Source organism: Kitasatospora sp. NPDC058243, assembly GCF_042882025.1.
Classification (GTDB): Bacteria; Actinomycetota; Actinomycetes; order Streptomycetales; family Streptomycetaceae; genus Kitasatospora.
Map to the genome: position 1 here is coordinate 1 of NZ_JBHVWW010000068.1, position 54,591 is coordinate 54,591.

Below are 54,591 nucleotides of genomic sequence, written 5' to 3' on the forward strand. Positions count from 1 at the left end.
GCCCGCCGGCGGGAAGCTGCGCGGGATCGGCCAGGCACCCGGCGCGGGCCCGGCGGGCGCCGCGGGGGCTGCCGGTGCGATCGGTGCGGCCGGTGCGGCCGGTGCAGGGGCCACCACAGGGGCCGCCGCGACCGGCGCGGCCTGCACCGGGGCGGTCTCCACTACGGGCACCGGCGCCGTCGCCGTCGCCGGAACGGGCGCGGCCATGGTCGCCGCCACCGGCACCCCCACCGCCATCGGCGCGGCGAACCCGCCCGCCGCCGCCCGGCGCTCCAGCTTGTCCAGCCGCGCCTGCAACGACAGCTCGTCGCTGTAGGCACCCGGCAGCATCACCCGGGCGCAGATCAGCTCCAGCTGCAGCCTCGGCGCCGCGTTGCCGCGCATCTCGGTCAGCCCGGTGTTGACGATGTCCGCCGCCCGGCTCAGCTCCGCCGAACCGAACGCGTCCGCCTGCGCCTGCATGATCGCGACCCGGTCCGCCGGGGCGTCGATCAGCCCCTTCTCCCCCGCCTCCGGCACGGTGGCCAGGATCACCAGGTCGCGCAGCCGCTCCAGCAGGTCGGCGACGAAGCGGCGCGGATCGTGCCCGCCCTCGACCACCCGGTCGATCACCTGGAACACCGTCGCCCCGTCGTGCGCGCCGAAGGCGTCCACCACCTCGTCGAGCAGCGCCGAGTCGGTGTACCCGAGCAACGAGGTCGCCATCTGGTACGTCACGCCGCCCTCGGCGGCGCCGGCCAGCAGCTGGTCCATGACCGACATCGAGTCACGCACCGACCCGGCCCCGGCCCGGACCACCAGCGGGAACACCGAGTCCTCGACCTGGATGCCCTCCCGGCCGCAGACCTCCACCAGGTAGTCGCGCAGCGTGCCCGGCGGGACCAGCCGGAACGGGTAGTGGTGCGTCCGGGACCGGATCGTCCCGATCACCTTCTCCGGCTCCGTGGTCGCGAAGATGAACTTGAGGTGCTCCGGAGGCTCCTCGACCACCTTGAGCAGCGCGTTGAACCCGGCCGAGGTCACCATGTGCGCCTCGTCCAGGATGAAGATCTTGTAGCGGCTGTGGACCGGCGCGAAGAACGCCCGCTCCCGCAGCTCGCGCGCGTCGTCCACACCACCGTGCGAGGCCGCGTCGATCTCGATCACGTCGATCGAGCCGGGCCCGCCGGTCGCGAGGTCGCGACAGGACTGGCACTCTCCGCAGGGCGTCGGCGTCGGCCCCTGCTCACAGTTCAGACAGCGGGCCAGGATGCGCGCACTCGTCGTCTTCCCGCAGCCGCGCGGCCCGCTGAACAGGTACGCGTGGTTGACCCTGTTGTTACGCAGGGCCTGCTGGAGCGGAGCGGTCACGTGCTCCTGCCCGATGACCTCCGCGAAGGTCTCGGGGCGGTAGCGGCGGTACAGGGCTAGGGACACACCCCCGACGATATCGGGACGCACCGACAAACGCGTCGCCCCTCGCCTCGCCACCGTCCCCCGGCGACCGCCCGGGAACGCAAAGACCCCCCGTGCACCCGCCAGAGCCCTCTTACCCTTGCTGCCTTCCGGCCCTGGGGGGTTTCAGAGAGATAACGCCACACGAGGGGCTGACCCCCACACTACCGGATCCGAGCCCCCACGATCCACAGGCGACCCCACCCTCCCGCCTACGGGATTGCTGGTCGCGACCACCCCCGAACATGTACTAAGCTCTCCCACGGAGGATTCGCCTAGAGGCCTAGGGCGCACGCTTGGAAAGCGTGTTGGGGGCAACCCCTCACGAGTTCGAATCTCGTATCCTCCGCCGGCAGAAGGCCCGGACCGTTCCGACGGTCCGGGCCTTCGTCGTTTCGCGGCGCGGGGACACCGCTGGGTGAACTCCGCGCGCTGGGCGGTTCGGCTGCGGCATAACTTTGAGTTATGAGACTTCACTCTTCGCGCACGAGGTTCTGGGGGCGGGTCGGCGTGGTCGCCGCCGCCGCGGTGGTGTTCGGCGCCACGGCGGTGGGTGGCGCCGTCGGCCGGGCGCCGTTCCTCGGGCCGCTGAACACCGTGTCACCGGTCGCCTCGACCGTGCCCGCGAACGGGGACCAGAACCCGTACGGCACGTTCGTGGTCCAGCACAGCGTGGGCAAGCTGCGCCGCGGCAACGTCCTCATCAGCAACTTCAACAACGGGCAGAACCTGCAGGGCACCGGGACCACCCTGGTCCAGGTCAGCCCGGACGGCGCCGTCGGCGAGTTCGCCCGGATCGACCCGGCGAAGCTGCCCGGGCCCTGCCCCGGCGGGGTCGGGCTCTCGACCGCGCTGACCGTTCTGCCGGGCGGCTGGGTCGTGGTCGGCAGCACCCCCACCACCGACGGCACCTCCGCCACCGTCCAGGCCGGCTGCCTGCTGGTCCTGGACAGCAACGGGACGGTCCGCGAGACGATCGTCGGCGACGGCATCAACGGCCCGTGGGACATGACGGCCGTCAGCTTCGACGACCGCGACGAACTGTTCGTGACCAATGTGCTGAACGGCACGGTCGCGGGCGGCGGGGCCGAGGTCGACCAGGGCACCGTCCTGCGGATCACCCTGTGCCGGCAGGGCGACGCGCCGCCGCAGCGGGTCGCGACCACCCGGATCGGCTCGGGCTTCGGCCAGCGGACCGACCAGGCCGCCCTGGTGATCGGCCCGACCGGCGTCGGGCTGGGCCACGACGACACGCTCTACGTGGCGGACACCCTCGCCAACCGGATCACCGCGATCCCCGACGCCGTCCACCGCACCACCGACGCGGGCACCGGCACCACCGTCAGCACCGGCGGCCACCTCAACGGGCCGCTCGGCCTGGCCGTCGCCCCGGGCGGCGACGTCCTCACGGTGAACTCCGGCGACGGCAACCTCGTCGAGACCACCCCCGCCGGCGACCAGGTCGCCGTCCGCACGCTCGACAGCAGTGGCACCCCGCCCGGCGCCGGCGCCCTGTTCGGGCTCGCGGTCGACCTCGACCACGACGCCGTGTACTTCGTCGACGACGCCGCCAACTTCCTGAACGTCCTCCACTGACCGCAACGGGCGGCGACAGCCGGAAGACCCGGACCGCCTCACGCGGTCCGGGCCTTCGTCGGCTCCACGGCCCCGACTGGTCGGCCGGTACCGGAAGTGACTTCCGCCCTCCCGAGCTGCGCCGCGAGGTGGACTAATCGAGCCTTAGTCTCGGAATTAGTCCGGGTTAATACATAGACACCCGGACACATGGCGTGCAAGTATCTGTCCTGCCGCCAGACGGGCGACACGTCGGAGGGGAAGAAACATGACGCAGGACAGCCAGCAGTTCATCTCGGTGCCGGTGCCGGCTCAGTACGTCACGCAGGTGTACGCGTTCCTCGCGGAGCTCTCGGGGGCCGCTGCGGGGGCCGCGGTGGCGGCGGCGGCCGAGAAAGGGCCGCAGGAGGACGGCGAGTGGCCGTTCGTCGAGTGGACCGTGCAGGATCTGCGCCGGCTGACGGCCGATCCGCTGGACTCGGTACAGGCGGTGACCGGGGTGCTCGACATCCTGGCGAAGCAGCCCGGCGAGCGGGTGAGTTACACGTCCCTGGTCGAGCTGCTCGACGTGGACCGGAAGCGGCTGCGCGGCGTGCTGTCCGCGTTCACCCGGGTCGTGCACAAGCACTACGGCCGGCGGAACTGGCCGATGAGCTGGGTGGAGGCGCTCAGTGACGGGGCCGAGTTCAAGTCGGAGTTCTTCTACACGGTGAGCGAGACCACCGCCAACCGGTGGCGGGCGGTCCGCGCCCAGGGCTGACGGCACCCAGGACTGACGGCGCGCAGCCGGTTCGAGGCGGACGCCGCGGTCAGGCCGCGGTGTCCAGCCGCCGGCGCTGGTCCTCGTCGAGCACCAGGTCCAGGGCGGCCAGACTCTCGTCCAGCTGGGCGACGGAGCTGGCGCCCACGACCGGGATCGTCGGCACCGGGTGGCCCAGCAGCCAGGCGAGCACCACCTGGTTGACGGTGGCCCCGGTCTCCTTCGCCACCTCGGCCAGGGCGGCCAACTGGGCCTGCACCACCGGCCACTGGTACTTCTCGGACAGCGGCCGGTCGGGCCGGCAGTACGCGCCGCCGAGCAGCGGGGAGTACGCCAGCAGCAGCAGCTCCGGCCGCTGCGCGACGTACGACAGCAGCTCCTCGTCGGCGTGCTTCTGGATGCCGAAGTCCGCGTCCGGCCGTGGCCGGAGGTAGCTGTGGCGCTGCTGGACGCACCGGTAGCCGGGCCAACCCCGCTGCTCGGCAAGCTCGTTGGCGGCAGCCAGGTCCGCGGCGCTGTGGTTGCTGCAGCCGAGCCGGCCGACCTTTCCGTCGGCCACCAGCTCGGCGAAGGCCCCGAGGGTCTCCTCGACCGGGGTGGACGGGTCCGTCACGTGGGCGTAGTAGACGTCCACGCGGTCGGTGCCGAGCCGGCGCAGGCTGCCCTCGGCCGCGTTGTGCAGCGCAGCGGCGGACAGCCCCTCCATGTGTTCGGGGAAGGGGAGTTCGGACACCGGGCGGGCTCCCGCCTTGGTGGCGAGGACCAGTTCGGCACGGTTGCGCCGGCGGGCGATCCAGCGGCCGAGCAGTTCCTCGCTCTCGTACCCCGTCCCGCCGGGGGCCCAGAAGGCGTAGTTGTTCGAGGTGTCGACGAAGGTCCCGCCGGCCTCGGTGAACCGGTCCAGGATCGCCGTCGCGGTCTGCTCGTCCACGGTGGTGCCGAAGGTCATGGCGCCGAGGCACAGCGCGCTGGCCTTCGGTCCGTCAACTCCGAGGCTGCGGTACAGCATCAGTCATCCCTCCCAGGGGTCGGTAATGGTGGTGCGGGCCACGATCGGGGCGTGGCGCGCCGCGATCCGGTCACCAGAATCATCACCCCGGCCGCGCCCGACTCGGCCAATGCGCAGACCAGCCGGGAAACCGTCCGATTCGTTCAAGACGGGGCGTCCGGGCGCCGCCTACCGTGACGGGCATGAACAGCACACCAGCACCGCAGTTCGCCGTCGTGGGCCTCGCCGTCTCGGACCTGGCCGCCTCGATCGCCTTCTACCGGCGGCTCGGACTCGCGTTCCCCGACGGGGCCGAGCAGGAGCCGCACGTCGAGGCCGTGCTGCCGGGCGGGCTGCGCCTGGCCCTCGACCCCGAGTCCACCATCCGCTCGTTCCACCCGGACTGGCGTCCGCCGGCGGGCGGCGGCCGGACGGCACTGGCGTTCCGGTGCGCCGACCCCGCCCAGGTGGACGCGGTCTACGAGGACCTGGTCGGCGCCGGGTACCACGGCGAGTTGAAGCCGTGGGACGCCTTCTGGGGCCAGCGGTACGCCGTGGTGCACGACCCGGACGGCAATGGCGTCGACCTGTTCGCGCCGCTGCCGGGCGCCACGGACTGAGTCAACGGGGCAGCAGGGCGGTCGCCGGCATTCCCGCCAACTCCCGTACGTCGCGCGCCAGATGGGCCTGGTCGGCGTAGCCCGTCCGGGCCGCCGTCTCGGCGAGGGGCACGCCGGAGCGGGCCAGCGCGAGGGCGCGCTGCAAGCGGAGGATCCGGGCCAGGGTCTTGGGACCGTAGCCGAAGGCGGTCAGTGAGCGGCGGTGCAGTTGCCGCGCGCCGAGGCCGACCGCCTCGGCGGTCGCCGCGACCGAACGGCCGGCCGCCAGGGCATCGGCGACCGCCCGGACGAGCGGGTCCACCGGCCGCGCGTCGGCCGCCAGGCGCAGCGCCAACTCCTCCAGGGCCACGGCCGGGTCGGGCGCCGCGTCGATGCGCCCGGTGCGGCGGCGTACCTCGGCTCCGGGGCGGAGGTCGGCCAGGTCGACCCGCCGGTCGCGCAGTTCGTGTGCGGGCACGCCCAGCAGGGCGGGGGCGGCGCCGGGCGGGAGGCGGACGCCCGCCCACGGGCCGCGCAGCCCCGGTCCGAGCTGGAAGGCGCGGGTGTCCGGCCCGGCGACGAGGAGCCGGCCCTCGGTCCAGAGCAGGTCCATGCAGCCGTCGGGCAGGACGAGCCCGGCCGCGCCGCCGCCCGTGCTCCCGACGGCCCGGCGCCTCCACACGACCGCTCCCGGCAGCCTCGACGCCCGCTCCGCGTACTCGGGGGACATGAGGCCCAGGCTACGCGCCGCCACCAGGCGCCGCCGGGGGTCGGCGACACGCCGGCGGCACGCCCACGGCCCCGGCCGCGCGAGGCGGACGGGGCCGAGACGGACAGGAAAGGGCCGAACAGGACAGGGCCGGGCAGGACAGGGCAGGCTCAGCCCACCCGCTGGACGGCCTCCGCCACCTCCGCCGCGTCCTCGACCGGGCCCGCCGCCGGAGCGGTCTTCCGGCCGTCCCGCATCAGCACCAGGGTCAGCCCAGCGGCCGCCAGGACGGAGATCCCGCCCGCCGTGAAGGTGACGGAGGCCGCGGTGTTGAACGCGTCGCGCGCGGCGGCGGCCAGTCCGCCGTCCCCGGTGCTCGCGGCGAGGGCGAGCGCGTCCGTGATCGCGTGCTTCCCGGCGGCGGGCGTGTCGGTGGGCATCGAGCCGGTGAAGGTGCTGGACAGGACGGCGCCGAGGATGGCCACGCCCAGCGCGGAACCGGACTGCTGGATGGTGTCGTTGAGCGCGGAGCCGACACCGGCGTGCTCACCGGGGATCGCGCCCATCAGCGCGTTGGACGCGGCCGGCATCGCGAGGCCGGAGCCGGCGCCCAGCACCAGCATGGCCAGGGCGACCTTGGCGAAGCCGTCGCCGACCGAGAGCGTGGCCAGCAGCCCGAACCCGGCCGCGATGATCAGCATGCCGGCCGAGGTCGTCACCCGCGGGGCGACCTTCTTGCTGAGCACGGCGCCGAGGGCGTTGAACACCAGCGAGGCGACGGCCAGCGGGAGGAACGCCAGGCCGGTGTCGGTGGCCGAGAACTTCAGCACGAACTGCAGGTACTGGGTGAGGACCAGCATCAGGCCGCCGGTGGCGAAGGTCAGCAGGACGAGCGAGAAGCTGGCCCCGGTGAACACCCGGTTGCGGAACAGCTTGAGCGGGACCATCGGCGAGTCGGTCCGGACCTGGCGGACGGCGAACCCGGTCAGCGCGAGCACCCCGACGACGAGCGTGCCGAGCGTGCCGGGGCTGGTGATGCCGTCCCGGGGCAGCACGGTGATCGACCAGACCAGCGCGGTCATCCCGGTCATCGAGAGCACCATGCCGGGCAGGTCGGGCCGGCGCCACGGCCCCCTGGACTCCGGCATCAGCACGACCGCCGCGATGACGGCGACCACTGCGACCGGCACGTTGAGCAGGAAGACCGCGCCCCACCAGAAGTGCGCGATCAGCGCACCGCCGAGCACCGGCCCGCCGATCATGCCGATCATGGCCACCGCGCTCCACGCGGCGATCGCCTTGGGCCGTTCCTCGTCGTCGAAGACGGTGATCAGGATGGAGAGCGTGCTCGGCATGACCAGGGCTCCGCCCACGCCCATCAGCACGCGTCCGGCGATGAGCTGGCCGGGGCTGTCGGCGACGGCCGCGACCAGGGAGGCGGCGCCGAACACCACCAGCCCGATGATCATCATCTTCCGCCGGCCGAACCGGTCGGAGAGGCTGCCCGAGGTGAGCAGCAGCCCGGCGAAGACCAGGATGTACGAGTCGATGATCCACTGGATGTCCTCGGCCCCGGCCCCGAGGTCCGCCGCGATCTGCGGGATGGACACCGTGAGCACCATGTTGTCGACCACCAGCACCAGGCTGCTGAGACAGAGCACGACCAGGATGAGCCAGCGGCGCGGATGTCGGTCCACCGCGGTCCCCCTTCGAAGTGAGCGCGCCGGCCGTAGCCGGACGGAAGTCGTCGCGGGTGCACCGCGGTCCGTCCCCACGGCCGCGGTGCACCTCGATCCGCACACCGTGCGGACGCCACACACTGTACGGAGACCGCACAGCGTTCGCAAAGCCGTACGGTGTGCGGCGCGGCTTATGCTGAACGGAGCAGCCGAGCCGAGCACAGGCGGGCGAAGACCGAGAGGAGGGCCGGATGCCGGCCAGGTCGAAGGACGCGCCCGGGACACCGTGGAGCCGCCCCGAGCGCCCCCGGCGCGAGCAGCCGGCGCTCAGCCGGGCCCAGATCGTCGCGGAGGCACTCGCCATCCTGGACAGCGACGGCATCGAAGCCCTGAGCATGCGCAAGCTCGGCGCCCGCCTCAACGCCGGCGCCACCTCGATGTACACCCACGTCGCCAACAAGGACGAACTGCTCGCCCTGGCCGTCGACGAGGTGTTCGGCAAGATCTGGATCCCGGCGGTCACCGACACGAACCCGGCGGACTGGCGCGCCACCGTCGCCGAGTGCGCGGGCAGCGTGCGCCAGGTCATCCTGCGCCACCCGTGGATGGTGTCGGTGATCGGCGACCTGGGGCTCGTCTACTTCGGGCCGAACTGGATGCGCCTCTCCGAGGCCCTGCTCACCTTCCTGGAGGCAGCCGGCTTCACCCCGATGGAGGCCAGCGACGCGATGAGGGCCCTGCTCGGCTATGTCATCGGGACGGCCAGCGTAGAGGCCTCCTGGCTGAGCGCACTGGCCCGGCACGGCCGGGAGGAGCAGGGCTGGATGGACGAACTCCTGCCCGCCATCATCGAGGCCACCCGGGACTTCCCGCGCCTGCACCGCCTCTACACCACCGACGCCAACGGGGTGACCGACGGCTCCCGCGACAGCGGCTTCACCAACGGCATCCGGCTGATCCTGGACGGCATCGAGGCCACTCGGCAGGCCCGGCCTGCCAGTTGACGGGACGTCAGTTCCGGCTCAGCGCCCGGGCCCCGACGTAGCCCGGCCCCGAACCGACCTCGCCGCCCGCACCACCGACCGGGCCGCCGGGGCGGGCAGTCGGTGGTGCGGGCGGCCGGTGGTGCGCAGCACCCTCCGGTCAGCCCAGGGCCGCCACCCCGGCGGCCGGAGCCGCGCCGGCCAGCGGCGGGCGCAGCGAGGCCGTGCCCAGGCCGGTCGGGCCGAGCGGCACCGCGGCGGGCACGGGCAGTTCCTCGACCGCCGCCCCCGCCCTGAGCTGCCGCTCCGCGCCGAAGTGCCGCAGCAGGTCCTCCTCGCGGTACCGGCGGCAGTCCCGGTGCCAGACCAGGATGCCCGCGAGCCAGTGCTCCAGCTCCTTCACGTACCCGTCCAGCAGCTCCCGCGCTTCCGGCTCCAGCGCGAAGTCGTCGTACAGGACGGGGAGTTCCTTCGCCGCGACGTGCTGGAACTGGTCCAGCCGGGAGTGCATCAGGTCGTCGACGATCCGGACCGCCGACGGGTAGTCGCAGTTGAAGAAGTTCTGCACCACCAGGACGGCGTTGTGCACCTCGCCCTCGTACTCGACCTCCTTCTGGTACGAGAACAGGTCGTTCATCATGCACGCGTAGTCCGCGGCCGAGTTCTCCAGCGAACGCATCGAGCCGTGCTCGTGCACCCCGGGCGGCACGGCCTTCCCGTGGGCGAGCCGGCACAGGCTCATGGTGAGGTCGGAGCCGAAGGTGGCGCGGCGCATCTCCAGGTAGTCCACCGGGTCCGGAATCCGGTTCTGCACCTGGTTGTTGAGCTCCCAGATCCAGCTCGCGGTCATGTCCTCGACGGTCTGGCGGAACGTCCGCCGGGCGTCCGCCGTCATCGGGCCGGCGGTGCGCTCCCAGATGTCGGCGAGGCCGCGTTCCAGGGCGTTGGCGGGCTCGGGCGCGGGGCTGCCGTCCACCGGCATGAACAGCGGGAGCCGCTCGTTGGCGAGCTTGGCGCCGGCCAGGTCGCGGGTGCGTCCGAAGACCGCCGGGTAGTAGTCGTCGGCCCAGGTCCCCCAGGCCAACCAGGCGGAGGAGACGTCGAGTTGGTCGGCGGTGGCGTTCGGGTGGATGCCGGCCGCGCAGAGCGGGAGGTCGTAGTCCCGCATGGACGCGGCGTCCCAGATGCCGGATCCGGGGATGCCGGGCTGCTCCGCCAGCAGGCCCATCCGCTCGGCCCACTCGATCACCCGCTCCCGCGCGCCGCCCAGGTGCGGGTTCAGGGTGGCCTCGAACGGCAGCTTGAACTCGGGCAGTCGGGACGGTCCGACGGGCTGGTACGGCACGTGGGCGTGCGACCGGGCCCGCCGGACGGCCGGTCCGACGCCGCCCGGGCCGGCCTGGCCGGCCGCAGGTCCACCGCCGCCCATCGCCGTGCTGCGCAGGATGTCCAGCGCCGAGGTGCCCACCCCGCCGATCGCGAACGGGTCCCACCAGTTGCCGGTGCCGGGCAGCGCGCCGCCCGTTCCCGCCGCGACGCGGCCGCCCGAACCGGCCGCCGCACCACCGCCGTTCATGTACCGGCTGGAGCGCATGTGCCACTCGTGGCCGCCGGACTGCCAGTCCTGGAGGCCCTTGACGTACGCCAGCACCCGGGCGCGGCCCTCGGGGGCGAGCCCGGTCTCGGCGAACAGCACGGGCAGTTCGGTGAACACGGTGTTCTCGAACTGCTGGAGCCGCGAGGTGAGCAGGTCGTTGACCGCCTCGGCGGCCTCCTGGGTGGAGCACTCCAGGAACTTCTCCAGCACCAGGATGCCGTTGCTCAGCTCGCCCTCGTCCTCCACCTCCCGCTGGTAGGAGAAGATGTCGTTGCGCAGGTGCACGCCGTCCGAGAAGGCGTCCATCAGCACCCGCAGCGCGCGCGAGCCGGAGACCTCCTTCGGGACCTCGGCGCCGGCCGCGTACTCGACCAGCTGGGCGGACCAGGGCGCACCGCCCACCTTGCGGCGCATCTCGATGTACTCGACCGGGTTGGAGATCCGGCCGGCGTTGATGTTGGCGAGCTCCCAGAGCGACTCGTTGAGCAGGTTGCGGGTGCTCTCGGCGAAGCGGATCCGCCAGTCCTCGCCCATCACCGGCACGGTGCGCCGCCACAGGTCGGCCAGGCCCGCCTCGACCGGGTTCTCCGGCTCCGGCATCGGGGTGGCCGGGTCGGCCGGCATGAACAGCGGCAGCCGGTCGAGGTGCGCCTTGCCGGCCTCGCGGTCGTTGCTGCGCTTGAACATGTCGAGGAAGTGGTCGTCGAAGAAGAAGACCCACACGTACCAGTCGGTGACCAGCGAGAGCGCCTCGGCGGAGGCGTCGGGGTGGGTGTAGGCGCAGAGCAGGCCGTAGTCGTGGGCGTCCAGGTCGGCCTGGTCCCAGATGCCGGAGCCCTCCAGCATTCCCATCTCCCGTGCCCAGACGGAGGAATGGGCCCGCGCCTCGTCCAGATGGGGGTTGAGGCGTGCCGGGTGCGGCAGGTAGAAGGACGGCAGTTCGAACGGCTGGGTCACGGCGGGCGAGCCTTTCTGGACGCGTCGATTGCACCAAGAATGGCCCGCCGGCAGGTCGCCGCACCGGCGCAACGGAAACAGTCATACAAGATGACCTACTCGCTCGAACCCCCCACTCGAACTTCCGCCCGAATGCGCGGTCCCGACTGGATCGCACGCACGGGTCGTACGCTCGCCGACCTCCGGTCCCGCTGCGCCGCCCCTCATCCTCAACCCTCGTGCCAGTCCTCGGATCCATGCCCGGTCCCGTGCGAAGTACCGCTCGCAGCGAATCCGTTCAACCCGCTGTCGACCTTGCCCCAGGAACCAAACGGGCCGTCACTACGGTCCTCTGCCGGACGTTGCTGACCTGGAACCGCCCCTGCGCCTCCATCACCGTCCCCACGCAGACTCTCCCGGATCAGCGACGCCTGATTCGGACGGCCCATCGCATCGGTGAACTCCGCCACTCGGTGCGCGTAGAGCCTCCGCTCGGGGGAGTCCTTCATCAGATCGACGTCATCCAGCAGCTGGTTCAGCGGCCCGACCACCCGCGGCCCCGTTCCGGACCCGTTCGGCCCCTCCGGCCCAGGAGTCCTCGGAGACCACGGCGCAGCCCCGTCTTCCCCCTCATCGCCCCCGCGAGGCCACCTGGGCGTCACATCGTCCTGGAAGGGACCCGCCTCATCGATCGGCCGCGGAACCAGGTGCTCGTACAACTCATCCACAGCCTCGTTGTTGGCCGCCGCCGACAGTTGCGCGAGCGGACCGATCATGTCGACGGCCTGTACGACCTCGTCGTCATGACGCGCCAGCCACCACACCACCGCGCTGCCAGGCGATTTCAGGACGTCCTCGCCGAGGTAAGCCCGCTTGCTCTGCTCGTACCGCCGCTCGTGCTCCCAGACCTCCTCCGTCTTCCGCACCTCGGACAGCTTCCCCAGCCGGCTGCGGTCATCCTCCGGAAGGCTGAGCGAAACCCGTCCACCCATGACCTCCACCAGGGCCGAGGGGTCCTGGCCCTGAATCCCGAGCACACCGTTCAGCTGGTGCCGGACCAGGTCGAGCCGCCCCGGATCCTCCTTCTCAGTCACCTCCCGCGCGCGGGAGAGCACGGTCTCGATCGCCAGACTGGCGGGACTGGCGTGCACCAGGCCGGTCATGTTCGGGATCGGGCGCCACCAGACCGTCACCGAGAAGATGAAGTCGTAGTCTGGGACCCGGCTGGGCAGCGCCACCCGGTCCACCCGGGCCTCCTCATACGGGGGCTCGTCCGACTCCGAATCGGCATCCGTCCCCACCTCAGCCTCCGACTCCGGGGCTCGTGCCATGGCCAGCAGGGCCGCCAACACCGCAGCCACCACCGCTGGCACCGCCCAGAGCCAGACCGGCCACCGTGCCGACAGGCCGAGAACCACGGTGACTGTCCCGGCCGCGAGGGCCAACCCGACGAGCGCCGCCTTCCCAGCGCCCTTCACCTGCCTCTCCCCTCGGTCGATTCGGCCGAGGACAGGTCCAACGGCTCGATGCCCTGCGCGCGGTCGATCTTCCGGTGGAAGCGCGCCGCCACGTCGGCTCGGCTTACAGATGCCAGTGCCTCATCCGACGTGGCTGCCCAGTCGTACGCCAGAAGGTAGTAGCGGCTGAGCACGGCGATCCGCCGGTCAGCGGTGTGAAGACGGTCAGCGGCATCAATCAGGATCTCCATCAGCTGCTCACCCCCATCCTCCGCCGGCCGAGCGGCCGAGAGCCATGCCTCGACCCCCGACACCCACAACTCCGTTGGTGCCACCGCAAGGACCCCCGCCCAACCCCGCGCGAGCACTTCCTTCGACGCCTCGACGGGCAGTGGATCCACCAACGCCAGAAAGATCTCGACGTCCGGCCGCCAGGGCTCCGACCGCTCCAGGCCCTCGCACACCCGGCCCAGCAACCGCGGATACAACCGTCTGTCCGTGCGGGCCAGTTCGAGCAAGGCCTCCCGGGCATAGTGCGAGCCGTTCACCTCCTCCCTCCGCGCGAGGTGGTGCAGCCGGACGAGTGCCTGACCGGGGTGGTGAGGAGCCATGACGTCAACGCAGATCTGTACCAGCCCCCGCACCAGGCCGGGATGGATTCCCGGGTCGATCGACCAGTCGTAGATCCTCATCCGGAAGTCCGAGCCCCAACGCTCGTCCATGAGCCCCTGCCTCAGCACCACCAGCGCCTCCGGAAGCAACCCGGTCCCCTCCATCCACGCTTCCACGAGGTCCGTCAGCGAACGGAAGTCACCAACGTTCAACACCTGTTCGGCGAAGCGGCCGACCAGACGCTGCCGCTCGGCCGGATCCAGCCACTCCGTCGCCCTGACCGCATCATCGACCCAGGTCCGGAACGTCTGGCGCAGGTCCGGGTAGTACAGCCAGAAATGTGCGCGAACGGCTGACCCGTACGCCAGTGCCTTGAAGCGAATCCGCCCCTCGATCACCTCCACTCCCAGCTCACTCAGGCGTTGGTTCAGATCGGTGCGGTCGAGCCGGGGACGCTCGTCCTCCGGGTAGTCGACCCTCGACAACAGCCGTTCGGATAAGCGGAACACCGAATCGACCGGCGCCCCGTCCAGCATCGCTGCGGTGAACAGCAGCGCCCGCTGGCGCCCGTCGTTCAGGCTGGCGATCTGCACGGCCGCCTCCCTGCCGCGCTCCCGGAGGGCCACAAGAGCCAGGCCGGCCCACGTATCGAATTCACCGCCTTGCGAGCGGGCCTGGATCACCAGTTCGGACAGCTGCTGCAACTCCCGCATGGGAGAGCTCCCCAGAAGCTCTCCCAGAACCGACCTGTCCAGCATCGAGCGCGACACCTCGATGTCCGCCCGACGCAGGTGCCGTTGCAGTACCGCACCGCCGTTCGGACGACCGATCGACACCACCAGCTGGCGGAACTCCGACCGCAGGAGATGGTCGTGTTCCGGAGGCAGGACCACGGCTAGCCAGCCGCAGCAGCGCTCCACCCTGCCCCAGTACGTCTTCAACAGTGCCTGCGCGTCGACGAACTTCTCCTCGGACACGTCCGACAGGTCGAAGAGAACGCGCTCGCCCTTTGCCAGGTCGGTCGGCTCATCCTGCAGACCGTCCAGGGAGATCTCACGGAACGGGTCCTCAGCCTTACCCGCCTGGTGCAGCAGCACGGCAGCAGCGGTCCGGCGTCCAGCTCCGGAGGGCCCGGACACGAGGACGGACGAGCCGGGCGTCTTCAGCTTCTCGATCGCGCTTCCGTAGCCGGACGGAGCGATGAATCGCCGGCTCAACCAGCGCCTGTGTTCGAGCGCCACCCGCAGCGGATCGCCGCCGCTGCGGATCAGTCGCTCCCCAGCGTCGTAGCGGTAGTAGAAGTTGTATTGGGCCCCGTTGCCCGTGTGCGTCTGTCCCTGGACGTTGTGGATCCGTGTCCCGTCCTCGTGGTAGGTCACCGCCGCCGCTCCTCGCGGTCACGGCGGTCGCCGAACTCCTGGTTGACGTTTCCGCGTTCGAGGTAGTTGCCGCCGTCACCGTGGAACTCGACACTGCCGTGTCGGATGGTGTTGTGCTGATCTCCGCCCCCGGTGTGCACCTGGCCGCTCGCGTTGTTGATGAACGTCCCCACGTCGCCGCCCACAGTCCCGACGCCTCCGCTCTGCTCGTGCCGGTAGTCCTGAGCCTGTACCACGCTGCCGTCAGTCCGGCCCACCTGGTTGCGGGTGCTTTCGGCACTGCCGGCGTTCGCGATCCGCCGCTCGGCCGCCGCGAGTTCGGGGATCGCCTCGGCAAGGTCGTCGCCGATCCGGTTGAGGCCGGTCTCCGCGTCACGGGTGTCAAGACGGCGATACTGGCATTCGGCCAGCTCGGCGATCTCCGGGGGGAGATCGTGCCGGTCAAGCCGTGTGGTGCGGCCGACGAGCACCGGCACGACGAGAGCTCCGCTCTCGAAGGCCTCGGCGATCTCCTTCCGGGTCCAGTCCTCAGGATCGTCCAGCGCGCGCCGCCCGTCCGCCGTGCGGGCCTCTCCCCAAAGCGGGCCGATGACCGCGATGAGCACGCTGCTGCGGCGGACGGCGGTGAGTAGTTCCTGGGGGAAGCGTCGACCGATCTTGATGGACTTGCTGGCGCGGAAAACCCGATCGCTGCCGAAGCGCCGGGAGAGCTCTCGCTCGATCAGGGTGGCGGCGGCTTCCTGGTCACTGGTGCGGTAGTTGACGAAGATGTCGGGCATGACGGGTCACCTCTCTGGTGGATGTCGGATGGGGACCGGCCGTGGACGGGCCGAGGCTTCACGTGGTCTACGGGTGTAGCGCGTGGGCTAGCAGGGGCTGGAGGTCCCGTACCGCCCGGCCGGTCCGGAACCGGTTCAGCTCACGGGCGAGCCGCTGCACGTCGGCCCGGATCGTGGCCGACCGCAACGCCGGGACCAGCGGCAGGAGGACTGAGGCGACCTCGCTGGCACGCTCCGGCTCCCCGGCGGCGGCGTGCGCAAGGGCGCGTCGAAGGCCGTAGCGGGCTCGGCTGCGGACAGCCTGTGCCGGAATCCTCGGGTACTCGCGGTCGAGCACCTCGGCCGCTGGTCCAGGGCGACCGAGGTCGTACAGACACCAGCCGGTGACCATGGAGGCCGGGTCGGCCAGGTTCGTGGTACCGAGGACGGGTGTGCCGCCACCGTCCTCGACCTCGGCCTTGGCCAGCAGGTCGCGGGCGCGATCGAGACTCCGCAGGCAGGCGGTGTGGTCCCCGGCGAGAGCGTGCCCCTGGGCTTCGCGCTGAGCAGCGAGGCCGCGGATTCTCGGTGGCAGGCCGCTGGTCTGCGCGGGCCCGACAAGCTGTACGGTCTGGGTCGCATCACCTGCGTAGAAGGCGACGAGGGCGCGCCGGACCAGGGCATACGAGGCGAGGTCGCGGTCGCCACCGGCCTCGGCAAGGTCGACGGCCCGGGCGGTCCATCGAAGCGCAGATGGATTGTCGCCTGCTTCCTGGGCCATCCAGCCGGCGTACTCCGCGAACCGAGCGGCCAGCACGAGTAACCGGCCGTGGTTCGCGCCACCGGCCTGCATGGCGAGTTCGCGCAGGGCGTGTGTCTGGGCTGTGAGCAGGGGAAGCAACGTGCCGGGGTGGCTGGACTGGCCGAGGCGCCGCATCTGGTCGAACTGGGCGCGGAAGATCTCCACTGGGGCCGAGTCCGTCACCGCTTCCGCTGTGGCGACGAACGGTAGGGAAGCTGGGGGCCCGCACCCGAGCAGAGAAGTGGCCCCGGCGGCGAGCAATTGCCGCCGTCTGAGCTCTCCGGACCAGCGAACGCCGCCGCGTTCGATCCGGAACAGCGGCTCCTCGTCTTCGGTGACCACCTCCTTGTCGAGCCGTGTCGGCTCAGCCGGGAGAAGTTTCTCCAGCTCGCCACCAGCGGCGAGCTGGGCGTCGCAGCGGCGGGCAAGCTCGGGCGGTGGCGCCTTGTGGCCGCGTTCGATCTTGCTGAGGTGACCTTTGCTGTAGCTGAGCAGTTCGGCAAGCCGGGTGAGCGTCAGCCCGGCTGCGAGTCGGCGCCTGCGCAGCTCCGGGCCGAACCCATTCGAGCTATTAGACATGGCCATGCCAATCCTTCTTCTGGAATCCGACCGTCCACGGTTTCGCATCTTGGGCCGGAAGCGGCCTCCCCTCGCTTCCGCCTGAATCTTGGCATGCGATCGAGCCGGTGAAACGGGGAATGTCAGGGTTTCCCGTTTCCTCTTTCCTGCTCGAATGACCATGCGAACAAAAAGAGTTAGCGACATATCCATGCACGAGAGCCCGCAGCGCGAACAGGCAGTTCGCCGACCCGGCTTCGAGGGCCAACCGGACGGACGACAGCACCGAGGTGCCCGTGGCCGACGCGGGCAAAAAGTACTCCGCCGGCTCTCCCGACCGCCGGATCGGGCGTCTCGGGCGGTCGCTCCGCCAACGAACAAGCCAGCTACGCCAAGGCCCTGGAACACCAAGACTTCCCCTGCTACGGGCGTGTTGACCGCCTCCGCCCCCGCCCCGTCCACCAGACTGGGCGCCGACCCGACGTCAACTCCGAGGAGGGCAAGCCCATGAACGTCACCGTCCGGCTCGCACAGCAGCCCGAGGCCGACGAACTGCTCGGACGGAGTGCGCTGGCCGCGCTCGTCGGCATGTTGCTTGACCAACAGGTGCCGATGGAATGGGCGTTCACCGGTCCGCTGACCATCGCCCAGCGGCTCGGACGCAACGACCTGGACGCCCGGGAGATCGCCGTGTACAACCCGGAGGAGTTCGTCGCCCTCCTGTCCGCGAAGCCCGCCGTGCACCGCTACCCGGCCGCGATGGCCAAACGGGTCCAGCAGCTCTGCCAGTTCCTGGTGGCGCAGTACGACGCCGACGCCGCCGCGCTCTGGAAGGACACCCGCACCGGCAAGGAACTGCTCAGCCGCCTCAACGCCCTGCCCGGTTTCGGCAAACAGAAGTCGCAGATCTTCCTGGCCCTACTCGGCAAGCAGTACGGCGTGCGGCCGGAGGGCTGGCGCGAGGCGGCCGGCGTGTACGGCGAGGAGGGCGCGCACCGCTCGGTCGCCGACATCACCGGGCCCGAATCCCTCGACCTGGTACGGGAGTTCAAGCAGGAGATGAAGCGCGCCGCGAAGGAGGCCAAGTCCGCGGCGAAGACCACGACCCGGACGACGGCGGTGAGCACGGCCGGGGCGCGCTGAAAACCGATCGCCCGGCCGGCCCCGCCGGGAACCGTTGCCGAGCCGCCGAGGAGTCCACCGCCGTACGGTCCACGGCCTCCCAGGATGCGCTGAGGGCCCCGGTCGCGCCGCGCGACCGGGGCCCTCAGCAGTGCCTGTCAGGCCAGGACGGACTCCCGCTCGTCCGTCGGATCCGCCGCACCCGCCGTCGCCGGCGCGTCCACCGCACCCGCCGCATCCGCGCCGGCCGGCGCGACCGCCTTGCGCCGCGGCAGCGCGAACATCAGCAGGAACACCACCAGCAGCGCCCCCGCGACCCACCACATCGCGTGGACGAACGCCCCGCCGAACGCGGTGCCCATCGCCTCCGGCGCGACCACGTCGTCCATCGCCCCGAAGAAGGCCACCGACACCAGCGCGAGCCCCAGCGCGTTCCCCATCTGCTGGACGGTGTTGATCAGCCCCGACGCCGAACCGGCGTGTGCGCGCGGCACCTCCGCCAGGATCGCGTCGGTGATCGGCGCGACGATCAGGCCCATCCCCAGGCCCATCACCACCAGCGGCAGCGCCATCTGCCAGGGCGCGATCGCCGTCCCGTACCGGTCCGCCTCCCAGATGTACGTCAGCACGCCCGCCGCCATCACCAGCGCGCCGGTCTGGAGCACCCGGCGTCCGAACCGGGGCACCAGCTTCTGCACGGACAGCCCGGCCGCGGCCGAGACGGCGAGCGAGAACGGGATGCCGGTGGAGCCGGCCTTGAGCGGGCTCCAGCCGAGGCCCAGCTGCATGTACAGCGTCCAGACCAGGAAGAAGATCCCGCAGACCACGCCGAAGGCCAGCTGCACGCCGATGCCGGCCGCGAAGCTCTTCACCCGGAACAGCGACAGCTCGACCAGCGGCGAGCCGTCCCGCCGCGTCTTGGCCTTCTCGTACGCCACGAACAGCGCGAACACCACCAGGCTGCCGGCCATCGACAGGTAGCCCCAGAGCGGCCAGCCGGCCTCCCGCCCGTGCGTCAGCGGGTAGATCAGCATCAGCAGGCCGACGCTCGCCAGCGCCACCCCGACCAGGTCCAGCTTGAGCGCCCGCTCGGCCTTCGACTCGTCGATGAAGCGGCGCCCGAGCAGCAGCCCGGCGATGCCGACCGGCAGGTTGATCAGGAAGATCGGGCGCCAGGCCAGGCCGAACAGGTCCCACTCGGTGAGCAGCGCGCCGATCAGCGGCCCGGAGACGGCGCCCAGCCCGACCACCGCGCCGAACATGCCGAACACCTTGCCGCGCTCCTCCGCCGGGAAGGTCGCGTGGATGATCGACAGCACCTGCGGCACCATCATGGCCGCCGTGCCGCCCTGGAGCACCCGCATCCCGACCAGCATCTCGGGGCCGGAGGCCAGGCCGCACAGCGCGGACGCCACGGTGAACCCGCCGATGCCGATCAGGAACAGCCGCTTGCGGCCGTAGATGTCGCCCAGCCGACCACCGGTGATCAGCCCGATCGCGAAGGCCAGCGCGTAGCCGCCGGTGACCCACTGGATGGCGCTGAAGGAGGCGCCGGTGTCCTCCTGGATGCTGGGGATGGCGATGTTGACGATGGTGACGTCCACCAGGTCCATGAAGGAGGCGACCATCACGATCGCCAGCGCGATCCACCTCCGTCGGTCCGCGTCCGCGGTCTTCATTCGGTACTCCTCATCCGTCCTGCTCGTCCTGCTCGTCCTGCTCGTCCTGCTCGCGCTGCTCGCACTGCTCGTCGGCACGTCCACGAGGGTACGGGGCATATAGGTCAGATCCTGTCCCAGTTGTCCGGCATCCTGGACGGCATGACGGACACCCCCGCACGGCTGCTGAACCTGCTGTCCCTGCTGCAGACCCCGCGCGAGTGGCCCGGCAGCGAACTCGCCGAACGGCTCGGCGTCAGCCCCCGGACGATCCGGCGCGACATCGACCGGCTGCGCGACCTCGGCTACCCGGTGCAGGCCACCATGGGTGCGGTCGGCGGCTACCGGCTGGTCGCGGGGACGGCGATGCCGCCGCTGCTGCTGGACGACGAGGAGGCCGTCGCCATCGCGGTCGGACTGCGGGCGGCCGCCGGGCACGCGGTGGTCGGCATAGAGGAGGCCTCGGTCCGCGCCCTCGCCAAGCTCCTCCAGGTGCTGCCGGGCCGCCTGCGGCACCGGGTGGGCGCGCTCAACACCGCCACCATGCCACTGCTCACCGGCGACGGCCCGACCGTCGACCCGGACGACCTCACCGTGCTCGCCGGCGCCGTCACCAACCGGGAACGGCTGCGCTTCGCCTACCGGGCCGGCGACGGCGCCGAGACCAGGCGCAACGTCGAACCCGAGCGGCTGGTCTCGGCCGGCCGCCGCTGGTACCTGGTCGGCTACGACCTGGACCGGGACGACTGGCGGCTCTTCCGCGTCGACCGGCTCAGCGAACCCCGCGCCACCGGCGCCCACTTCACCCCGCGCCCGCTCCCGGCCGAGGACGCCGCCGCGTACGTGGCGGGCAAGCTGCGCCGCCAGTCACCGGCCCGCGCCGTGGTCGCCACCGTGCACGCCCCGGCCGCGAACGTCCGACGGCACTTCGCCCGGGGGGACTCCGAGATCGAGCCGATCGACGAGCACCGCTGCCGGTTGCGCTCCCGCACGGACTCCCTGGAGTGGACGGCGGTGCGGCTGCTGACGCTGGACTGCGAGTTCGAGGTGCACGAGCCGCCGGAGCTGATCACCCACCTGCGCACCCTGGCCGCCCGCGCCGACCGGGCCACCCGCGCGGGCGGCTAGGGCCCGCCCGGCAGGATCCGCCGGGCAGGCCCTAAGCCTCGATCCGGTACCAGCAGTCCCCCGCGCGGAACCACAGCGCGCCGTCCCGGCCGTGCGCCCGCACCCGGTCGAGCGCGCCGGGCACGCTCAGCTGCCGGCGCCGGGTCTGCTTCCACTCCTTGCCGATCAGCTGGTACCAGGTCAACTCTCCACCGCTGGAAAGGAAGACGCCCTGCCCGCCGCGGATCGCGAAGCCGACCGGCAGCCGGACCGGGCACGGCACGGTGGTCGACGGCCGGTCGACCGCGTCGATCCGGGTGAGGTGGCTGACCGACGAGCTCGGGTACCAGGCCAGCCAGGCGCTCCGGCCGTCGGTCGCGCCGGCCAGGCCCTCCAGCGGGTAGGACGGCAGCTTGTCCGGGCTCCACACCACCCGGCCCCGGGTGTCGGCGGCCCGCAACCCGGCGGCCGCCATCGGGTGGTCGCCGTAGATGCCCTCGTCCCCGTAGGCCATCCAGATCCGGCCGTCCAGGTCGGTCACCAGCACCTGGACGTCGTCACCGAGCGCGAGCTCCCGTTCGAGCGCCCCGTCCGCGCCGTACACGGCCGCGTTGGGCAGCCATTCCTCCCCGTCCTGCTCGGCCCGGTACCCGGCCAGCAGCACCCGGCCGCCCGGCAGCAGCCCGAGGTGGTCGGGCGAGCAGGAGACGCCGGACAGCGGCACCCGCCACTCCCCCTGCGGCGCGGCCACGACCACCTCGCCGTCGAACGGCAGCCGGACCGGCGGCCAGGATCCGGCCGGCGCCAGGTGCTGCTCCGGCACCACCAGGAGGGCCAGTTCCCCGGCCGGCCCGACCGTCCAGGCCACGGCCCTGCGACCGGCCGACCGGTCCTCCTCGGGCAGCCGCCAGACCTCGACCGGATCGTGGCCCACCGCGCTCAGACCCCGTACTCGGCGGTGAGCAGCGCCCGCCCCAGCGTGTGGAAGGTCAGGTGGAAGCCGATCTGGGCCGCCGGGGTGTCGGCGGAGACGTCCAGCTTCTCGACGTCCAGGGCGTGCACCGCGAAGACGTACCGGTGCGGGGCGCCGGGCGGCGGGGCGGCGCCGTCGTACTGGTGGCCGGGGAAGTCGTTGCGGCCGTGGAAGGAGGCCGCGCCGGGCAGGTCGTCGTCCGAGGAGCCGGCGCCGCGCGGCAGTTCGACCGTGTCGGCGGGCAGGTTGAGGGCGAGCCAGTGCCACCAGCCGGAGCCGGTGGGCGCGTCCGGGTCGTAGCAGGTGACGGCGACGCTGCGGGTGCCCTCGGGCAGCCCCGACCAGGCCAGTTGCGGCGACCGGTTGCCGCCGGCGTGGCTGAACTCCCCGTCCAGTGTGCCGCCGTCGGCGATGTCCTGGCTGGTCAGCGGGAAGGACGGCACCTGCGGCAGGAAGTCGTACGGCAGCGGCGGGCGAACGCTCATGGGGTGGTCACCTCTCAACGGGCCGTGGACGGCCTCGGGCTGAAGGACGCTGAAGAACACGGTCCGACGGGCACGGCCTGTCGGACACGGTCTGTCGGACACGGCTCACTGTAGTGGGGTGCCCGTCCGGTCCGGCCGCCCCGATCCGGTCGCCCCTCGTTCGGGCCCGGTCCGCTCAAATCGCCAGGTATAGACCAATCCGGCCCCTGCGGCTAGCGTGGACAGCGCACCCGCCCCCAGCTCCGGAGCCGCACCGTGGAGTCGTCCGTCCTCGCCTTCGCCACCGACCTGCTCGACGAGGGCGCCGACACCTTCTTCGGCAACCTCGCCGACCGCGCCGGGGTCGGCGGCGTCACCCTCGCCTCGGTCTACCACGAGGCCCGGGACGTCTTCCCGCACAACCCCCGCCGGGTGATCCGCTACCTGGAGCCGGGCGCGGCGTACTTCCGCCCCGATCCGGCCCGCTGGCGGGGCCGCCGGCTCGCGCCCGCCCCGTCCACCGCGATCGGCGACCGCGACCCCTTCGCCGAGGCCGCCGCCGAGACCCGCCGCCGGGGGCTGAAGCTGCACGCCTGGACGGTGTTCTGCCACAACGACCGGCTCGGCTTCGCCCACCCGGACTGCGCCCCGGCCAACGCCTTCGGCGACCGCCACCTCACCGAGCTCTGCCCGGCCCACCCGGAGGTCCGGGAGTACGCGCGGACCCTGGTCGCCGAGCTGGCCCGGTACGGCGTGGACGCGATCCGGGCCGAGTCCCTGCACTTCCACGGGCTGCGCCACGGCTACCACCACGAGCGCTACTTCGAGGAACTGGGCGCGGGCGCCGAGGCGCTGCTCGGCATCTGCTTCTGCCCGCACTGCCGCGCCGCCGCCACCCGCGCGGGCGTCCCGGCGGAGGAGGTCGCGGAGGCCGTCCGCACCGAGCTGCGCCGCCGGCTGGCCGACGAGGCGGCCGCCGCCGAGCCCGCCGACCTGAGCGCGCTCGCGGACGGCGCCCTGGCCGCCTACCTGGACGCCGCCACCACCACCGTCACCACGCTGGCCGCCGAACTGACCGAGGAGGCCCGGCGCCACGGCATGCGGCTGAGCTTCATGGACGGCGCCGGCCCGGGCAAGGGCTGGCTGTCCGGCATCGACCTGCCCGCGCTCGCCAAGGCGGCCGACCAGATCGAGACGCTCGGCTACGCGAAGACCCCGGAGGCCGTCCGGGAGAAGATCGCCGCGTTCGCCCTGCACGGCGTCCGCCCGCAGGACATGGCGGTGATCCTGCGGCCGATGGCCTCGGACTGCGACGGCCCGGCGAACCTCGCCGCCAAGATCGCGACCCTGCGCGAACTGGGCGTCCCCGAGGTCGAGTTCTACAACTACGGCCTGATGCGGCTGTCCTCGCTCGACCGGATCGGCGCCGCCCTGGCCGGGTAAGGCTCCAGTCCTGCGGGGCCCGGCCGCTACCGCCGCCGCTTGGACGTCCCGAACAGGCTGCGCGAGATCTCCTGCCCGAGCTGCTTCCCGGCCGAACGTGCCAGGGACTTCACCGTCGGGTTGCTGAGCAGCGAACCGAGCAGCCCGCCCGCCCCCTTCGGCTCCTCCCGCCGCGGGGCGGGCTCCCGCTCCTTCGGCACCCTGGCCGGTGCGGCGGCCTCCGGCCTGGGCGCCCGCGCTGCCCGCGCGGCCAGCTTCTCGTACGCCGACTCCCGGTCGATCGCGTCCCGGTAGCGCGCCGTCAGCGGCGAGGCGTCGACGACGGCCCGCAGCGCGCCCGCCTCGATCGGCCCCATCAGGGACTGCGGCGCCCGCAGCCGGGTGGCCGCGACCGGCGTCGGCGCGCCCTTCTCGGAGAGCACCGTCACCACGGCCTCGCCGGTGCCGAGCGAGGTGAGCACCGCGCCGAGGTCGTAGGAGGAGCGCGGGAAGGTCGAGACGGTGGCCTTGAGCGCCTTGGCGTCGTCCGGGGTGAAGGCGCGCAGCGCGTGCTGCACCCGGTTGCCCAGCTGCGCGAGCACGTCGGAGGGGACGTCACGCGGGGATTGGGTGACGAAGAAGATGCCCACGGCCTTCGAGCGGATCAGCCGGACGGTCTGGGTGATGGCCTCCAGGAAGGCCTTGGAGGCGCCCTTGAACAGCAGGTGCGCCTCGTCGAAGAAGAACACCAGCTTGGGCTTGTCCAGGTCGCCGACCTCGGGCAGTTCCTGGTAGAGGTCGGCGAGCAGCCACATCAGGAAGGTGGAGAACAGCCGCGGCCGGTCCTGGACGGCGGGCAGTTCCAGCACCGAGACGACGCCCCGGCCGTCCGGGGCGGTCCGCAGCAGTTCGGCGGTGTCGAACTCGGGCTCGCCGAAGAACGCCCCGGCGCCCTCGTTCTCCAGCAGGGTGAGCGCGCGCAGGATCACCCCGGCGGTGGCCGACGAGAGGCCGCCGATGGTCCTCAGCTCCTCCTTGCCCTCGGGCGAGGCGAGGAAGGCGATGACGGCGGTGAGGTCCTTGAGGTCGTACAGCTCCAGGCCCTTGGTGTCGGCGTAGTGGAACACCAGGCTGAGCGAGGACTCCTGGGTCTCGTTCAGGTCGAGCACCTTGGCGAGCAGCAGCGGCCCGAAGCTGGTGACGGTGGCGCGGATCGGGATCCCGGCGCCCTGGCCGCCGAGCGAGTAGAACTCGACCGGGCAGCCCTGTGGGGTCCACTGCTGTCCGACCTCGGCCGCGCGGGCGGCGGTGCGCTCGCTCGGCGCGCCGGGCGCGGCGACGCCGGAGACGTCCCCCTTGACGTCGGCGAGGAACACCGGCACGCCCTGGGCGGAGAGCTGTTCGGCGATCAGCTGGAGGGTCTTGGTCTTGCCGGTGCCGGTGGCGCCGGCGACCAGCCCGTGCCGGTTGAGCACCCCGAGCGGGATGCGCACCTGGGCGTCCGGGTAGGCGGTGCCGTCCAGCAGCACCGCGCCGAGGTCGAGGGCGGGCCCGGTGAAGGCGTACCCGTCGGCGATCTCCCGGACGGCCGGCGGGGTGAGGGCGGAGGACATCGGGGCACTCTCCTGGGCGGTGCGGGGAGGCGGGGCGGGCCCGGAACCCGGTCCCGGGCGGGCCGTGTCCCGATCGGAACCCGGCGATGTTCGCGACATTTCCCATCAAACAGCCGCAATCGCCCTCCCGCAGCTCACACCCGAGCGCGTGGCGGCGTCGCGGCGGCTGCGCCATCCGCCGCCCAAACGGTAGGCTTTCCGTGTGATCTTCAAGCGCATCGGCAATGGGCGGCCGTACCCGGATCACGGCCGGACGAGCACCCGACAGTGGGCTGACGTCGCCCCACGCCCGGTGCGGCTCGACCAGCTGGTGACCACCAAGGGGCAACTCGACCTCGAAACCCTGCTCGCCGAGGACTCGACCTTCTACGGGGACCTCTTCGCGCACGTGGTGAAGTGGCGCGGCGACCTGTACCTGGAGGACGGACTGCACCGGGCGGTGCGGGCCGCACTGCAGCAGCGCCAGGTGCTGCACGCCCGGGTCCTCGAAATGGAATGACGGACCCTCTGCACGGGCTCCTGGACCGCCCCCTCGCCACCCGGCGGAGGGCGGTCCGCGCGTACCCGGGTACCCCCTTTCGGGTACCGGCGTACTCCAGATGATGATCATTTAGTACCTTCGCAGCCGGACGGCACTACGCTGCTGACTACGGCCGCGACCAGGGGATCCGCCCGCACCACGGGATCCACTCGCACCAGCCGATCCGTCATCCCGACCCCGCCCTGGCACGAGGGGGAGACAAACCGTGAGCATGTTGACTCCCCAAGGCCTCAAGGGGAAGCAGTACCGCGTCACCGGCAACGCCTATCCACGACTCGGCCGGCCCCCGAGGAAGAGCCGCAAGGTGATCTCCGGGCTCGCGAGCCTGCTCGCCCTGGCCCTGATCGGCCTCGGTGGCGTCCAGCTCTACGACATCTTCAGCGGGAAGAACAAGAACTCCTCCGCCCAGGCCTGCGTGACCCCGTCGGGCAAGCCGCTGGCCGCCCCCTCCCCGGGCGCCACGCCCGGTGCGCCCACCGCCTCCGGCGCGCCCGCCGCCCCGGGCGACCCGCACGCGATCCCGCAGCCGGCCGGCGTCACGGTGAACGTCTACAACGCCACCGCCAAGGGCGGCCTGGCCGGCCGGACCGCCGAGGAGCTCAAGAAGCGCGGCTTCACCATCGGCAAGGTCGGCAACGCCCCGGCCGAACTGGACAAGAAGGTGCCCGGCACCGCCCAGGTGATCGCCGGCCCGGCCGGCGCCGGCGCCGCCACCCTGCTCGGCTCGCAGATCGCCGGGGCCACCACCACCGCCGACGCCCGCACCGACGGCACCGTGGACTTCGTGGTCGGCGACAGCTACAACGCCCTGCTGGACGAGACCCAGGCGGCCGCCGCCCTCGCCCTCGCGACCAAGCCGTCCCCCACCCCGACCGCCACCGGCAGCTGCTGAGGCCGGTCGTCCCGCGCAACAGGAGAGCCCCCCGGCAACGCGCCGGGGGGCTCTCGTCCGTTCGGGGGATCCGCTCAGCCGGCGGTGCCGTACAGGCGGTCGCCCGCATCGCCGAGGCCGGGCACGATGTAGCCGTTCTCGTTGAGCCGCTCGTCCAGGGCGGCGGTGACCACGGTGACCGGCAGGCCGGCCAGCTCGCGCTTCATCACCTCGACGCCCTCGGGCGCGGCCAGCAGCACCACGGCGGTGACGTCGGTGGCGCCGCGCTCGATCAGCATCTTGATCGCCACGACGAGGGTGCCGCCGGTGGCCAGCATCGGGTCGAGCACGTAGACCTGGCGGCCGGAGAGGTCGTCCGGCATCCGGGTGGCGTAGGTGGAGGCCTCCAGGGTCTCCTCGTTGCGCACCATGCCGAGGAAGCCGACCTCGGCGGTCGGCAGCAGTCGGGTCATCCCGTCCAGCATGCCGAGACCGGCGCGCAGGATCGGCACGACCAGCGGGCGGGGGTAGCTGAGGCGGGTGCCGAGCGTGACCGCCACGGGGGTGGTGATCTCCACCTCGTCGGTGCGGACGTCCCGGGTGGCCTCGTAGGCGAGGAGGGTCACCAGCTCGTCGGTCAGGCGACGGAAAGTCGGCGAGTCGGTGCGCTCGTCGCGCAGGGTGGAGAGCTTGTGGGCCACCAGGGGGTGGTCGACGACGTGGAGACGCATGTATCGAGGTTAGCCCGGGTCTGCACGCCTGTACGACTCGCCGCGTGCCGACCGCCCCGTCGCCGGGGTGCACCCGGCCGTATCGCGCCGTGACGCCCCGCGAATGTCCGGACGGAAGCGCCTCCTGTGGTATCAACCGGGCTGATCTGGGAATGTCACGTCTTATGACGAGCAACCCGAACGCCGGGGACGGCTCGGCGGACGAGCCCGCAGGCCGGTCGGGCAATCGCCCCGGCCCGCCACAGGACCCCCCGGAGACCGAGGCGGACCGCCGCAGGCGGCGGGCCGTCTTCCTGCGCGAGCTCACCGAGGCCCGCGAACTCCGGGAGCGGGTCCAGCCCCGGCGGACCAAGGAACGGCGGATGCGCGAAGCCATGCGGATGCGAACCTTCCGGATCTGACGAGGATCCGAAGCGGTTCCGGCGCGGCTCCCCCCGCAGCTCCCCCTGCGGCTCCGCCGACCGGCCGGTCCGGATCCGGCGGGCCCCGGGCGGTGGTGCCGGCGCCACACCGGCCGCCGGCCGGCCCTTCCGACACGACCTGCAAAGACGCGCTGCCGAACACCCCCCGCAAGGGCGGGCTTTCTGTCACGATTCCGATGGGACGGTCCGAACGAGCGGACCGCCTCTGGCGCGGGGGCGGCCAGATTTTCGCGTTGCCCGAGCGCGCCGACAGCCGAGACCGAGATCTTGGGAGTGTCCCTGGTGGCGTACTTCGCTGCAGTGCTTGCTCGCACCGAGGACGGGTGGGATGTGAGCGAGACGGAGCTCGACGACGTCGAAACCCTCGCCGACCTGACCGAACTGGCCCGCGACTCCACGCAGGACGACGACAGCGTCCTGATCTTCATCGAACAGGAGGACGCCTGGTTCGCCATCGTCCGGGTGGACGGCGAGGAGGACCCGCGGATCTTCGTGTCCGACGGCGCCGCCGCCGCCCGCAGCTCCTACGGCTCCGTCCTCACCGACGAGCTGGTCGACCAGGCCGGTGAGAGCGAGTTCGGCGACCTGGACCACCTGGTCGTCGAGCTGGAGGAGGACGAGGAGGCGCAGGAGCAGGACGAGGACGCCCGCAGCGGCGTCCCGGTCGGCCCGCTCGGCGACGCCCACCTGCTCACCGAGTTCGGCCTGGCCGCCGAGGAGCTGCTCGCCCTCAGCGGCGAGGGCGCCGTCCCGGGCGACGCCCTGGAGGAGATCGCCGAGGCCCTCGGCTGCGGCGAGGTCCTGGAGGCGGTCCGGTAGCGGGCGGTGACCAGGCCGGTGACCAGGCCAGTGCCCACCGCCGGATACCCGACACTGGATGCCATGCAGTCCGCATCCGCCCCGCAGGCCGTCCCCCGCATCGCCCCGCTGCCCGCCCCCGTCCGCCCCGACCCGGTCCGCGACCGCTGGGCGGCGCCGATGCGCCTCGCCATCGCCGAGGCCGCCCTGGCGCCGGCCACCGGCGACGTCCCGGTCGGGGCGCTCGTCCTGGGCCCGGACGGCGAGGTGATCGGGCGCGGCCACAACGAGCGCGAGGCGGTCGGCGACCCGACCGCGCACGCCGAGGTGGTCGCGATCCGGCAGGCGGCCGAACGGATCGGGGAGTGGCGGCTCAGCGGCTGCACCCTGGTCGTCACCCTGGAGCCCTGCACGATGTGCGCCGGCGCCATCGTGCTGTCCCGGATCGACCGGGTGGTCTACGGCGCCCTCGACGAGAAGGCCGGCGCGGCCGGCTCGCTCTTCGACGTGATGCGCGACCGCCGTCTCAACCACCGCCCCGAGGTGGTCTGGGGCGTCCTCGCCGACGAGTGCGGCGAGCAGCTGCGCGAGTTCTTCGAGTCCCACCGCTGACGTCCGGCGTCGACTTCCGCCGCCGGGTCCCCCGCCGGCCGCCCGTCCCTATGGATTTCGTGACCGCGCACCCGTCCGGTAGAGTTCCCCTCGGTAGCGTGTCCGAGCGGCCAAAGGAGCACGCCTCGAAAGCGTGTGTGGGGGCAACTTCACCGTGGGTTCGAATCCCACCGCTACCGCTGGAAAGCCCGAAGGCCCGTCCGATCCGGACGGGCCTTCGGCGTTTCCGCGCACCCTCGAACGCGAAAAGGGCTCCGTACTCCGGGCTGATGACCACCAACGCCCGGAGAGTACGGAGCCTGGAAAGGGGGAGCGGCTCGGGGGGACGACCGCTCCCCCGGCGGAGTCCCACAACCGGCGCCGCGTCGGGGGGAAGCCGCGGCGCCCGGTCCCACAGCGGGGAGCTCCGGATCCACGCACCGGGGATTCCTGCCAGATCCTCGGCACGTCTCCCATCCTGCCGCCCGGGCCGCTTCCGGGCATCCGGAGAAAGGCCCCACTCACGGGGACCTTCGTCCCGCCGGGCGAACGCGTCGCACACTTGATAGCCCGTCCGATGGATAAGCTGCTTCCGCAGGGCCGCTCGGGGACCCGGATGGCGGCGGCCCACAGCAGGAGAGGACGACACCCGATGGCGCAGGCGAAGAAGATCGGCATGGCCCTCCTGCTCATCTTCGTCCTCTACTCGATCATCAGCTCGCCGGCCCGCTCCGCCCAGCTCGTCCAACTGGGCTTCGAGGGCATCTCGAACGCGGCCAAGGCGGTCGGCACCTTCATGACCGGACTGATCAAGTGAGCGCTCCGCTCGCGTAGGGCCCGTCGTCCCGCCCCGGCGCACCGGCTACGGTGTGCGGGACCCTCTGTCCCCGTCCGCGAGGAGCGGCAATCGTGATCCGGCATCTGGTCCTGTTCAAGCTCAACGAAGGCGTCCGCAAGGACGACGAGCGCGCGCTCGCCGGCGCCAAGGCGTTCGCCGAGCTGGGTTCGCTGATCCCCGAGCTGCGCGAGTGGGAGTGCGGCTGGAACACCACCGAGCGGGACATCGCCCACGACTACGCGATCAACAGCCTGGTCGAGGACCGCGACGCCCTGCACGCGTACCTGACCCACCCGGCCCATCAGGCCGCGGCCGGTCAGTGGCGCGAATTCGCCACCTGGGTGATCGCCGACATCGAGGTCTGACACCCGAGGCACCCGGGTCCGTCCCTCGGACGGCCCGCCGCGCCCCGTCCGGCCACCGGACGGGGCGCCTTGCTCCGCCCCGGAACGATCCGTGCGGCGCCTGGGCGGGAAGCCCGGTGAAGCCCCGATGCCGCACCAACACACCTCCGCCGGGTGCTTGCCCGACCTGCGCCCGCCTTGTGATGCTATGACCGGTTTTGCCGGACATGGCGAGGTGGTGAAGCAGCCGCGACACCCGATCCGCAGGGCCCTTCGTTATCGACTGAGGGAGGGGTGACGTGTCCGACGAGGTACTGGCGTCGATCATCAGCCCGGCCGGCGAGCTCCGCCCGGACGGTCTGCGCGGCCCCGGCGGCCGCCCCGCGGTGGACGTCCGGACGCTGACCCGGGTGCTGTTCGAACGGCTCGCGGAGCTGCCCCCGGGCACCCCCGAGCGGGAGCGGGTCCGGGCCGCCCTGATCGAGGTGAACATCCCCCTGGTCCGCTACGCGGCCACCCGCTTCCGCAGCCGCAGCGAGCCGATGGAGGACGTCGTCCAGGTCGGCACCATCGGCCTGATCAACGCGATCGACCGGTTCGACCCCACCCGCGGCGTCCAGTTCCCCACCTACGCACTGCCCACCATCCTCGGCGAGATCAAGCGCTACTTCCGGGACAACGTCCGCACCATGCACGTCCCGCGCCGGCTCCAGGAGCTGTGGGTCCAGGTCAGCGGCGCGATGGAGGAGCTGACGGTGCTGCACGGCCGGGCCCCCAAGGTGCCGGAGATCGCCGCCAGCCTGCGGATCCCCGAGGAGGACGTCCGGGCCTGCCTGGACGCCGGGCGGGCCTACAACGCGGCCTCGCTGGAGGCGGCGCAGGAGCACGAGGGCGGGCTCGCCCTGCTGGACCGGCTCGGCTACGAGGACTCCGCGCTGGCCGAGGTCGAGCACCGGGACATGGTCCGCCACCTGCTGGTCCAGCTGCCCGAGCGGGAGCGGCGGATCGTGATGCTGCGGTTCTTCGCCAACCTGACCCAGTCACAGATCAGCACCGAGCTGGGGATGTCCCAGATGCACGTCTCGCGGCTGCTCTCCCGCATCCTGACGAGGCTTCGGACCGGCAACTCCTGGGAAGACTGAGATTGCAGCGCGTTACCCTCGCGTGACATCTTGCGACGTTCGGGTTTGCCGTGCACCGTGTTCCGGTATGGAGGGGGAGGGCCCCCGCCGGGAACCTCCGTGCGACGGCCCCCGTTCAACTGTCAGTCACAAGGGGGTGGGCGCATGTCCGGAGAGCTGGGCACTGCGGAGATCCACGCTGGTCAGGCCAACGGTACGGCTGTCGCCGAGGACCGGATCCCGCTCCAGCGGGTCCCGGCCGCCGCGCCGCCCGGGCCCGAGGCGCCGCCCGGCTCCGGGCTGGACACCCGGACGCTGTCGCGCTCGCTGTTCCTGCGGCTGGCCGCCCTGGAACCGGGCAGCGCGGAGCACACGTACGTCCGCGACACCCTGATCGAGCTCAACCTGCCGCTGGTCCGGTACGCCTCGGCGCGCTTCCGCAGCCGCAACGAGCCGATGGAGGACATCGTCCAGGTCGGCACCATCGGCCTGATCAAGGCGATCGACCGGTTCGACCCCGAGCGCGGGGTGGAGTTCCCCACCTTCGCGATGCCCACCGTGGTGGGCGAGATCAAACGCTTCTTCCGGGACACCAGCTGGTCGGTCCGGGTGCCCCGACGGCTCCAGGAGCTGCGGCTGGCGCTCACCAAGGCCGGTGACGACCTGTCCCAGCGGCTGGACCGCTCCCCCACCGTCGCCGAACTGGCCACCTGCCTGGGGGTCAGCGAGGAGGACGTGGTCGAGGGCCTCGCGGTGGGCAACGCGTACACCGCCAGCTCGCTCGACTCCAGCCCCAGCGAGGAGGACGGCGACGGACCGCTGGCCGAGCGGCTCGGCTACGAGGACCTCGCGCTGGAAGGCGTCGAGTACCGGGAGTCGCTGAAGCCGTTGCTGGCCAAGCTGCCGCCGCGCGAGCGCCGGATCATCATGCTGCGGTTCTTCGGCAACCTCACCCAGTCGCAGATCGGCGACGAGATCGGCATCTCCCAGATGCACGTCTCCCGGCTGCTCACCAGGACGCTGACCCAGCTCCGTGAGGGCCTGATCAGCGAGGGCTGATCCTGCCCCGGGAGGCCACCCGTCGCCGTCCTGGCAGGCTGCGCGTCAGCCTGCCGGGACGGCGTCGTCCATCGCCCGGCCGACCACTGCGGCGGCGCGTTCGACGGCGAGTTCGACGACGAGTTCGGCGGCGCGCAGGTAGTCGGCGAGGACGGGTCCGCGGTCGGCGCCGACGGCGTGCGCGCGGGGGCCGAAGTCGTCGGCAACGACATGGTTCAGGCCATCACTGCACAGGGCCACAGCGCACCACGGCGCCCGCCCGCCCGGCCGTCCAATAGCCGCCGGGATCACGGGCGTTGGCCTTACCGCGGCAGCCCGGGACTGCGCCCGACCAGCACCGTTCGACCGGCTCCGGCGCCGCTTTCCGCCCGACCCCGATTGCACCGGACTCGGTCCGCCGATCGACCGCGCGTGCACCTCCATTGCATATTCGGACTGTCACATGGCACAGCGGTGCCCGATATTGCATGAACCTGCCCAAGGCGTCGGCAAGATGTGCAAGAGTGTCATGCGCGACGACGACAGTGTAGGTGTCCGGTGGTCCGCCCAAGCCGCACGGGCGGTAACCAGGTGTAGCTCTCAGCTTCCGCTTTTTCATTCTCAATTCATTATTTGCATGGCCGGTCCGGTTCCGGTCACAATCGGCGCCTTCATGGCTTCGCCATGAACGTTGGTAACAGGTTCGCTGCACTCTCGCCCAATTGGTCCCTCGCAGAGGCCCCCCTCGACCAGGATGGGCGCCGGGCAGCCTGCTGCCCGCGAACAGCTACAGGGCAGGCGAGCGCTGAGCAGCGAGGCGCCTACCCAAGGGGAGGATCACCATGGGTCGAGCGACCCGAAGAGTTGCCGCGTGCGCGGCGGCAGTTCTGCTGGCCAGCGGCCTGCAGACCACCCTGGCCCACGGCGACACGCCGCCCAGGATCGACCTCACCATCCTGGTCATCGACGACGGAGGCCCGTCGGTCGCGGCGATCACCGCCGAACTCAAGAACCAGGGCACCCCGTACAAGGTCGTCAACCTCAACGACACCAACCGTCCCATCATCAACTCCGCTTTCCTCAGCGACACGGTGAACGGCCAGCCCCGCGGGAAGTACCAGGGCATCGTCCTTCCCAACGAAAACCCCTTCCCCAACAGTGCGGCCGAGATGACGGCCATCGCGGGCTACGAAGCTGCATTCGGAATCCGGCAGATCGACGCGTACACGTTCGCCAGTCCTGCGGTGGGGCTGAACTACGCGGTGAATCCCGGTTACTACGGCACGCTGGACGGATTCCAGGGCGCCACCACCACGGCCGGCACTTCGGGCCCGTTCGGGTACCTGAAGGGCAGCGTGCCGTTCGAGGACAACGATCCGACCGTCAGCGAGAGTTACGGCTACCTGGCCACGCCACTGGCCAACCTGCCGGCCGGCGCCTCGTTCGTCCCGCTGGTCGACGCCGCGATCCCGAGCACCACCTCGCGCGGTTCGCTGGTCGGCGAGTACACGCACGACGGCCGCAAGGAACTGGTCGTCACGTTCGTCTACAACCAGTACCAGCAGCAGTACCGCCTGCTGGCCCGCGGCATGGTCGACTGGATCACCCAGGGCGTCCACCTCGGCTACGACCGCAACTACTTCGCGGCCCACGTGGACGACGTCTTCCTGGCCGACGACCGCTGGGACACCGTGCTCAAGTGCACCCCCGGCGACGTCACCTGCCCGCCCGGCACCCCGGACACGGCCAACCCGATCCGGATGACGCCGGACGACGCCCAGCACCTCAAGCAGTGGCAGACCGCCAACAACTTCACCCTGGACATGGTGTTCAACGGTGGCGGCAGCGAGGACTGGAAGGCCGACCACCAGACCACGGTGGACCCCACGGTCAACCAGATGATCGCCGACCAGAACAGCTACCGCTGGGTCAACCACACCTACAGCCACCCGTACCTGGGCTGTGTCCAGGACGTCACCGTGGTGCCGTGGCGCTGCACCAAGGACTCCGCGGGCAAGACCGTCTGGACCGACCAGAACACCATCTCGGGCCAGATCAAGGACAACTTCGACTGGGCCGCCAAGAACGGCCTGAAGGTCGACCCGCAGGCCCTGGTCACCGGCGAGCACTCCGGTCTGCTGACCGCCCCGCAGGAGACCAGCGACAACCCGAACCTGGCGCCGGCGCTGGCCGCCAACGGCATCAAGTTCACCGGCAGCGACGCCTCCCGCGAGCCCGCCCAGCGGGCCGTCGGCTCGTCCACGCTGACCGTGCCGCGCTACCCGATGAACGTCTTCTACAACGCCGGCACGGCGAAGGAGGAGGCTGACGAGTACAACTGGATCTACACCAGCAAGGCCAACGGCGGCAGCGGCGTCTGTGAGAACAACGCCAACTCCACCTGCCTGACGCAGCCGCTGGACGTGAACACCGGCTTCCAGTCGTACATCGTGCCGCTGGAGGCCCGGATCGACCTCGGGCACGTGCTGAGCAACGACCCGCGGCCGCACTTCATCCACCAGTCGAACCTGTCCGAGGACCGGATCCTCTACCCGGTGCTGGAGAAGATCCTCGGCACCTACCGGTCGCTGCACGCCGACAACACCCCGATCGTGAACCTCGGCGAGCGCGAGATCGGCCAGGAGTTCCAGCGCCGCGCCGCCTGGAACTCGGCCGTCTCGGCCGGCCAGGTCACCGGCTACCGGGTCGGCAACACCGTCACGGTCAACGCTCCGGCCGGTGTTCAGGTCCAGGCCACCATGCCGACCGGAACTTCTCAGAAGCTGGTCATCGGATCGACCGCCTTCGGTTCGTCCTACGCCGGTACGATCTCCGGTTGGGTGTCCCCGGGCACCCTGCAGAGCAGCGTCTCCCTGCAGCTCCCCTCGGCCGGCACCCCGGCCGCCCCGGCCGCCGTCGCCCCCGGCGTCGCGGCCAAGTCCGTCCCGGCCCCGGCCCCGGCGGACAAGAAGGTCGTCCCGCAGGGCGTCGCCACTCCCGTCCCGGTGGGCCCGAGCGACACCGGTCGTACCAGCGCCCCGACCCTGGTCCCCGGTAGCGGAACCCCGGTGCCCGGCAAGGACGTCGCCACCAACGGCAACGGCGGCATCGCCGCGGCCGCCAAGAGCGGTAAGGCCACCGGGGGGGCGGCCTCGCTCGGCACCAGTACCACCGGACGCTCCGGCAACCGGTAGCCCGCAGCACCCGATGGCAGGGCCGGGCCGGTCGCCCGGTCCGGCCCTGCCTCGGGTCCCGTTCCGGCCACCCAGACCGGACACCGAAGCAAGGAACAGGAGGGGGGACAGGAGATGCGCGTCACCCTGCTCACCGAGGGGACGTATCCGCACCAGCACGGCGGTGTGAGTGTCTGGTGCGACCAGCTCGTTCAAGGCATGCCGGACGTCGACTTCGACGTCATCGCCGTCACTGGTACCGGCCAGGAGCCGCTGGCCTGGGAGCTGCCCGCCAACGTGCGGTCGGTCACGACCGCACCGCTGTGGGGCCCGGCCTCCGAGGCCGGACCGCCCCGCGGCAAGGAGATGCGGCGCTTCCTCAACGCGTACGAGCGCTTCCTCCACTCCATCCTCGATCCGGTCTACACCACCCACTTCGGCACCGAGCTGTACGGCTTCGCCGACCTCGCCCGGCGCGGGCTGCTCAGCCCGGCGCTGCGCAGCGAGCGCGCCCTGCGCACCCTCCAGCACGTCTGGACCCGGGACTACCTGCCCACGGCCGTCTCCCGGCCCACCATGCACGACGCCCTGAACGCCACCGACCTGCTGGAGCACGCCCTGCGGCCGCTCTCGGTCGAACCGCCCACCGGCGGCGTCGCGCACGCCGCCAGCGGCGGGCTGGCCACCCTGCCGGGGCTGATAGCCGCCCAGCAGTACGGCGTACCGTTTCTGCTCACCGAGCACGGCATCTACCTGCGCGAGCGCTACCTCGGCTACCGCACCGGCCCGTACCGCTGGCCGGTCAAGGCGCTGCTGCTCGGCTTCTACCGGATGCTCGCCGAGGAGAGCTACCGGCAGGCCGCGCTGGTCACCCCCGGCAACCGGTACAACCGGCGCTGGGAGGAGCGCGGCGGCACGCCGTCCGCCCACATCCGCACCGTCTACAACGGCGTGGACCCGGCGGCCTTCCCGCCCGCCGGGCCCGAACCCGAGACGCCGACCCTCAGCTGGGCCGGCCGGGTCGACCCGATCAAGGACCTGGAGACGCTGATCCGGGCCTTCGCCATCGTCCACCGTGAGATCCCCGAGGCGCGGCTGCGGCTCTTCGGCGGAACCCCCAAGGGCGGCGAGGCCTACCGGGACGGCTGCATAGCCCTGGCCGCCGAACTCGGCATCGCCGACTCGGTGGCCTTCGAGGGCCGCGTCGCCGACATCACCGACGCGTACGCGGCGGGCAACGTGGTCATGCTCTCCAGCATCAGCGAGGGCTTCCCGTTCACCCTGATCGAGGCGATGTCCTGCGGCCGCGCGACCGTCTCGACCGACGTCGGCGGCGTCCGCGAAGCCGTCGGCGACACCGGACTCGTCGTCCCGCCCCGCGAACCCGAACCCATGGCGGCCGCCTCGATCGAGCTGCTGCGCGACGCCGAACGGCGCGCCCGCCTGGGCGAACAGGCCCGGCTGCGGGTCATCGAACAGTTCACGCTCCGCCAGAACATCGACGGCTTCCGGGGCATCTACACCGAACTCCTCGGCACCGCCCGCTGGATGCCGGACGGAGTGGTGGCCGTCACCGACCAGACCCCCACCACCGACTGGGACCAGCAGCTCGCCGCCGCCCAGCCCCAGCACAGCGAGGTGGGCGCGTGAACGAGCGGAGCGAGAGAACCATCGACAGGTGCGTGTACCGCGAAGCGGCCACCGAGCGCAGCGAGGTGGAAGCATGAGTGGCCCCCTGCGGCTCGTGGAGGACGAGGGCGGCTCCGAGCGGACGATGCAGCTGCGTACCCTGCCGCTCAAGCGCCGCCGCCCCACCTCGTCGGCCCAGCCCGAGCCCGAGGAGCAGCTCGACCTCTCCGCGGACCCGCTGGACGAGCTCGCCGAGCGGCTGCACGACATCTGCGCCGATGCCGTCCACCCGTACGAGATCGCCGCGTTCCTGGAGTCCGACGGCCTCTCCGACGAGCAGGCCGCCCTGCTGTACGGCCGCCCCGACTCGTTCACCCTCGCCGAGGAGCTGTTCGAGAAGGTCGAGCGCCGCTACCCCGGCCCGAGCTCCGAGTTCGCCAACCCGTGGCGGGCCGACCCCTGGCGCTGCGTCGTGCGCGGCCTGGTGTTCGCCCTGCCCGGGCTCGGCTACCTGCTCGGCGCCAACCTGTTCGCGGCCACCCGGATGCGGTTCGGCCTGCCCTCCGGAATGCTCGCGCTGTCCGTCGCGACACTGGTCAGCTGGGGCTTCAACCAGGCGCTGGCACACCGCTCGTACCGCTGGCTCGGCCGGCTGCGGCGCCGCGAGGCCGCGATCTGCCTGGCCCTCGGGGCGCCGCTGGGCGCGCTGGTCGCGTCCGCCGCGGCGTACGTGGTCGGCGGGCCGCTGGGCGCGCTCTTCTTCGCCGCCGGGCAGTCGCTGTACCTGGGCGCGGCCACCGTCCTGCTGGTGCTGGGGCGGGAGAAGTTCCTGCTGCTGGCGCTGGTTCCGGCCTCGGTGGGCGCGGGCGTGGTGCTGGCCGCGGACGTCCCGCAGGTCGTGCGGACGGTCGTGCTGCTCGTCTCGCTGGTGCTGGCGGTCGGCCTGGCCGCCCGGGAGCTGCTGTTCTGCATCCGGGGCGGCGAGAAGGAGTCCGTCGAGCTGAAACTGCCGATCCGCCAGGAGGTCCCGCACCTGCTGTTCGGCTTGGCCTGCGGCACCCTCACGCTGATCGCCGGTCTCGGCGAGACCATCCACCAGGCGGTGCAGACCGGCGCCGCGCACGGTGCGAAGGCCACCCCGACCGGACCGGCCATGATCGCGCTGACGCTCAGTCTCGGCCTCGCCGAGTGGCTGCTCTTCCGCTACCGGGCGATGGCCGTGGCCGCGCTGCGCACCAGCCACACCAGCGGGCAGTTCACCCGCCGCACCGGCGGGATCCTGCTCGGCTGCCTGTTCATCTACCTCACCACCGTGGCCGCGCTGGACGCCGCCACGACCGTGCTGTGGCCCGGCGCCCCCGCGCTCGGTGTGCCGCAGCTCGGCGCGATGCTGCTCCTCGGCGGCTCGCTCTGGCTGGCGCTGCTGCTGAACGCCTTCGGGTTCAGCTGGAGCACCGCCCTCATCTGTCTGGCCGCCGCGGGTGCCGAGAGCGCCGGGCTGCTGACCGGTGCGGATCCGATCGTCCTGCAGCTGATCGGCTGCGGGGCGGCCGCCTTGCTCCTCACCGCCATCGCCGGGCCTGCGCTCGGCCGCACCACCCAGCACCGCTGAACACCGAACACCGAAATCACGCACGCCCAATTCGCGTGCACCGCTCGACCCGCTTCACCCGAACACGCTCCACAACGCGCTTCACCCGAACACGCTTCACCTCAACGCGCTTCACGGCACAGCTGAACCACCACCGGCCGGTCGCCACCGGGAGTCCGGCCGTTCCCAAATTCGAGAGAGCGAATCACGCATGAGCAGCGTCGCGGTCACCGGAGCCGAGGGTTTCATCGGCTCCCACCTCGTCGAGTCCCTGGTCGCCGACGGGCACCAGGTCCGGGCGATGGTCCAGTACAACTCCTTCTCGTCCTTCGGCTGGCTGGAGACCCTGTCCAAGGAGGTGCTGGACTCGGTCGAGATCGTCCTCGGCGACGTCCGGGACCCGGGCTCGGTCAACGGCCTGGTCAAGGGCACCGAGGCGGTCTACCACCTGGCCGCCCTGATAGCGATCCCGTACTCCTACCTGGCCCCGCACTCGTACGTCGACACCAACGTCACCGGCACCCTGAACGTGCTGGAGGCGGTGCGCCACCAGGAGATCCCGCGCCTGGTGCACACCTCCACCAGCGAGACGTACGGCACCGCGCAGACCGTGCCGATCACCGAGGACCACCCGATCAACACCCAGTCCCCGTACGCCGCCTCCAAGGCCGGCGGGGACCGGCTGGCCGACAGCTACCACGCCAGCTTCGAGACCCCGGTCGTCACCCTGCGCCCGTTCAACACCTTCGGCCCGCGCCAGTCGATGCGCGCCGTCATCCCGACCGTGATCGCCCAGGTCGCCGCCGGCGAGACCGAGATCACCCTCGGCGACCTGCGCCCGACCCGCGACTTCATGTTCGTCAAGGACACCGCGCACGCGTTCCGCACGGTCGGCACCGCTCCCGCCGAGACCGTGGTCGGCAGGACCTTCAACGCCGGCACCGGTGGCGAGATCTCGGTCGGCGACCTGGTCTCCCTGGTCGGCAAGCTGATGGGCGTCGACCTCCTGGTGAAGGAGGACGAGCAGCGCATCCGCCCGGCCAACTCCGAGGTCATGCGCCTGGTCGCGGACGCCACCCGGCTGCGCGAGGCCACCGGCTGGGCCCCCCAGTTCACCCTGGAGCAGGGTCTGGAGCAGACCATCGAGTTCTTCCGCGACCCGGCCAACCTGGCCCGCTACAAGACCGACATCTACAACGTCTGACCGCCGTACCGATCAATGCCCGTCCTGGTAACCAAGGTTCGTGTCCTGCACATCCTTTCCGTGGGGGAAACACCATGCATGCAGTGATCCTGGCCGGCGGTAAGGGCGTCCGCCTCCGCCCGTACACCACCGCCCTTCCCAAGCCGCTCGTCCCGATCGGCGACCAGCACGCGATCCTGGAGATCGTGATGCGCCAGCTCGCCGCCGCGGGCTTCAAGACCGTCACCCTGGCCATCGGCCACCTCGGCCACATCATCCGCGCGTACGTCGGCAACGGCTCCCAGTGGGGGCTGCGGGTCGGCTACGCCGTCGAGGACAGCCCGCTCGGCACCATGGGCCCGCTGCTCACCATGCAGGACCGCCTGCCGGAGCACTTCCTGGTGATGAACGGCGACATCCTCACCGACCTGGACTTCGCCGGGGTGCTCAAGCACCACGAGGCGTCCGGGGCGCCGCTCACCATCGCCACCTACGCACGTCAGGTGAAGATCGACTTCGGCGTGCTGACCGCCGAGTCCGGCAGCATCACCGGCTTCCAGGAGAAGCCGAGCATCGACTACCGCGTCTCGATGGGCGTGTACGGCGTGTCCCGTTCGGCACTCGCCAAGTACACCCCCGGCCTGCCGCTGGGCTTCGACGAGCTGGTGCTGGACCTGCTCGCCGCCAAGACCCCGCCCGCCGCGTACGACTTCGGCGGCTACTGGCTGGACATCGGCCGCCCGGACGACTACGACCGGGCGAACGCCGAGTTCTCGTCCATCCGGCCGGTGCTGATGCCCTTCGAGTCGGCCGGCGCCGGCCAGGGCGTGGCGGAGCTGCCGATCCCGGCCGCCCGCACCGCCCCGGACGACACGGCCGAGGCTCCCGCCACCGCGGGCGCCCAGAGTGACGGACGGGCCGCGTGAGAATCCTGCTCCTCGGCGGCGACGGCTTCCTCGGCCGTCACGCCACCACCGTCCTGCGGTCACTGCCCGGTGCCACCGTGCTGACCGCGGGCCGGCGGCCCGCCCACGACCTCCGGCTGGACCTGGCCACCGCCCAGGCCGGCCCGCTCGGCGAGGAACTGGCCGCGCTGGCACCCGACGTGGTGGTCAACTTCGCCGGCGCGGTGGCCGGCAGCGCGGTCAAGCTCGCCGAGGTGAACGCGCGCGGCCCGGCCGTGCTCTGCGAGGCGCTGCAGCTCGGCGCCCCGAAGACCCGGCTGGTGCACATCGGTTCGGCCGGCGAGTACGGCGTCTGTCCGGCGGGCAGCTCGCTGTCCGAGGACTCCGACGCCCGCCCGGTCGGCGTGTACGGCGCGACCAAGCTGGCCGGCTCCCTCGCGGTGGCCGGCTCGGCGCTGGACGCCGTGGTCCTGCGGGTGTTCAACCCGGTCGGCCCGGGGGCACCGGCGGGCTCGCTGCCCGGCCGGCTGGCCGCCGAGCTGCTCCGGGTGGCGCCCGAGGGCGCCGACGGCGTGATCACGGTCGGCGACCTCTCCGCCTACCGCGACTTCGTCGACGCCCGGGACATCGCCCGCGCGGTCGGCCTGGCCGCCGCCGCGGACCGTCCGCTCCCCCGGGTGCTCAACCTCGCCTCCGGGCAGGCCCGGCAGGTCCGGGCGATCGCGGACGGGCTGGTCGCCGCGGCCGACTTCGCCGGCCGGATCGACGAGAGCGGGGCGGGCTCCGAGCGCTCGGCCGCGGTCTCCTGGCAGCAGGCCGACGTGTCGGCCGCCGCCCGGGAGCTCGGCTGGCACCCGGAGACGGACCTCGCCGACACCCTGCGCGACCTGTGGCTCAGCACCGCCGAGCCCGCCTGCCCACCGGTCGTCGCATGACCGGCGGGATCATCCCCGACGGCCGCCTGCTGGTGCCGCTGTACGTCCACCCCGCGGTGGACCCGGCGGCCTGGCAGGCGGTCGCCGCCGCCGACCCGGGCCGGATCGCCGCCGTCGTGCTCAACCTCGCCGACGGGCCGGGCGAGAACCCGGACAACGTCTTCGCCGAGGCCGCCGACCAACTCCGCGCGGCCGGAGTGCCGTTGGTCGGCTACACCGACACCGACTACGGCCGCCGACCGCACGCGGCGGTGGTCGCCGACATCCTGACCTACCGTCAACGCCACGACATCACCGGTGTCTACCTCGACCAGGTGGCCACCCACCCGGGCGCCCTCGCGCACTACCGGCGGCTGGCCACGGCCGCGCGCGCGGCCGGCTGCGGCACCGTGGTCTTCGGCCACGGCGAGCACCCCGACCCGGGGTACGCCGAAGTCGGTCTGGCCGACCTGCTGGTCACCTTCGAGGGCGACTGGGACACGTACCGCGCGATGACGCTCCCGCTGTGGACCGGCCGCCACGCGGCCTCCCGCTTCTGCCACCTGGTGTACGACGTCCCGGCCGAACACGCCGAGGACGCCACCGCGCTGATCGCCGCCCGCCGGGCCGGCGTCGGCTGCGCCGTACCGGGCACCGGGGAGAACCCCTGGCGCACCCTGCCCTACGGCCTGACCGCTGCTGAACTGACCTGACCTGATCCGGAGTTCGACTACCGTGAACCGCCGTACCCGGCTCCTGCCGGTCGCCATCACCATCGCCGCCGCCCTGCTGGCGACCTCGTGCAGCAGCTCAGGCTCGGACGACGACAACTCCTCGGCCGACGGCTCCCCGAGCAGCCCGCCCGCGGCCACCGCCCCGACCAGCCCGGACGGCAGCACCGCCCCGGGCACCCCGTCGGACGCCGCCAGCACGCCCCCGGCCCCCGGCACGCCCAGCGCCCCCGGCTCGCCCACCGCGCCCGGCGCCACCACTCCCCCGGGCGCCACCACCGCCCCGGGCACCCCCAGCGCCCCCGGCGGCACTCCCGGCGGCACCACCTCCCCGCCGCCGGCCGGCGCCCGCTGGCAGCCCACCCCGGGCCTCGCCTGGCAGTGGCAGCTCGGCGGCACCGTCGACCAGTCCGTGGACGTCCCGGTCTACGACATCGACGGCTTCGAGAACGACGCCTCGGTGGTGGCCGCGCTGCACGCCAAGGGCCGCAAGGTGATCTGCTACATCAACGCCGGCTCGTGGGAGAACTTCCGCCCCGACTCCGCCGCCTTCGCCAAGTCCTTGCAGGGCTCCGACACCGGCTGGAAGGGCGAGAAGTGGTTCGACATCCGCAAGCTCGACCAGCTCAAGCCGCTGATGGCGGCCCGCTTCGACATGTGCAGGAGCAAGGGCTTCGACGCCATCGAGCCGGACACCATCGAGGCCTACAACCAGAACAGCGGTTTCCCGCTCACCCCTGACGACCAGGTCAAGTACAACCGCATGCTGGCCCAGCTCGCCCACGAACGCGGCCTGGCCATCGGCCTGAAGAACGACCTCGACCAGATCCCGGCGCTGCTGCCGGACTTCGACTTCGCGGTCAACGAGGAGTGCTCGCAGTTCGACGAGTGCGACCGGGTCGCGCCGTTCGTCAAGGCGGGCAAGGCGGTGTTCCACGTCGAGTACAAGCTCGGCACGGACCAGTTCTGTGCCAAGGCCAAGTCGCTCGGCTTCAGTTCGATGCAGAAGAAGCTCGACCTGGACGCCTGGCGCAAGCCCTGCTGAGCGCCGGCGCACCGGTCCTCGGTGCACCGGTTTCCGTCGCGCGGGTGACCCTCGTCCGGGTCACCCGCGCGATGATCACTTGACCGCCAGCCAGATGACGCCGCCCAACACGGCCAGCACGATGACGGCGACCAGCGCGATCACGCCGGTACGGCCACCACCACCGCTGCTGCTGCGGCCGTAGGTGGAGACGGTGCCCGGCGCCTGCGGGGCCGCCGGGGTCTCGTCGACGAACGCCCGGAACATCTGGGTGCTGCCGGCGGGGTCGTAGTCGTTGTCAGCCATGGCACGGACTCTAACGAATCCGCCCACCTCACGGACACCCCGGACCCCTCCTGCGCGACCCCCACCACCCGGTCGTGCAACGGTGGTACGACATCCTCGTGAAGTCCGCCCGACACGCGGAATGCCGCCCGGTGCGATCCGGTTGAATCCGACCATGACCGGAAACCACAGCGACGCCCCGGGCCGGGTCCGCCTCGGCGCCTCCGACCTGTCCGTCTTCCCGCTCTCCCTCGGCGGCAACGTCTTCGGCTGGACGGCCGACGAGCAGCAGTCCTTCGCCGTCCTGGACGCCTACGCGGCGGCCGGCGGCAACTTCGTCGACACCGCCGACGTCTACTCGGCCTGGGCCCCGGGCAACACCGGCGGCGAGTCCGAGACCGTCCTCGGCAACTGGCTGCGCAGCCGCGGCAACCGCGACGACGTCGTGATCGCCACCAAGGTCGGCATGCACCCCGAGGCCGACGGTCTGGGCGCGGCCAACATCAAGGCCGCGGCCGAGGGTTCGCTGCGCCGCCTGGGCGTCGAGCGGATCGACCTGTACTACACCCACCGGGACGACGACACCCCGGTCGAGGAGTTCGTCACCGCGCTGGACGAGCTGGTCCGCGAGGGCAAGGTCGCCGCGGTCGGCGCCTCCAACATCGGCGCCGAGCGGCTGTCCGAGGCGCTGGCCTTCGCCGACCGCGAGGGCCTGGCCAAGTACGTCGCCGTCCAGCCGCACTACAACCTGGTCTCGCGCGGCACCTTCGAGGGCCCGCTGGCCGACGTGGTCGCCGAGCACGGCCTCGCCACCGTCCCGTACTACGCGCTCGCCTCCGGCTTCCTCACCGGCAAGTACCGCCCCGGCGGCCCCGGCGTCGACAGCGCCCGCTCCGAGGGCGCCGCCCGCTACCTGGACGACCCGCGCGGCCCGAAGGTGCTGGCGGCCCTGGACACCGTCGCCGGGGAGCACGGCGTCGCCCCCGCCACGGTCGCCCTCGCCTGGCTGGCCGGGCGGCCGACGGTCGCCGCCCCCATCGCCAGCGCCCGCACCGTCGAGCAGCTCCCGCCCCTGCTGGCAGCCACCACGCTCCGCCTCACCCCCGAACAGACCGCCCTCCTCGACACCGCCTCCGCCTGACCCCGCCCCACCCCGCAGGCTGCGAACCCGCCCCCGCCCGGGCCCGTTCGCAGCCTGCACCCGTGCCCGGCGAACCCCACCCGGCTGAGAACACCGGCCGCAGTGATCAGCCTTGGCCCACGAACGACCGGGCACGGAACAGGACTTCGACGCCGAAGCCGCCACGGGGGCAGCCTCGCCGGAAATCCCGCCCGGGACGGGCTCTTCGACGACGAGGACCGGAAGAAGTACGCGCGCCCGGCCCTCGATTCCGCAAACAATCCGGGCCCGGGCGGTAACACCGGCAGAGTGACCGTCGGCCCCGCCGATCCGAGGGCCCGCGCCGGCACCGTCGACGAAATCCAGGAGACTTTCCGGGCGGTCGGCGAATCCGCCCCGGAAAAGACGGCCAACGCGCACGGCGCACCGGCCGATTGGCAGATCGGGCCCGAACTGCGCACCCGTTCCCTCCGCGGGGACGACCAGGTCCTGCTTCGGGCCCCCGACAGCGGCGTGCTGTCGGGGGCCCGGTGCGCCCCGGCGCTACGGCCGCCCGAAGTGGGTCGGGTAGTAGCCCGAGTTGAGGGTGGACACCCGGACCGTCTTGCCGGGCCTGGGCGCCTCGACGAACTTGCCGCCGCCCAGGTAGATCCCCACGTGGTGGATCCCGGAGGCCCGGCCGCTGTCCGACCAGAACACCAGGTCACCGCGGCGCAGCTGCCCCGCGCTGATCGGCGTGGTGGCCGCGTACTGGTCGTCGGCCACCCGCGGCAGGCTGATCCCGCTACGCCGGTAGGCCTGCTGGACGAGCCCCGAGCAGTCGTAGCCGGACGGGCCGTTGCCGCCCCAGACGTACGGCTTGCCCAGCTGGGCGAGCGCGTAGTCGATGGCCGACTCCACGCTGCCGGAAGCCGGTGCCTGGTCCGCCGACGGCGTGGCCGCGGGCCGGGCGGGAGCGGGATCCGCGCCGCCGCCGGACTGGCCGGTGCGGTTCGCGTAGACGTCGTAGTGGCTGGTCCACCGCCACTCGCCGCCGCTGTTCTTGAACCAGTACTTCGACCCGTCCCAGCCCTGGCGCAGTCCGGAGGAGGAGGCCGAACCGTTGGACACGGCGGCCGCCTTGCCGCTGGCACCGCCGGAGCCGCCCGAGCCGCCGGACTGGCCGGTGCGGTTCGCGTAGACGTCGTAGTGGCTGGTCCACCGCCACTCGCCGGCGCCGTTCTTGAACCAGTACTTCGACCCGTCCCAGCCCTGCTTCCCGGCCGCCGCGTGCGCGGACCCGGCACCGGCCGTCAGGCCGACCACGCCGGCGCCCGCCAGCACGGTGGTGGCCAGGCAGGTACTCCGCACGGCGCGGTGTATTCGGCTGCCGCCGGTCGCCGTCGCGGGGCGGGCGGTGTGCGGCCGGGCCGCGCAGTTCGGGCAGCCGCAGCCCGCGATCGCGGGGATGCTGCCGGTGCTCTCCTCGAAGCCGATCAGGCCCCGGTCGAGGGCGGCGTCGAAATCGGCGTCGAGGTCGAGGCCGGGATCGGCGTACGCGCCGGTGGCTATCCTCATGCGGGTCGTCCTTCCTTCCGCCCGGCCCGTGCGGCCGGGGGCGGTACCGAGGCGGCCACTCCGGCCGGGGCGACGAAGGCGACCAGCAGCTGCTCCATCAGCGCGCTGCGGGCGGCCTCGTCCAGTTCGTGGGCGGTGGCGCGCTCCAGTCGCCGGACGGCAAGCGCCGCCGCCTCGACCGCGTCGTCCACCAGCACCGTCCGCAGGCCCGCGTCCAGGTCGGCCAGCCGGCGGCGGCGCATCGACTCGGCGACCTCGGGCGCGTAGTCCAGCGCCAGCGGCTGCGCCGAGTAGACCTCCAGGCCCGCCGGGGCGACCTCGGCGGCCAGTGCTCTGGTCAGCTCGTCGGCGAACCACTGCCCGTCCCGCAGCGCGGGCCCGGGCGCCGCGTTGCTGTCGCACGGCAGGATGGACGCGGTGCGGGTGAGCACCGCCTGGACCTGCTCGCGCAGGTAGCTCTCGTGGTCCTCGATCGCCAGCAGCGCCCGCGCGGTGTCCTTGACCCGCCAGACGATCAGCAGCCGGACGACGATCGGCGTGCCGGTCCGGTCGACCGCCTTGACCGGCTCGCTGCGCCAGTGCCGCAGCCGCACGTCCACCCGGCGCCGGCGCAGCAGCGGGTTGACCCAGACCAGGCCGGTGCGGCGGACGGTGCCCCGGTAGCGGCCCCAGCGGGTCAGCACCCGGGTCTCGCCGCCCGCGTTGGCCAGCAGCCCGGCGAGCGCGAACACCACGAGCAGGCCGACCGCGCTGACCGCGGCGACCGACTTGGCGTCCACCTCGGCCTGGCCGCTCGCCTGCGCGGCGGCGCTGCGCAGGTCGGGCAGCGCGTCCCAGTACGGGATGACGCCGTCGCGCAGCAGCATCAGCATCACGCCTGCCACGCCGACCAGCACCACCAGCAGGGCGATCCAGCCGGGCAGGGCGGTGGCGCCGTGCTCGCGGACCGCCTGGTCGGCGCGCGGGGGGCGGCGGGAGGTGGCGGCCGTGGGGGCGCCGACCTGGGTGGTTTCCGGGATCTCGACGGTCGCCGGGGCGGCCGCCTCCAGCGGATCGCGCAGGTCGGCGGAGGCGCCGGTGGCCGGGCCGGGGACGACGACCAGCGGAGTGGTCGCGGGGCCGCCGTCGACCGGGCCGAGCGGCTTGGCCGTCTTGACGGCCGTGGCCGTGGCCAGCGGGCTGGCGCCGGAGGCGGAACGTTCCGGCAAGGTCGGTGGGAGTACCTGGGGCAGGTGGTCGGGTCGCTGCGAAGAATCGCGGGTGACGTCCATGCACGGATCCTCGGGGTCGGTGTGTCGCGCAACGGGCGGCCCGGATCTGACGGGCAGTGCCAAGATCAGGCTAAGTTCATACGTCATCAAATGCGACATTTATGATGAGGTGTGTCGACATTTGCTGACGAATCATCTGAAGCCGACCTGACGCGCAGGCACATGAACGGATGGTAGGGATGGTTCAGCGCAGGTCAGCGCCGCCGGACACCGTCACCACGGGCGAACACCCGGCGGGTGATCAGCCCGATCCCGGCGAGCACCAGCAGGCCACCGGCGACCCCACCGCGCCAGCCGCTCGCGGTGGACCGCGCGGCCGCCGCCTGCGAGGCCTCCGCGGCCGCCCCCACGGGCGACGCGCTCGGCGGCGCCGGCAGCGGCCCGGCATCCTCCCCGGCGGACCCGAGCGGTTCGGCCGCCACCGGCGTCGATGACGGTGGCGGTGGCGGTGACGGAGGCGGAGGCGGTGACGGAGGCGGTGTCAGTGACGGTGACGGTGACGGTGACGACGCCATGACGCCGACGGCCGCCCGGGACGGGCTGGCGCCCAGGGACGGAACGGTACGGAGCGTCGGAGGTACGGAACCGGCGGAGGTGGTGGTGGGGGCGATCCGGACGGTCGGGACAGTGGGGGTGACTGAAGCAACGGACGGCCCGGCCACCGCCGCCGGTGGCCGGGCGACCGCCGGAACGGCGATCGGCAGCAGCCCCGCCGGCGCCGGCGCGAGCACGGATGCAACGGGCGTCGCCCCCACAACCGGGCTCGGCGACGAGGTGACCGGGCTCGAAGGCGTGGACGTGGGTTTGGACGTGGATGTGGACGTGGGCGACGTCGCGGGACGGGACGGTACGGAGGAGGCCACCGGCGCGGAAGCACCGGTCGAAGGCAACACCGGCACCGCCACACTCGGGCTCGGCCCGACCGGCACCGACGCCGACACCGACGCCGACGCCGACGCCGACGCCGACGGGCTCGGCACGGTCGGCACCGAGACTGCGGGGCTGGGCCGCACGGGAACCGACGCCCCCGAGCTCGGCACCGCAGGAGTCGACGCCGATGCCGAAGCCGAAGCCGAAGCCGAAGCCGACGGGCTCGGCGCCGCCGCGACGCGCACCGGCACCGTATCCGCCGCCGCCCCGTTCCCCGCCAGGTCGGTCGCCGTGACGACCAGCCACTGTTGCCCGTCCGTCAGGTCCCGGTTGGCGGTGCAGGTCCAGCTGCCGTCGAGCGCCGCCGTCACCCCGCACAGCACCGTCCGCTCGCCCGCACCCGAACCCGAACCCGAAGCCGGAGCCGAACCCGGCCCCGAGGCCGCCGAGCCGCCCGCCCGCGCCGTGACCAGCACCTTCGAGCCCGGCTCGGCCCGCCCGGTGAACGTCGGCCGGCTGACCCGCAGGGTCTCCCCGGCGGCCGGCGAGCCGAGCACCGGCTTGTCCGGCGGGACGGTGTCGACGACCAGCGCGACCGCCTGCCCGGCCGTCCGGTTCCCGGCCTCGTCGACCGCGACGGGGGTGAGCAGGTGGCGCCCGTCCACCAGGTTCTCGACCGGCAGGCAGGACCACTGGCCGTCCGCCCGGACGGCGCTGCGGCAGAGTTCGGCGGCCTGGTCGGTGACCGCGACGGTGCTGCCCGCCTCGCCGGTGCCGGTGAGCTGGATCCCCGGGTCGTTGGTGTACTCCGGGAGGGTGAGGACGGGCGGTGCGGGCGGTGCCGTCTTCACGGTGACCCGGACGGCGTCGCCGCGCAGCACCACACCACCGCTGGTGATCTCGACCGGGGTGAGGGCGTGCGGGCCTGCGGCGAGCGCTCCGTCGGGCCGGCAGGACCAGTCGCCGCCGCGCTCGACCCGGGCCCGGCAGGCCGTGGCGTCGCCGTCCCGGATCTCCACCGAGGCGCCGGCGACCGCTCCGTCGCCGTGGATCCGTGGGCGGGCCTCGGCGAGGACGGCGCCGTCGACGGGTTCGGCGACCTCGGGCCGGGCGGCGCCGACGGTCAGTTTGATCCGCTGGTCGGCAACCTGCCCGGAGTCGGCGAAGCCGCCGGAGGGGACGAGTTGGCTGGCGTCGCGGGCGATCCGCAGCCGGGCCCAGGTGTCGCCGGAGGCGGCGCCGGTCGGGACGGTCCATTCCAGGGTCGCGGTGTCGGCGCCGGCCGGGATCTCGGTCTGCACCCGCTCGGCGGGGTCGAAGCGCCCGCTGTGGTCGAAGTCGATCCAGCCGGCCAGGGTCGCGGGCTGGTCGCCGACCGCCACCGGGACGCTGAGCCGGTAGTAGCGGCCGATCGCGGCCTCGGTGGGGAAGCTGATCGACGGGTCGGCGCCCTGGTACTCGGCGCGGCCGGGCTGGAGCTTGGGCGGCGGCGGGCTGGTGAAGACGCTGCGCCGGCCGGCCCCGTGGTCGAGCTGGACCAGCGGCTCGCCGGTCGACCGGTCGGCCGTGCCCGGGTCGTCGGCGGACCGGGGTCGGGTGCGGTGCGCCTGGTTGGCGGCGTCCGCGCCGAGGAACAGGTCGGAGAGCACGTGCGAGGCGTTGCCGTAGTTCTGCGGGGCGGTGCCGAGGTCCTCGTCGACGGTGACGGTGTACGCCTGGCGCAGGACGGGCGGGGCGGTGGTGCTGCCGGCCCGGGCGGTGGAGCGCTGCTCGACCCGGAAGACCGCGGTGCGCAGGGTGCCGGCGAGTTCCAGGGTGCCCTCGGAGGCGGAACCGGCCGCGCCGTCGGAGCTGCCGTCGGCGCCGACGGGTGCGAGGGCGTTGGCGTCGACCGTCCAGCCGGGCCAGTCGGTGCGGTTGACCAGGGTGGGGGCGGAGGGTGAGCCGCCGGTGAGGGTCAGCCGGGCCGCGGTGCTGGTGGTGCCGGACTTCCCGGTGGCGAGCGCGACCAGTCCGCTGAGGTGCAGCCGGGGATTGCGGACCGGTCGGGAGAAGGCGAGCCGGAGCGTTCCGACGGTGCGCCAGGATCCGTCCGCCTGCGGGCGGTTCTCGGTGACGCTGAAGGTCTGCGCGGGGTTTCCGGGGTGCATTCCGTCCGTGTACGGCCCGGCCGCACGCCCCCCGCCGGGGCGGTCGGCCAGTTCGCCGGCCGCGGCGGCCACCTCGGTGCCCGGGGTGGCGGCGAATTCGAGTTGGACGGAGAGGCCGGAGGGCAGGACCGCCCGGCGTTCCCCCGACCAGGCGTCAGGGGACTGCTGGGCCACCGAGAGTGGGGCGTTCCAGCCGGTCAGCAGCCCGGCCACGAGGACGGTCAGGGCGGCGGCCGTGCGGGGAAACTGTCGGCCCATCCGGCTCTCCTTCGCGGTCGGCTGCCGGGGTGCCGGGCAGTCTGGGCACAAGATCTGACAAAAAGGAATCACGATCCTGAGCCGGTCATACTGCGACACCTGCGCTTATGGCCGGGTCCCACCCGTTTGGCGGCCATCCGAGCGGCAGGACGGGATATACCCGAAACAGATGCATTTCATCCATTAGGCCCGCAATCCAGAACGGACGCGGCACCCGGCGCCCTCGTCCGGGCCCGGAAACGGGAGAAGCCCCCGGCCGGTGGCCGGGGGCTTCTCACTGGTGCGCTCAGCAGGATTCGAACCTGCAACCTCTTGATCCGTAGTCAAGTGCTCTATCCGTTGAGCTATGAGCGCAAGGAACGGGCGAACCCGATCTTGCGGAAATTGGTGCGCTCAGCAGGATTCGAACCTGCAACCTCTTGATCCGTAGTCAAGTGCTCTATCCGTTGAGCTATGAGCGCTCGCCCTGCTGAACAGTGCCAGCGGGGCGTTGCGGGGACAACATTACATGACCTGCGACGCGGGACGAAATCGATTGCTCCCTGCCCCCGGGCCGACCCCCTGGAGGCCGCTCGGGCCCCCGGCGGCCCCGGCCTGCGGAGCAGGTCGGCGGGGCGGGCCCGGAACCGCCCCGGAGATGCCGAAAGCCCCGCCGACAAGATCGTCGACGGGGCTTTCCGGCTGCGGAGGCTGAGGGATTTGAACCCTCGATCAGGAATAACCCCGAAACCGCATTAGCAGTGCGGCGCCATAGACCGGACTAGGCGAAGCCTCCTCCACAGGGACCACGTCCGCGTGAGCGGACCCGTTCCGTGTGCCTGAGATGATGCCACAACCGTGGGGTTCGGCACCAACCACCGCCCACGTTACTAGGCGGGTCGACCCCGCCGCAAAGAAGAATGAGATACTGCCGTCTCCGGAGGAGCTGCCCTGAGCCGAGGAGACCTGTCGACGTGAGCAGCAGGCCGATCCGAGGCGCTGCTCGCCTCGCCGCCATACTCGACGCCCTGCCCGACGCGTTGTTGCTGGTGAACAGCAACGGCACCGTCGTGGACGCCAACAGCGCGGCAGTCCACGCGCTCCAGACGCCCGGCACCTCGCTGGTCGGCATGGGCGTGCTGGACCTCCTGCCCGAGTTCGACCCCAGTCGGATCCCCGGCTCGATGCGCCCGGCCGCCCGCGACGGCGACGAGCCCGACCGCCCGGTCCGGATGACCGCCCGGCGCACCGACGGCACCAGCTTCCCGGTCGAGGTCTCCGGCAACGACTTCCCCGACGACGGCACCGGCGAGGGCCGCGGCTACGGGCTCACCTCGTACGACCCGTACCGCGAGCGGTCCCGCCCGTCCTCCGCGAGCGACCTGCTCCTGCTGCTGGTCCGCGACCTCTCCAGCCGGCTCGGCGTCGAGGCCGAGCTGCGCCGCCAGCACAAGCAGACCGAGATGATCCTGCGCGCCGCCGCCGAGGGCGTGCTCGGCGTCGACCTCGAAGGCCGCTGCGTGCTGGTCAACCCGGCCGCCGCGCACATCCTGGAGTACCGGGCGAGCGAGCTGGGCGGGCGCGAACTGCACCCGCTGATCCAGCACTCCCGGGCCGACGGCACCCCGCTGGCGCTGGAGGAGTCCGCGCTGCTGGACACCCTGACCTCCGGGCGCAAGCACCGGGTGCGCGGCACCGTGCTGTGGCGCAAGGACGGCCGCCCGGTCACCGTCGACCTCACCACCGCGCCGGTGCGGGACGGCGACCAGCTGGTCGGCGCGGTGATGACCTTCACCGACCGCAGCCGCGAACTCGCCCTGGTCGCCCGCAACGAACACCTCACCGCCGTCCTGGAGAGCGAACTCGGCGGCGCGCTGTCCGCGCTGAACGAGCGGCTGGACGCGCTCGCCGCCGACCCGGCCGGGCAGCTGTGGCCGGAGGCCAACTGGACGCTGCGCCGGCTCGCCGACGAGTGCCGCCGGTTCAGCCGGCTGATCGACGGCGTGCTCGCGCACCAGCGCTCCGAGGCCGGCGAGGCCGCCCCGGCGGACGGCCCGGACGCGAAGGACGGCAAGGACAACAAGGACGGCAAGGACGGCCGCAAGCCGACCGAGCGGCGGGTGCCCGTCGCCCTGGACAAGGTGGTCCGCCGGGCCGTCGAGGCGGCCGGCGAGCTGGTCGGCCCGGGCCGGGTGCGGTTCTCGGTGCACGCCGCCGCCGTCGAGGTGATCGCCGACGAACGCCGGCTCGCCCAGGCGCTGGCCCACCTGGTCGCCGACGTCAGCGGCATCGGCCTCGCCCTGGACGCCCCGACCGCCCCCTCCCCCGGCCTGGCCGCCCCCGGCGCGCCCGCCGCGCTGCCCTCCGGCGGCGAGCCGCCGACCGTCGTCCTGGCCGCCGCCCAGCGCGGCGAGGTCGCCCGGGTCGAGATCCGCGGGCCCGGCCTCGGCGGCAGCCCCGTCCACCTGCCGATAGCCCGCGCGGTGGTCGAGCGCCACGGTGGCGTGCTCCAGCCGCACGAGCTGCCCGGCAAGGCCGGCACCACGTACGTCGTCGAGCTGCCGTTGGACCCGGCCGCCGCGAAGGCCGCCGCCGAGCGCGCGGCCGCCGAGGGCCGCCGCTCCGACCGGCCCAAGGAGGGCGACAGCGCCGTCCTGCCCGACCTGCCGGGCATCCCGCAGCTGCCCAGCAGCGGCGAGGACGCCGAGCCGGTCGCCGACGGCGGCGAGCAGCCCGACCGCGAGACCCCGGCCGCGGCGGCGGAGCAGCCCGCCGAGGAACCCGCCGCCGAGCGGCGCGGCCGCCGTGGCCGCCCCGCCGCCGAGGAACCCGCGCCCCCGGCCCGGACCGCCCCCGACGCCCCCGCCGACCAGTGGCCGAACGCCCCCGCCCGGATCGAGCGGGCCGTCCCCGAACAGTGGAACGGCACCGGCAACGACCCCGCGTACGGCCGCCAGGGACTGGCCGGTCCGGACGGCGCGCAGCGCGACCCCTGGGGCAAGGACGACGGCCGCTCCGGCCCGGCCTACGCCGTCCCCGTCGAGGGCGAGCGCCCGCAGCAGCACCGGACCGGCGGGCGTGAACCGCTCGCACTCGGCCCCGGCACCGGTGCCGCCCCCGCCGACGGCACCCCGGCGGGCGGCACGCCCACCGCAGAAGGCGCCCCGGCCGCCGACGGCGCCGAGACCAAGCCCCGTCGGCGCCGCGCCCTGCCCCCCACCGAGGACTCCTCCGGCGGCTTCGCCCTCCCCGGCGCCCCCGACACCCCGGTGTACCCCGGCCTGGAGCACGCCCTGCCGGCCGGCCCGGCACCCGCGCAGCCCGAGCCCGCCGCCGCGCCGACCGGCCGCCGTCGCCGGCTGGCCGTGCCGCCCGGCCCCGGCCAGGAGGCCCCGACCGCGCCGTCCGACCAGACCCCGCAGGAGGACCGGCCCGCGCCCGGCGGCCCCGCCGCGCTGCCGCCCGCCCGCC

44 protein-coding genes, 5 tRNA genes, 1 other RNA gene and 1 pseudogene are annotated in these 54,591 nt (G+C 72.5%); 28 read left to right on the forward strand and 23 right to left on the reverse strand.

Annotation, left to right across the window (positions count from 1 at the left end):
- Both ACFVX9_RS32190 and ffs read right to left on the reverse strand, forming a co-directional pair.
- A partial coding sequence (locus ACFVX9_RS32190) for a DNA polymerase III subunit gamma and tau (RefSeq protein WP_387984959.1) occupies positions 1-1,416 on the reverse strand: 1,416 nt, incomplete at its 3' end.
- An 81-nt stretch (positions 1,417-1,497) separates the two neighbouring features.
- Positions 1,498-1,588, reverse strand: an RNA gene (ffs, locus tag ACFVX9_RS32195) — signal recognition particle sRNA small type.
- 110 nt (positions 1,589-1,698) lie between these two features.
- Here ffs and ACFVX9_RS32200 point away from each other — a divergent pair.
- From ACFVX9_RS32200 to ACFVX9_RS32210, 3 genes are all read left to right on the forward strand, one after another.
- A tRNA-Ser gene (locus tag ACFVX9_RS32200) sits at positions 1,699-1,783 on the forward strand.
- 116 nt (positions 1,784-1,899) lie between these two features.
- Positions 1,900-3,030, forward strand: coding sequence for a hypothetical protein (locus ACFVX9_RS32205; RefSeq protein WP_387984962.1), 1,131 nt, complete (start codon positions 1,900-1,902; stop codon positions 3,028-3,030).
- 247 nt (positions 3,031-3,277) lie between these two features.
- Positions 3,278-3,769 (forward strand): hypothetical protein, encoded by a 492-nt coding sequence (locus ACFVX9_RS32210; protein WP_380374508.1) that lies wholly within the window; start codon positions 3,278-3,280, stop codon positions 3,767-3,769.
- Between the two features lie 49 nt (positions 3,770-3,818).
- Here the strand turns inward: ACFVX9_RS32210 and ACFVX9_RS32215 are convergent, their stop codons facing one another.
- Positions 3,819-4,778: an aldo/keto reductase gene (locus tag ACFVX9_RS32215; protein WP_387984965.1), complete on the reverse strand. Its 960-nt coding sequence runs from the start codon at positions 4,776-4,778 to the stop codon at positions 3,819-3,821.
- A gap of 182 nt (positions 4,779-4,960) precedes the next feature.
- Here ACFVX9_RS32215 and ACFVX9_RS32220 point away from each other — a divergent pair, with 182 nt between their 5' ends.
- The gene (locus tag ACFVX9_RS32220) at positions 4,961-5,377 is read left to right on the forward strand and encodes a VOC family protein (RefSeq protein WP_380479297.1); all 417 of its coding nucleotides are present in this window, start codon (positions 4,961-4,963) and stop codon (positions 5,375-5,377) included.
- A gap of 1 nt (position 5,378) precedes the next feature.
- Here the strand turns inward: ACFVX9_RS32220 and ACFVX9_RS32225 are convergent, their stop codons facing one another.
- Both ACFVX9_RS32225 and ACFVX9_RS32230 read right to left on the reverse strand, forming a co-directional pair.
- The gene (locus tag ACFVX9_RS32225) at positions 5,379-6,086 is read right to left on the reverse strand and encodes a helix-turn-helix domain-containing protein (protein WP_387984969.1); all 708 of its coding nucleotides are present in this window, start codon (positions 6,084-6,086) and stop codon (positions 5,379-5,381) included.
- Between the two features lie 149 nt (positions 6,087-6,235).
- Positions 6,236-7,762: an MFS transporter gene (locus ACFVX9_RS32230; protein WP_387984972.1), complete on the reverse strand. Its 1,527-nt coding sequence runs from the start codon at positions 7,760-7,762 to the stop codon at positions 6,236-6,238.
- A 233-nt stretch (positions 7,763-7,995) separates the two neighbouring features.
- On the opposite strand from ACFVX9_RS32230, the gene ACFVX9_RS32235 reads away from it, so the two are divergent.
- Entirely contained in the window at positions 7,996-8,748 is a 753-nt protein-coding gene (locus ACFVX9_RS32235; protein WP_063348641.1) for a TetR/AcrR family transcriptional regulator C-terminal domain-containing protein, read from the forward strand.
- 139 nt (positions 8,749-8,887) lie between these two features.
- On the opposite strand, the gene ACFVX9_RS32240 is transcribed toward ACFVX9_RS32235, so the two are convergent.
- The 5 genes from ACFVX9_RS32240 to ACFVX9_RS32260 all read right to left on the reverse strand — a co-directional run bounded on the left by ACFVX9_RS32240 (position 8,888) and on the right by ACFVX9_RS32260 (position 16,847).
- On the reverse strand, positions 8,888-11,281 hold the full coding sequence (locus ACFVX9_RS32240; RefSeq protein ID WP_387984975.1) for a germacradienol/geosmin synthase: 2,394 nt from the start codon (positions 11,279-11,281) through the stop codon (positions 8,888-8,890).
- 209 nt (positions 11,282-11,490) lie between these two features.
- Positions 11,491-12,738 (reverse strand): hypothetical protein, encoded by a 1,248-nt coding sequence (locus tag ACFVX9_RS32245; protein WP_387984978.1) that lies wholly within the window; start codon positions 12,736-12,738, stop codon positions 11,491-11,493.
- Positions 12,735-14,708, reverse strand: coding sequence for a hypothetical protein (locus tag ACFVX9_RS32250; RefSeq protein ID WP_387984981.1), 1,974 nt, complete (start codon positions 14,706-14,708; stop codon positions 12,735-12,737). Before ACFVX9_RS32250 ends, ACFVX9_RS32245 begins: the two co-directional genes overlap by 4 nt.
- Positions 14,705-15,487 (reverse strand): toll/interleukin-1 receptor domain-containing protein, encoded by a 783-nt coding sequence (locus ACFVX9_RS32255; protein WP_387984984.1) that lies wholly within the window; start codon positions 15,485-15,487, stop codon positions 14,705-14,707. Before ACFVX9_RS32255 ends, ACFVX9_RS32250 begins: the two co-directional genes overlap by 4 nt.
- Positions 15,488-15,554: 67 nt before the next feature.
- Positions 15,555-16,847 (reverse strand): helix-turn-helix domain-containing protein, encoded by a 1,293-nt coding sequence (locus tag ACFVX9_RS32260; protein ID WP_387984987.1) that lies wholly within the window; start codon positions 16,845-16,847, stop codon positions 15,555-15,557.
- Between the two features lie 486 nt (positions 16,848-17,333).
- On the opposite strand from ACFVX9_RS32260, the gene ACFVX9_RS32265 reads away from it, so the two are divergent.
- Complete coding sequence (locus ACFVX9_RS32265) at positions 17,334-17,969, forward strand: HhH-GPD-type base excision DNA repair protein (RefSeq protein WP_371518035.1); 636 nt, start codon at positions 17,334-17,336, stop codon at positions 17,967-17,969.
- Positions 17,970-18,106: 137 nt separating this feature from the next.
- Here ACFVX9_RS32265 and ACFVX9_RS32270 read toward each other — a convergent pair whose 3' ends face one another.
- The gene (locus ACFVX9_RS32270) at positions 18,107-19,627 is read right to left on the reverse strand and encodes an MFS transporter (RefSeq protein WP_380374524.1); all 1,521 of its coding nucleotides are present in this window, start codon (positions 19,625-19,627) and stop codon (positions 18,107-18,109) included.
- Positions 19,628-19,768: 141 nt separating this feature from the next.
- Here ACFVX9_RS32270 and ACFVX9_RS32275 point away from each other — a divergent pair, with 141 nt between their 5' ends.
- The gene (locus tag ACFVX9_RS32275) at positions 19,769-20,734 is read left to right on the forward strand and encodes a helix-turn-helix transcriptional regulator (protein WP_387985025.1); all 966 of its coding nucleotides are present in this window, start codon (positions 19,769-19,771) and stop codon (positions 20,732-20,734) included.
- A gap of 31 nt (positions 20,735-20,765) precedes the next feature.
- On the opposite strand, the gene ACFVX9_RS32280 is transcribed toward ACFVX9_RS32275, so the two are convergent.
- Positions 20,766-21,647, reverse strand: a complete 882-nt coding sequence (locus ACFVX9_RS32280; protein WP_380426428.1) for a hypothetical protein — start codon at positions 21,645-21,647, stop codon at positions 20,766-20,768.
- A gap of 5 nt (positions 21,648-21,652) precedes the next feature.
- Positions 21,653-22,171 carry a YbhB/YbcL family Raf kinase inhibitor-like protein gene (locus tag ACFVX9_RS32285; RefSeq protein ID WP_387984990.1) on the reverse strand — a complete coding sequence of 173 codons (519 nt, stop codon included), beginning with the start codon at positions 22,169-22,171 and terminating at the stop codon, positions 21,653-21,655.
- A gap of 255 nt (positions 22,172-22,426) precedes the next feature.
- On the opposite strand from ACFVX9_RS32285, the gene ACFVX9_RS32290 reads away from it, so the two are divergent.
- A complete protein-coding gene (locus ACFVX9_RS32290; protein ID WP_387984993.1) occupies positions 22,427-23,593 on the forward strand; it encodes a hypothetical protein in 1,167 nt (388 codons plus the stop codon).
- 26 nt (positions 23,594-23,619) lie between these two features.
- Here ACFVX9_RS32290 and ACFVX9_RS32295 read toward each other — a convergent pair whose 3' ends face one another.
- A complete protein-coding gene (locus ACFVX9_RS32295) occupies positions 23,620-25,185 on the reverse strand; it encodes a helicase HerA-like domain-containing protein (RefSeq protein ID WP_387984996.1) in 1,566 nt (521 codons plus the stop codon).
- 202 nt (positions 25,186-25,387) lie between these two features.
- Between ACFVX9_RS32295 and ACFVX9_RS32300 the strand changes: the two genes are divergently transcribed.
- Positions 25,388-25,684: a type II toxin-antitoxin system VapB family antitoxin gene (locus tag ACFVX9_RS32300; RefSeq protein WP_063348635.1), complete on the forward strand. Its 297-nt coding sequence runs from the start codon at positions 25,388-25,390 to the stop codon at positions 25,682-25,684.
- Between the two features lie 253 nt (positions 25,685-25,937).
- Positions 25,938-26,618 carry a LytR C-terminal domain-containing protein gene (locus tag ACFVX9_RS32305; protein ID WP_380479338.1) on the forward strand — a complete coding sequence of 227 codons (681 nt, stop codon included), beginning with the start codon at positions 25,938-25,940 and terminating at the stop codon, positions 26,616-26,618.
- Between the two features lie 74 nt (positions 26,619-26,692).
- Here ACFVX9_RS32305 and upp read toward each other — a convergent pair whose 3' ends face one another.
- Positions 26,693-27,328, reverse strand: coding sequence for a uracil phosphoribosyltransferase (upp, locus tag ACFVX9_RS32310; protein WP_063348633.1), 636 nt, complete (start codon positions 27,326-27,328; stop codon positions 26,693-26,695).
- Between the two features lie 164 nt (positions 27,329-27,492).
- On the opposite strand from upp, the gene ACFVX9_RS32315 reads away from it, so the two are divergent.
- The 8 genes from ACFVX9_RS32315 (at position 27,493) to ACFVX9_RS32350 (ending at position 32,501) form a co-directional block, all read left to right on the forward strand.
- Positions 27,493-27,729, forward strand: coding sequence for a hypothetical protein (locus tag ACFVX9_RS32315; protein ID WP_063348632.1), 237 nt, complete (start codon positions 27,493-27,495; stop codon positions 27,727-27,729).
- 303 nt (positions 27,730-28,032) lie between these two features.
- Positions 28,033-28,569 carry a tRNA adenosine deaminase-associated protein gene (locus tag ACFVX9_RS32320; protein WP_063351275.1) on the forward strand — a complete coding sequence of 179 codons (537 nt, stop codon included), beginning with the start codon at positions 28,033-28,035 and terminating at the stop codon, positions 28,567-28,569.
- 63 nt (positions 28,570-28,632) lie between these two features.
- Positions 28,633-29,160 carry a tRNA adenosine(34) deaminase TadA gene (tadA, locus tag ACFVX9_RS32325; RefSeq protein WP_063348631.1) on the forward strand — a complete coding sequence of 176 codons (528 nt, stop codon included), beginning with the start codon at positions 28,633-28,635 and terminating at the stop codon, positions 29,158-29,160.
- Positions 29,161-29,252: 92 nt separating this feature from the next.
- Positions 29,253-29,339 (forward strand) — tRNA-Ser (locus ACFVX9_RS32330).
- A 452-nt stretch (positions 29,340-29,791) separates the two neighbouring features.
- Positions 29,792-29,956 (forward strand): hypothetical protein, encoded by a 165-nt coding sequence (locus ACFVX9_RS32335; protein ID WP_167745863.1) that lies wholly within the window; start codon positions 29,792-29,794, stop codon positions 29,954-29,956.
- A 92-nt stretch (positions 29,957-30,048) separates the two neighbouring features.
- Positions 30,049-30,342: a Dabb family protein gene (locus tag ACFVX9_RS32340; RefSeq protein ID WP_063348630.1), complete on the forward strand. Its 294-nt coding sequence runs from the start codon at positions 30,049-30,051 to the stop codon at positions 30,340-30,342.
- A gap of 338 nt (positions 30,343-30,680) precedes the next feature.
- The gene (locus ACFVX9_RS32345) at positions 30,681-31,463 is read left to right on the forward strand and encodes an RNA polymerase sigma factor SigF (protein WP_244293642.1); all 783 of its coding nucleotides are present in this window, start codon (positions 30,681-30,683) and stop codon (positions 31,461-31,463) included.
- Between the two features lie 144 nt (positions 31,464-31,607).
- Positions 31,608-32,501 (forward strand): RNA polymerase sigma factor SigF, encoded by an 894-nt coding sequence (locus tag ACFVX9_RS32350; RefSeq protein ID WP_063348628.1) that lies wholly within the window; start codon positions 31,608-31,610, stop codon positions 32,499-32,501.
- A gap of 45 nt (positions 32,502-32,546) precedes the next feature.
- Here ACFVX9_RS32350 and ACFVX9_RS32355 read toward each other — a convergent pair whose 3' ends face one another.
- Positions 32,547-32,741 (reverse strand): hypothetical protein, encoded by a 195-nt coding sequence (locus tag ACFVX9_RS32355; protein WP_387985001.1) that lies wholly within the window; start codon positions 32,739-32,741, stop codon positions 32,547-32,549.
- Positions 32,742-33,322: 581 nt separating this feature from the next.
- On the opposite strand from ACFVX9_RS32355, the gene ACFVX9_RS32360 reads away from it, so the two are divergent.
- The 8 genes and pseudogenes from ACFVX9_RS32360 to ACFVX9_RS32395 all read left to right on the forward strand — a co-directional run bounded on the left by ACFVX9_RS32360 (position 33,323) and on the right by ACFVX9_RS32395 (position 43,651).
- The gene (locus ACFVX9_RS32360; RefSeq protein WP_387985004.1) at positions 33,323-35,674 is read left to right on the forward strand and encodes a hypothetical protein; all 2,352 of its coding nucleotides are present in this window, start codon (positions 33,323-33,325) and stop codon (positions 35,672-35,674) included.
- Between the two features lie 114 nt (positions 35,675-35,788).
- Positions 35,789-37,303, forward strand: coding sequence for a GT4 family glycosyltransferase PelF (gene pelF / locus ACFVX9_RS32365; RefSeq protein WP_079135759.1), 1,515 nt, complete (start codon positions 35,789-35,791; stop codon positions 37,301-37,303).
- Positions 37,304-37,376: 73 nt separating this feature from the next.
- Positions 37,377-38,894 (forward strand): hypothetical protein, encoded by a 1,518-nt coding sequence (locus ACFVX9_RS32370; protein ID WP_380374545.1) that lies wholly within the window; start codon positions 37,377-37,379, stop codon positions 38,892-38,894.
- A 190-nt stretch (positions 38,895-39,084) separates the two neighbouring features.
- Positions 39,085-40,077, forward strand: coding sequence for a GDP-mannose 4,6-dehydratase (locus ACFVX9_RS32375; protein WP_063348624.1), 993 nt, complete (start codon positions 39,085-39,087; stop codon positions 40,075-40,077).
- A 74-nt stretch (positions 40,078-40,151) separates the two neighbouring features.
- Positions 40,152-40,853, forward strand: a pseudogene (locus ACFVX9_RS32380) (NDP-sugar synthase); the annotation flags it as partial.
- Positions 40,854-40,978: 125 nt separating this feature from the next.
- Positions 40,979-41,896, forward strand: a complete 918-nt coding sequence (locus tag ACFVX9_RS32385) for an NAD-dependent epimerase/dehydratase family protein (RefSeq protein WP_387985008.1) — start codon at positions 40,979-40,981, stop codon at positions 41,894-41,896.
- On the forward strand, positions 41,893-42,588 hold the full coding sequence (locus ACFVX9_RS32390) for a spherulation-specific family 4 protein (protein ID WP_387985011.1): 696 nt from the start codon (positions 41,893-41,895) through the stop codon (positions 42,586-42,588). Before ACFVX9_RS32385 ends, ACFVX9_RS32390 begins: the two co-directional genes overlap by 4 nt.
- 22 nt (positions 42,589-42,610) lie before the next feature.
- Complete coding sequence (locus ACFVX9_RS32395) at positions 42,611-43,651, forward strand: endo alpha-1,4 polygalactosaminidase (protein WP_387985014.1); 1,041 nt, start codon at positions 42,611-42,613, stop codon at positions 43,649-43,651.
- A gap of 75 nt (positions 43,652-43,726) precedes the next feature.
- Here ACFVX9_RS32395 and ACFVX9_RS32400 read toward each other — a convergent pair whose 3' ends face one another.
- Positions 43,727-43,936, reverse strand: a complete 210-nt coding sequence (locus ACFVX9_RS32400; RefSeq protein WP_063348621.1) for a hypothetical protein — start codon at positions 43,934-43,936, stop codon at positions 43,727-43,729.
- 154 nt (positions 43,937-44,090) lie between these two features.
- Here ACFVX9_RS32400 and ACFVX9_RS32405 point away from each other — a divergent pair, with 154 nt between their 5' ends.
- Complete coding sequence (locus tag ACFVX9_RS32405; protein ID WP_380479327.1) at positions 44,091-45,056, forward strand: aldo/keto reductase; 966 nt, start codon at positions 44,091-44,093, stop codon at positions 45,054-45,056.
- A gap of 522 nt (positions 45,057-45,578) precedes the next feature.
- Here the strand turns inward: ACFVX9_RS32405 and ACFVX9_RS32410 are convergent.
- The 6 genes from ACFVX9_RS32410 to ACFVX9_RS32435 all read right to left on the reverse strand — a co-directional run bounded on the left by ACFVX9_RS32410 (position 45,579) and on the right by ACFVX9_RS32435 (position 51,916).
- Positions 45,579-46,592, reverse strand: a complete 1,014-nt coding sequence (locus ACFVX9_RS32410; RefSeq protein WP_380374556.1) for a C40 family peptidase — start codon at positions 46,590-46,592, stop codon at positions 45,579-45,581.
- On the reverse strand, positions 46,589-47,800 hold the full coding sequence (locus ACFVX9_RS32415; RefSeq protein WP_387985017.1) for an SPFH domain-containing protein: 1,212 nt from the start codon (positions 47,798-47,800) through the stop codon (positions 46,589-46,591). The genes ACFVX9_RS32410 and ACFVX9_RS32415 overlap by 4 nt, the downstream gene beginning before the upstream one ends.
- A 257-nt stretch (positions 47,801-48,057) precedes the next feature.
- Positions 48,058-51,141 carry an Ig-like domain-containing protein gene (locus ACFVX9_RS32420; protein ID WP_387985020.1) on the reverse strand — a complete coding sequence of 1,028 codons (3,084 nt, stop codon included), beginning with the start codon at positions 51,139-51,141 and terminating at the stop codon, positions 48,058-48,060.
- A 278-nt stretch (positions 51,142-51,419) separates the two neighbouring features.
- Positions 51,420-51,495, reverse strand: a tRNA-Arg gene (locus tag ACFVX9_RS32425).
- A gap of 31 nt (positions 51,496-51,526) precedes the next feature.
- Positions 51,527-51,602: transfer RNA gene (locus ACFVX9_RS32430), tRNA-Arg, on the reverse strand.
- A 223-nt stretch (positions 51,603-51,825) separates the two neighbouring features.
- Positions 51,826-51,916: transfer RNA gene (locus tag ACFVX9_RS32435), tRNA-Ser, on the reverse strand.
- A gap of 178 nt (positions 51,917-52,094) precedes the next feature.
- On the opposite strand from ACFVX9_RS32435, the gene ACFVX9_RS32440 reads away from it, so the two are divergent.
- Positions 52,095-54,591: PAS domain-containing protein (locus tag ACFVX9_RS32440; RefSeq protein ID WP_387985023.1), on the forward strand; the 2,497-nt coding region annotated here is incomplete at its 3' end.

What these genes read in the sequence shown, in the direction of transcription:
- ACFVX9_RS32215 (WP_387984965.1), bottom strand. Translation starts at nt 4,778, where the DNA reads ATGCTGTACCGCAGCCTCGGAGTTGACGGACCGAAGGCCAGCGCGCTG.
- pelF (WP_079135759.1), top strand. Translation starts at nt 35,789, where the DNA reads ATGCGCGTCACCCTGCTCACCGAGGGGACGTATCCGCACCAGCACGGC.
- ACFVX9_RS32265 (WP_371518035.1), top strand. Translation starts at nt 17,334, where the DNA reads ATGAACGTCACCGTCCGGCTCGCACAGCAGCCCGAGGCCGACGAACTG.
- ACFVX9_RS32315 (WP_063348632.1), top strand. Translation starts at nt 27,493, where the DNA reads ATGACGAGCAACCCGAACGCCGGGGACGGCTCGGCGGACGAGCCCGCA.
- ACFVX9_RS32285 (WP_387984990.1), bottom strand. Translation starts at nt 22,171, where the DNA reads ATGAGCGTTCGCCCGCCGCTGCCGTACGACTTCCTGCCGCAGGTGCCG.
- ACFVX9_RS32420 (WP_387985020.1), bottom strand. Translation starts at nt 51,141, where the DNA reads ATGGGCCGACAGTTTCCCCGCACGGCCGCCGCCCTGACCGTCCTCGTG.
- ACFVX9_RS32235 (WP_063348641.1), top strand. Translation starts at nt 7,996, where the DNA reads ATGCCGGCCAGGTCGAAGGACGCGCCCGGGACACCGTGGAGCCGCCCC.
- ACFVX9_RS32390 (WP_387985011.1), top strand. Translation starts at nt 41,893, where the DNA reads ATGACCGGCGGGATCATCCCCGACGGCCGCCTGCTGGTGCCGCTGTAC.
- ACFVX9_RS32210 (WP_380374508.1), top strand. Translation starts at nt 3,278, where the DNA reads ATGACGCAGGACAGCCAGCAGTTCATCTCGGTGCCGGTGCCGGCTCAG.
- ACFVX9_RS32295 (WP_387984996.1), bottom strand. Translation starts at nt 25,185, where the DNA reads ATGTCCTCCGCCCTCACCCCGCCGGCCGTCCGGGAGATCGCCGACGGG.
- ACFVX9_RS32350 (WP_063348628.1), top strand. Translation starts at nt 31,608, where the DNA reads ATGTCCGGAGAGCTGGGCACTGCGGAGATCCACGCTGGTCAGGCCAAC.
- ACFVX9_RS32335 (WP_167745863.1), top strand. Translation starts at nt 29,792, where the DNA reads ATGGCGCAGGCGAAGAAGATCGGCATGGCCCTCCTGCTCATCTTCGTC.
- ACFVX9_RS32370 (WP_380374545.1), top strand. Translation starts at nt 37,377, where the DNA reads ATGAGTGGCCCCCTGCGGCTCGTGGAGGACGAGGGCGGCTCCGAGCGG.
- ACFVX9_RS32255 (WP_387984984.1), bottom strand. Translation starts at nt 15,487, where the DNA reads ATGCCCGACATCTTCGTCAACTACCGCACCAGTGACCAGGAAGCCGCC.
- upp (WP_063348633.1), bottom strand. Translation starts at nt 27,328, where the DNA reads ATGCGTCTCCACGTCGTCGACCACCCCCTGGTGGCCCACAAGCTCTCC.
- ACFVX9_RS32400 (WP_063348621.1), bottom strand. Translation starts at nt 43,936, where the DNA reads ATGGCTGACAACGACTACGACCCCGCCGGCAGCACCCAGATGTTCCGG.
- ACFVX9_RS32220 (WP_380479297.1), top strand. Translation starts at nt 4,961, where the DNA reads ATGAACAGCACACCAGCACCGCAGTTCGCCGTCGTGGGCCTCGCCGTC.
- ACFVX9_RS32360 (WP_387985004.1), top strand. Translation starts at nt 33,323, where the DNA reads ATGGGTCGAGCGACCCGAAGAGTTGCCGCGTGCGCGGCGGCAGTTCTG.
- ACFVX9_RS32270 (WP_380374524.1), bottom strand. Translation starts at nt 19,627, where the DNA reads ATGAAGACCGCGGACGCGGACCGACGGAGGTGGATCGCGCTGGCGATC.
- ACFVX9_RS32410 (WP_380374556.1), bottom strand. Translation starts at nt 46,592, where the DNA reads ATGAGGATAGCCACCGGCGCGTACGCCGATCCCGGCCTCGACCTCGAC.
- ACFVX9_RS32305 (WP_380479338.1), top strand. Translation starts at nt 25,938, where the DNA reads ATGTTGACTCCCCAAGGCCTCAAGGGGAAGCAGTACCGCGTCACCGGC.
- ACFVX9_RS32205 (WP_387984962.1), top strand. Translation starts at nt 1,900, where the DNA reads ATGAGACTTCACTCTTCGCGCACGAGGTTCTGGGGGCGGGTCGGCGTG.
- ACFVX9_RS32260 (WP_387984987.1), bottom strand. Translation starts at nt 16,847, where the DNA reads ATGTCTAATAGCTCGAATGGGTTCGGCCCGGAGCTGCGCAGGCGCCGA.
- ACFVX9_RS32405 (WP_380479327.1), top strand. Translation starts at nt 44,091, where the DNA reads ATGACCGGAAACCACAGCGACGCCCCGGGCCGGGTCCGCCTCGGCGCC.
- ACFVX9_RS32375 (WP_063348624.1), top strand. Translation starts at nt 39,085, where the DNA reads ATGAGCAGCGTCGCGGTCACCGGAGCCGAGGGTTTCATCGGCTCCCAC.
- ACFVX9_RS32275 (WP_387985025.1), top strand. Translation starts at nt 19,769, where the DNA reads ATGACGGACACCCCCGCACGGCTGCTGAACCTGCTGTCCCTGCTGCAG.
- tadA (WP_063348631.1), top strand. Translation starts at nt 28,633, where the DNA reads ATGCAGTCCGCATCCGCCCCGCAGGCCGTCCCCCGCATCGCCCCGCTG.
- ACFVX9_RS32225 (WP_387984969.1), bottom strand. Translation starts at nt 6,086, where the DNA reads ATGTCCCCCGAGTACGCGGAGCGGGCGTCGAGGCTGCCGGGAGCGGTC.